We start from the raw sequence: 55,111 nt of genomic DNA on the forward strand, positions 1-55,111 counted from the left end.
TCTGGGAGGAGACGAGACAATGACCGACGAGCAGGGCCCGCGCGCCTACGGCTTCGACACGCTGCAGGTCCATGCCGGCGCGCGCCCCGATCCCGCCACGGGCGCCCGGCAGACGCCGATCTACCAGAACACCGCCTACGTGTTCCGCGACGCCGAGCATGCGGCCGCGCTCTTCAACCTGCAGGAGGTGGGCTACATCTACTCGCGCCTGACCAACCCCACGGTCTCGGCCCTGCAGGAGCGGATCGCGACGCTCGAGGGCGGCGCGGGGGCGGTGTGCACCGGCTCGGGCCATGCGGCGCAGATCATGGCGCTGTTCCCGCTGATGTCGCCGGGCGACGACGTGGTCGTCTCGAACCGGCTCTACGGCGGCACGGTCACCCAGTTCTCCCAGACCTTCAAGCGCTTCGGCTGGAAGGCCAAGTTCGTCGACTTCGACAAGGTGGGCGAGGTCTCCCGCGCGGTGGGCAAACGCACCAAGGCGATCTTCTGCGAGTCGATCTGCAACCCCGGCGGCTACGTGACCGACCTGCCCAAGATCGCGGCCGTGGCCGAGAAGAAGGGCGTGCCGCTGATCGTCGACAACACCTCGGCCACCCCCTACCTGTGCAACCCCATCGCCCACGGGGCGACGCTGGTGGTGCACTCGACCACCAAGTACCTGTCGGGCTCGGGCCAGGCGATGGGCGGCGTGATCGTGGACTCGGGCGCCTTCGACTGGTCGGCCTCCGACAAGTTCCCCTCGCTGAGCGAGCCGGAGCCCGCCTACCACGGGCTGAAATTCCATGAGACCTTCGGGCCGCTGGCCTTCACCTTCCACTCGATCGCCATCGGGCTGCGCGACCTGGGCATGACCCAGGCGCCGATGAACGCCTTCCTCACCCTGCTGGGGATCGAGACGCTGAGCCTGCGCATGGCGAAGCACGTCGAGAACGCCAAGAAGGTCGCCGAGTGGCTGGAGAACGACCCGCGGGTCGACTTCGTCAGCTACGCGGGGCTGAAGTCCTCGCCCTACTACCGCCGGGCGAAGAAGATCTATCCCAAGGGCGCGGGCGGGCTGTTCACCTTCGCGGTGAAGGGCGGCTACGAATCCTGCGTGAAGCTGGTGGACGCGGTGGAGATCTTCTCGCACGTCGCCAACCTGGGCGACACGCGCAGCCTGATCATCCACTCCGCCTCGACCACCCACCGCCAGCTGACGCCCGAGCAGCAGGAGGCCGCGGGCGCGGGGCCGAACATGGTGCGCATGTCCATCGGCATCGAGGACGCCGACGACCTGATCGCCGACCTCGACCAGGCGCTGGCCAAGGCGACGGCCTGACCCATGGGGCGACGCGGCCTGCGCGAGGTCCGCGCCGGGGCGCAGGCGCTCCGGCGGATCGCGGCGGCGGCGTCGCCCGGCAGGGCGGCGCTGGCCGCGGCCGCGCTCGCGGCGGCTTTGGCCGGCGGGCCGCCCGCCCTGGCGCAGGGGGCCGGCGAGGGCTTCGCCCCGCCGGCCCCCGGCCTGCACGTCCCGATCCCCAATCCCCGACGACCCGCGGCGCCTGAGCCCGCGGCGGAGGCTGCGCCGACGGCCCCGGACGCGGCGGACGGGCCCTCCGTCGCGCCCGATCTTCCCGAGCTGGCGGAGGGCGTGACGCCGCCCCGGCCCAATCCTCGCCGGGACGCCGAGGAGCCTGCGGCGGAGGCGCCGGACGCCCCGCGCGGCCCGACCGGCGCAGATCCGCTGGCGGCGGCCGCCTCGGCCCTGGCGCGGCTGGAGCCCGCGGACGCCGCGGAGACGGCGCCGGGACCCGCGGCGGCCTCGACCGCGGGGCTGGCGGCCTCGGACGGCCCTGTCTCGGCCGACGCCGACGGGCCGCGCTTCGCGCCGCCGGCGGCGGGGCTGTTCGTGCCGCGGCCCAATCCCCGCGCCGCCGCGGCGCCGCCGGACGTGTTCGCCCCGCCGACCGGGACGGTCGAGGCCGAGGCCGAGGACGACATGACCGCCCTTCTCATGCCCGCCCCGCGCCCCGAGCGCGCCCGGCCGCGGCCGCCCGAGGTCTTCGCCCCGCCCGCCAACGCGGCCCCCGACGCGGCGCGCGCTGGCCCGACGCCGCCCATCGCGCGGCCCTCGAGCGTGCCGGAGCGCAAGGCCCCGACGACCCGGACCCAGACGCGCCGCCAGGAGGTGCTGTCGCCGCCGGGGACCGGTCGGCTGCCGCAAGGCTCCGCCCCGCGCGCGGCGGCGGGCGCCTCGACCGGGACGCTCGACCTGGGCGCCATCGCGCTGCTGGGGATCTTCGGCGACGTGCAGTCGCCCCGCGCGCTGATCCGGCTGCCCTCGGGCGAGGTGAAGCGGGTCTCGCAGGGGCAGAGCTTCGGCGGCTGGACGGTGACGCGGATCACCTCGGAAGGCGTCGCGGTGCGTGGCGCGGGGGGGCAGCGGATCCTGCGGATGCCGTGACGGAGGCGGGGAGGCGCCCTGCGGGCGGGCTTGGGCCTGTGGGTTCGGGCGCGCCTGGATCGATGGGCGTCAGAGCCTCCGGCGGGCTCCTGACTCACCAAAGAACAAGGCCCGCGCCTGTCCTCCGGAGCCGTCTCTCGCTGATGGATGCCTGAGCGACTCGCGCCCCGGGGTCAAGGACAAGCCCGCGCAAGCGCGGGTCGCTTCGCGATCCCTGACCCCGGGGCGCGAGTCGCTCTTTTCGGCATCCGCGAGAGACGGCTCCGGAGAACAGGCGCTATGCGAGGGCCGCCGGCCGCGCGCCCGGGCGCCTGGGGCGGCGGTCGGGAGACGGTGGGGCCGGGCGCCCCGGGGGCGGCGCGCCGCGGGAGAGGGGGAATGGCCGGGCGCGACGGGGGCCGCGGCGCCTGGCCGGAGGGGCGCGTCAGGCGACGGCGTTCAGGAGGCGCATGGCGTTCTCCTTCAGGATCAGCGGGCGGACCTCGTCGCGGAAATCGGCCTGGTCGAAGGCGGCGAGCCATTTCTCCGGCGCGATCATCGGCCAGTCGGAGCCGAACAGCATCTTCTTCTTCAGCATCGTGTTCGCGTAGCGCACCAGGATCGGGGGGAAGTACTTCGGGCTCCAGCCCGACAGGTCGATGTAGACGTTGGGCTTGTGCTGGGCGACCGACAGCGCCTCCTCCTGCCAGGGGAAGCTCGGGTGCGCCAGGATGATCGGCATGTCGGGGAAATCCACCGCCACGTCGTCGATGTACATCGGGTTCGAATACTTCAACCGCATCCCGTTGCCGCCCTTCATCCCCGATCCCACGCCGGTCTGCCCGGTGTGGAAGAGCGCCGGTTTGCCCGTCTCGGCGATGGCTTCGTAGAGCGTGTAGGCCATGCGGTCGTTGGGGTAGAACCCCTGCATGGTCGGGTGGAACTTGAAGCCCTGGACGCCGTGGTTCTCCACCAGGTTGCGCGCCTCGCGCGCGCCGAGCTTGCCCTTGGCCGGATCGATCGAGGCGAAGGGGATCAGGATGTCGGAGTGCTCGGCCGCCAGCTCCGCCACCTCCTCGTTGCGGTAGCGGCGGTAGCCGGTCTCGCGCTCGGCATCCACGGGGAAGATCACCGCGGCGATATTGTGCTCGCGGTAGTGGGCGGCGGTCTCGGGGATCGTCGGCGGGTGGGTCCAGGGCGCGCCGAAGTATTTCGCCATCGTGGTCTGGAGATCGTCGTAGCCGTCGTCCGAATGGCAGCCGCACGGCTCCTCGGCGTGGGTGTGGAAGTCGATCGCGCGGACCTTGGAAAAATCGACCATGGGGGCCTCCTTCAGACGCGGATCAGGGCCGGGTCTTCGTTGTCGTAAAGCCGCTCCAGCAGGGCGGCGCGGCGGGAGAGGATGCGGCCCACGTTCAGCGAGCCCTTGTCGGTGACCTCGCCGTCCTTCAGCGAGGGCGGCTCGGCCAGGATCAGCGCGCGGGAGATGCGGCGCGAGGCGCCGGTGGCGGCCTCGGCCAATTGGCCCAGCGTCTCCTCGATCGAGGCCTGCAGGTGCGGGTCGATCACCGCGCCCTGGGAGGTGTTCCCCCCGTGGACCTGGTCGGGGCGGGGGAAGATCATGAGGCCGATCTCGCCGCGGTCGTGGCCGCAGATCACCAGGTCCTGCACCCGCCCGCGCAGCGCCTCGAGCGCCTCGAGCCGCAGGCGCCCCGACTGCACCCAGGTGCCGGTGGCGAGCTTGAAGTCCTCGGCCACGCGGCCGTCGAAGACGAGGCCGCGGGCGGGGTCGGCGGTGTCGACGAAGCGCACCGCGTCGCCGGTGACGAGAAAGCCCTCCGCGTCGAAGGCCGCCGCGGTCCGCTCGGGGTCGCGGAAATAGCCGGGCGTGATGTTGGGGCCCTTCACCCGCAGCTCGCAGCGCATGGCGTCGTCGGGGATCAGCTTCGCCTCGACGCCGGGCAGCGGCACGCCGATGATGCCGGAGCGGCCGATGGGCTCGTGCAGCATGATCGCGGCGGGGGCGGTCTCGGTCATCCCCCACGAGGTGATCATCAGGGGCAGGCGGCCGCGGACCTCCATCGCCATCTCCTCGAGCCGCGTCCACACCGGCTGGGGCAACGAGGCGCCGGCGTAGAAGATCAGGTCGAGGTCGCGGAAATAGGCCTCGCGCAGGTCTCGGTCGGTCTCCATCGCCTGCACCAGCATCGAGAAGCCGACGGGGACGTTGAAGCTGATCGTGCCGCCGCGGGCGCGGATGTTGGCGGCCGACGTCGCGAAGTCCGCGGCGGTGGGGCGGCCGTGGTCGATGGTCATCGTGCCGCCCAGCGCCAGCATCATGTTGATGTTGTGCGAGCCGCCGAAGACGTGGTTCCAGGGCAGCCAGTCCACGATCCGCTGCGGACGGTCCTTCAGGAACGGCAGCACCGAGAGCATCTGCGCCTGGTTCGCGCACATCATCCGCTGGGTGGTCAGCACGCCCTTGGGGTCGGAGCTGCTGCCCGAGGTGAACAGGATTTTCGCAACGGTATCCGGGCCCACTCGGGCATGGGCGGCCTCCAGCTCCGGGCCCGGTTCGCCTGCCAGCAGATCGGCGAAGGGTGTCACGGGGCGCGGGGCGCCCTCGGGCGCGACGGCCACGATCTCGACGCCCTCGAAGACCGGGCGGGCCAGCGCCGAGGCGAAACGGGCGGCGTCGGAGACGAAGGCCATCGCCGGCGCCAGCTTGCGCACCGCGTAGTCGAGCCGGGGCTGCGCCTCCTCGATCAGCGAATACTGCTCGGCCAGCGGCGAGGTCGGCACGCCCGCGTATTGCGCGGCGTAGGACAGGACCGCGTGGTCGATGCCGTTGCCCGACAGGATCGCGATGGGCGTCTCGGGGCCGAGGCCGCGGGCCACGAGGGAGGCGGCGACGGCGCGGACCATCGCCAGGACCTCGGCATAGGAATGCTCCCGCCAGCCCTCGCCCGCGCGCTCGGCCAGGAAGACATGGTCGGGCGTCTCCTGCGCCCAGCGGTGCAGCCAGACGGCGGTGGTGGGGACCACCGGGTCGAGGGGCGTGGCCGTGGTCAGCCGCAGCGCGCCCCCCGCCGCCTGCGCGAGCTCGGCGGATTGGGGGACCAGGCGCAGGCCGGTGGTCGTGTCCTTCATCGCGTCCTCCCTGGGGCCGGTCTTCACGCCGGCGTCTCCGTCGTCTTCGCGCTCCGCCGGGGGGCGGAGCTAGGGCGTCGCCTCGTCGATGGCGTTCAGCATGTCGCGCAGGCGCGCGCGGTCCTCCGCCCCGAGGGCGGCGAACAGGCGCGCCTCGTGCGCGTGTACCAGCGCCTCGGCCTTCGCCCAGGCGCGGCGGCCCTTCAGCGTGGCGCGCAGCGCGTAGCTGCGCCGGTCGCCCTTCACCCGGTGGCGCGCGATCAGGTCCGCGTTCTCCAGCTCGTCCACCAGCACCACCACGCCGGAGCGTTCGACCTTCAGCGCCTGAGCGAGCTGGGTCTGGGTGATGTCGGGGTTCTCGAGGATCACCGCCAGCGCCGAGAAGGTGGCCACCCGCAGCCGCGTGGGCGCGAGGGTCGCGGTCATGTCGGCGCGGACCTTCATGTAGACCCGCTTCATGTTGTAGCCCGCGAACTGGCGCAGCATCTCGTCGGTGACCTCCGCCGCGGGCGTCGCGACGGCGGCGGGTCTGGGATCGGGGCGGCGCTCGGTCATCGGCGAAGCTCCTCAGCGGGCGACCGCCTGCGCCAGCCAGTAGCTGAGCGCGGGGAAGGCGATCAGCAGCGACAGGCGGCAGAACTCGGCGGCGATGAAGGGGGCGACGCCTCGGAAGATCGCGGCGGTGGGGATGTCCTTGGCCATGGCCGAGATCACGAACAGGTTCATGCCCACGGGCGGCGTGATCATGCCCATCTCGACCACCACCAGGGTGATGATGCCGAACCACAGGGCCTGCTGTTCGGGCATCAGGCCGAAGTCGAGCGCCATCACGGTCGGGAAGAACACCGGCACCGTCAGCAGGATCAGCGACAGGCTGTCCATCACGCAGCCCATCACCAGGTAGAAGACCACGATGGCGAGCAGCACGGTCATCGGCGCGATGCCGGCCTCGCCGAACCAGGCGGCGACCTCGGCGGGCATCCGCGACAGGGCCAGCGCCACGTTGAACAGGTCCGCCCCGAAGACGATGGCGAAGATCATCGCGGTCGAGGCCGCCGTCTCGATCAGGCTGTCGAGCAGGCCGCGCAGCGTCAGCCCGCCCTTCGCGAGGCCCGCGAGCAGGGTCATCGCGACGCCGACCGAGGCGCCCTCGGCCGGGGTGAAGACGCCCCCGTAGATGCCCCCCAGCACCACCGCGAAGATCCCCACGATGTGCCAGATGCCGCCCAGCGCGCGCAGGCGGGCGGCGCGGTCGGCGGGGGCGTGGGTGGGGCCCTCGGACGGGCGCAGCCGCACGTAGACCGCGATGGCGAGGCAGAAGCCCACGACCGCGAGCGTGCCGGGCACGGTGGCGGCCAGGAACAGCTTCACGATGTTCTGCTCGGTCAGGAGCGCGTAGATGATCAGCACCACCGAGGGCGGGATCAGGATGCCGAGCGTGCCGCCTGCGGCCAGCGACCCGGCCGAGAGCGCGCCCGAATAGCCGTGCCGGCGCATCTCGGGCAGCGCGACCTTCGCCATGGTCGAGGCGGTGGCGAGCGAGGAGCCCGAGATCGAGCCGAACATCGCGCAGCCCGCGACCGCCGCCATCGCCAGCCCGCCGCGGAAATGCCCGATCCAGGCGTTGGAGGCCGCGAACAGCGCCGCCGAAATGCCCGTCTGCGTCGCCAGGTGCCCCATCAGGATGAACAGCGGCACGATCGCGAGCTCGTAGCTCATGAACTTGTCGGTCCAGGCGGTGGAGAGATAGGCGAGCAGCGCCTGCGGGCTGGCGAGCGCGAGGTAGCCCGCGGCGCCCACCGCGCCCATCGCCAGCGCGATCGGGGCGCGGGCGAAGATCGCCAGCAGCAGCCCCGCCACCATCAGGAGCGCGATGACCGAGGGCGTCATCGCGGCGCGGCCCCGCGGTCGTCGTCCGCCACGCCGGCCAGCTGGCGCAGCCCGCTCTCCAGCGCCACCGCCGCGGCCAGCGCCATGCCCGCGACGCCGGGCGCGTAGACCCACCACACCGGCGCGCGCAGCAGCATGGTGCGGTCGCCGTAGTCGCGCATCGTCTCCATCCCGTCCCACAGCCGCCAGGCGAGCGCCGCCCAGGCCGCGGCGAAGAGCAGGGTCCACAGCCCGTCGATCCGCCGCACCGTCCGCTCGGGCGCCCAGGCGGTGAAGATGTCCACCATCACGTGCCCCTTCTTGAGCTGGCACAGCGGCAGGAACAGCGCCGCGCAGGCGGCGCAGGCGAGCTCCACCATCTCGAAGTCCCCGCGGATCCCGCCCACCCCCACGGTGCGCAGGATCACCGAGACGGTCACCGCCAGCGAGACGGCGAAGATCGTCACGCCCCCCACGCCCGCGAAGGCGAGGCACAGGCGTTCCAGCCAGCGGTGGAGGGAGGGGGAGGGCGGGCCGCCGCCCTCCCCCGTCGCGGGCCCGGCCATCAGGCGCCCGCGTCCAGCAGCTCGTTGGCGCGGGCGAGGATGGCGGCGCCGTCATGGCCGGCGGCGTTCAGCTTCTCGGTCCAGGAGGCGTAGATCGGGTCGGCCATCGGGCGCCACCTGGCGATCTCCTCGGCCGGGATCTCGACGATCTGGTTGCCCTGCTTCTCGACCATGCCGCGGCCGAAGGCCTCGAACGCGTCGAAGTTCTTGCCGATGGCGCGCGACCACTCGGGGCCCGTGTGGTCGTCGATCACCTTCTTAAGGTCGTCCGACAGCCCGTCGTAAGCCCCCTGGTTCATCACGATCGCAAAGGTGTTGGCGTAGAGGCCGCGGGACCCCGCCGCCGGCTCGCAGCTGATCGTGGTCAGCTCCTGCAGCTTGAAGGGCGGCACCACCTCGTAGGGCAGGCAGCAGCCGTCGATCACGCCGTTGGAGAGGCCCACGACCATCTCGGTCACGGGGAAAAACACCGTCTCGGCGCCCATCGCGGCCAGCAGCTCGCCGGTGGCCTGGTTGGGCGCGCGCAGGCGCTTGCCCTGGAAGTCGGCGGCCGAGGTGATCTGCGCATCCCGCATGTGCAGCTTGCCGCCATCATGCATGTGGAAGGCGAGCGTCTTCAGGCCCTTGTATTCGCCCTCCCCGAACTCATCCATCAGCTGGTGCAGCGCGACCGAGCCCTTCTCGGCGTTCGTCACCATGAAGGGCAGGGACATGGTCTCGGCCACGGGGAAGCGGTCGGGGGTGTAGACCGGCAGGGTCCAGGCGATGTCGCAGACGCCCTGGCGGGCCTGGTCCGCGAGCTGCGGGGGCTTGCCGCCCAGCTGCATGGCCGGGAAGATCTGCACGTCGATGGCGCCGTTGGAGGCCTCCATCACCTGCTTGGCCCAGGGCTCGAACACCTTGGTGTGCATGGGGGCCACGGGCGGCAGGAAGTGGCTCAGCCGCAGCGTGACCTCGGCCGCGCGGGCGCGGCGGACGAAGGCGGGGGCGGCGAGCGCGCCCCCGATGCCGGCCAGCGCGGCGCGGCGGGTGATCTTGGTCATGGTCTCTTCTCCCTGGTCGCGCCGCCGCCTCTGCCGGGCGGTCGGCGGGTGATGGCCGTCAGCGGAAGGCGGGCGGCCGCTTCTCCAGAAAGGCGTTCAGCCCTTCTTCGGCGTCGCGGCTGGTCTGGCTGATCGCCGCGCACAGGCTTTCGACGAACAGCCCGTCGGGCTTCGCCATGTCGGAGATCCGGGCGATGGCCTGGATCATCATGTAGTTCGAGAGCTTCGCGTTCTTCGCGACCTGGTGGGCGAGCGCGCGGGCCTTCTCCAGCGCCTCCCCCGGGCCGACGGCGTAATGGGCGAGGCCGAGGGCCGCGGCCTCCTCGGTCGTGTATTTCCGCCCCGTGAGCATCATCTCGCACATCCGGTCGGCGCCCAGGATCCGGCCCACGCGCACCGTGGCGCCGCCGCCCACGAAGATGCCGCGCATCCCCTCGGGCAGCTGGAAGATACAGCCGGGCTCGGCCACCCGCACATGGGTGGCGCAGGCGAGCTCCAGCCCGCCCCCGATCACCGCGCCCCTCAGGGCCGAGACCACCGGCAGGCCCGAGAACTGCACCCGGTCCATCACCCGGTGCCAGTTGCGCGAATGGGCCAGCACCTCCTCCGCCTCGCGCGAGACATGCTCCGACAGGTCGAGGCCCGAGCAGAAGTGCCCCCCGGCGCCGGTCAGGATCACGGCGCGGACGCCCGCGGGGGGCGCGCCGAAGAAGGCGTCGATCTCGGCCAGCAGCCCGTCGGACATGGCGTTGCGCTTGTCGGGACGGTTCAGCGTCAGGGTCGCGACGGGGCCGTCGATCTCGACGGTCAGCAGGGGCTCGGTCCGCGCGGGGGCCGGGGAAGGCTGGGGGTCGGTCATGCGTCCTCTCGGGCCGGGCGGAGGCGCCGCGGCGGGGCGGGTGTGGCGGTGGGATCGCGCGGCCGGCGCGACGGGGCGGCGGGGGCGTCGGGCGCTCGGCGCCCCCGGTTCCGGCCGCGAAATCGGTCTCCTCCCGTAAGCTCCGCTCTGCGGCGGATCCGCGGGGATGCTGGGGCGCGCGGATTGTTCTGTCAATGAACAATATCCGCTGCAACGCACCATGGGCGCGGCGTTTTCCGCGCCGCGACGCCCGCCGCTGCGAGGGGATCGCGCCACGCTTCGGGCGTATCGGAACGGGCGGGGATCAGCCGCGGGGCAGGGCGAGGACGGCGCGCAGGCCTTCGGGCGCGGCCTCGAAGCTCAGCGCGCCGCCGTGCTGGCGGGCGATGGCGGCGGCGACCGACAGGCCCAGGCCCGCGCCCTTGGCCGCGCCCGCGTTGGCGCCGCGGGCGAAGGGGGCGACCAGCGCCTCCATCGCCGCCGCATCCGCGCCGGGGCCGCCGGCGTCGGTCACCGCGATCCGCGCCCGGCTCGCGTCCGCCTCGACCGAGACCTCGGCCCGCCGGCCGTACTTGAGGGCGTTGTCGATCAGGTTGCCCAGCGCCCGGCGCAGGGCCAGCGGGCGCGCCTCGATCACCACGCGGCGCGCCTCGGGCCCCGGCGGCTCGGGCGCGCGGGCGGCGAGGAAGAGGGTGCCCACGGGGCCCGCGCGCCGGGCCGGCGGCTCGACCAGGGTCACCGGGCGGCCGAGGTCGGCGTAGTCCGCCACCACCGCCTCCACCAGCGCGGTCAGCGAGAGGGAGCGGCGCGCCTCCCCCCCGATCTCGGCGCGGGTGAAGGCCAGAACGCTGTCGAGCATGTCGGTCATCTCGTCGAGGTCGCGCACCAGCTTGTCGCGCAGCGCCGCGTCCTCGATCAGGGCGGCGCGCAGGCGCAGGCGGGTGGCGGGCGCGCCGAGGTCATGGCTGACGCCCGAGAGGACAAGGGCGCGCTTCTCCAGCCGCTCCCGCTCCTCGGCCAGGCGCAGGTTCACGGCGCCCACGATCTCGCGCAGCTCGGCGGGGCCTCGGGCGGGGATCGGGGCGTCCTCGTCCCGGCGGGCGCGCATGGCGGCGGCGGCAGCGCGGAACTCGGCCGAGATCGCGGACCAGCGGCCCAGCAGCAGGGCGGCGACGAGCACGAGGCCCAGGGCCGCGGGGGCGCGCAGGTCGGCGGGCGCGTCGGCGCAGCCCCAGATCGCCTCGCCCTCGACCCGCCGCCAGGGGCCGTCGCCCAGCCGCGCGAAGACCCGCGGCTCGGCGCACCAGCGCGCCAGCAGGGCCGAGAAGGCGCCGAGGCTCGCCGCCGGGCCGCCCGCCGCCTCGTCGCCGGCGATGGAGGAGACGGGGTAGGAGAGCTCCGCCGACAGCACCCGCAGCCGCAGCCGGTCGCCGCCGATGGCGCCGGGGCCGAGCGAGAGGAACGAGACCTCGGTCGTGTAGGGCAGGGCGGGATCGGCGGCGGGCGCCCCCTCGGGCAGCGGGGCCGACAGCGCCACGCCCACCGGCGGCGTCCCGCCCGCGTCGAGCGCGTGGTAGAGCTGCACCCCGGCCGTGCGGGCGCGGGCGAGGCGGGCGTCCCACGCCGCGTCGGACCAGGCCCAGGCCCAGGCCGCCGCCGCGCCGCAGACCAGCGCCGCCAGCACCAGGAGGACGCCCTGCACCCGCAGGCCGAGGGCGCGCGAGGCGGGCGCGGGGCGCGCGGGCGGCGGCGCCTCGGCCGGGCCGGCGTCGGGAGCAGTGGGCTCGGGCGAAGGAGGCTCGGGCGCGTCTCGCATCGCGGCGCGCTCAGCGGGCGGGCGCGGCGGGGCGGGGGCCGGTCTCGACCTCCGCCGTCAGAACGTAGCCGACGCCGCGCTGGGTGCGGATCAGGCTCGGCGCCTTGGGGTTCTCCTCGATCTTCGAGCGCAGGCGCCCGACCAGCACGTCCACGGCGCGGGAGCTCGCGTCGGGCTCCGCGGCGGGGTCGGGGGCGGCGTCGGGGTCGTGCAGCGCCTCGGCGATCTCCTCCCGGGTGAGGGGGATGTTGGGGTTGGCGAGCAGGCACTTCAGCAACGCCGCCTCCCGGCGCGACAGCGACGCCTCGACCCCGTCCGGGCCCGTCGCCGTCTCGGTCCGCGCATCGAAGGTCCAGCCGGCGAAGCGGTGGACGCCCTCGGCCCGGCGATAGGCGAGCGAAGCCGCCCGCCGCGTCCGGCGCAGCACCGCGCGGATGCGGGCCAGCAGCAGGTCGGGGTTGAAGGGCTTGGCGACGTAGTCGTCCGCCCCCCGCTCGTACCCCGCCATGCGCTGGTGATCGGCCGACAGGGCCGAGAGCATCACGATCGGCACGTCATGCTCGGCCCGCAGGCGGGCGCAGATCTCCAGCCCGCTCTCGTCGCCCAGCATCACGTCGAGCAGGATCAGGTCGATGCGGTGGCGCGCGAAGGCGGCCTGCGCCTGCGCGCCCGTCGCCGCCTCGACCGCGGCGAAGCCGTTGCGGCGCAGGAAGTCGGTCAGCATCCCGCGCATCTCGGGGTCGTCGTCCACGACCAGCAGCCTGGGTATGGTCATCGCGGCGCGGTCCCTCCCTCCCGTCGCCCCGCGCCGGCGCCTCTTTGGGCGGGGTTCGGGGGCGTGCTCCCAGTCTGCCGCGTAACGGTTTGTAACGAAACGCCTTGAATTCCACCCTCTCTTCGGCGCCGCAGCATGGATCGGGCGTTGATGCTGCGCCGCGGCTTCCGCGATCTTCGCCCCGGACCCGCCTGCCCCTGGGAGGGGGCGCCCCCCGAAGGCGTCGCGGCGGACATGGGAGGATCGAACATGCGCAAGCTCAACGTTCTGGCGGCCTCGTCGGCCATGGTCGCGCTGCTGGCCGGCGCCGCGGCGGCCGAGCCGCAGGTCGAGGTGCTGCACTGGTGGACCTCGGGCGGGGAGGCGAAGTCGGTCGCCGTCCTGCAGCAGGAATTCGCCGAGCGCGGCGGGACCTGGACCGACATGCCCGTCGCCGGCGGCGGCGGCGACGCCGCGATGACCGCCCTGCGCGCCCGCGTGCTGTCGGGCAACGCCCCGACCGCGGTGCAGCTGAAGGGCCCCGCGATCCAGGAGTGGTACGAGGAGGGGGTCCTCTCCGACATCTCCGACGTCGCGCAGGAGCAGGGCTGGGCCGACGTGCTGCCCAAGGCCATCGCCAATCACATGATGTGCGAGGACACCTGGTGCGCCGCGCCGGTGAACGTCCACCGCGTCGACTGGATCTGGGCGAACGCCAAGGTCCTCGAGGACGCCGGCATCGCCATGCCGACCTCCTGGGACGAGTTCAACGCGGCGGCCGAGAAGCTGAAGGCCGCCGGCGTCGTGCCGCTGGCCCATGGCGGCCAGGCCTGGCAGGACGCGACGATCTTCGAGGTGGTGGCGCTGAGCCTCGGCGGCCCCGAGTTCTTCAAGCAGGCGCTCGTGGACCTCGACCCCGAGGCGCTGAAGTCCGACACCATGAAGGCCGTCTTCGACCAGATGCGCACCCTGCGCGGCTTCGTCGACGACAACTTCTCGGGCCGCGACTGGAACCTCGCGACCGCGATGGTGATCAACGGCGAGGCCGCCTTCCAGATCATGGGCGACTGGGCGAAGGGCGAGTTCCTGGCCGCCGGCAAGACCCCGGGCGAGGACTTCCTGTGCGCCTCGGCCCCCGGCGCGGGCTTCCTCTACAACGTCGACAGCTTCGCGATGTTCGAGGTCTCGGGCGACGACAAGGTCGCCGGCCAGAAGCTGCTGGCCGAGCTGATCATGGGCCCGACGTTCCAGGAGACCTTCAACCTCAACAAGGGCTCGATCCCCGCGCGCACCGACGTGTCGCTGGAGAAGTTCGACAGCTGCGCCGCGACCTCCTCGAAGGAGATGGGCGAGAGCGCGGCGGACGGCTCGCTCCTGCCCTCCTACGCGCATGGCATGGCGCTGCGCGGGGCCCAGTCGGGCGCGATCACCGACGTGGTGACGGCGCACTTCAACTCGGACATGAGCTCGGACGAGGCGGTGCAGATGCTGGCCGACGCGGTCGCCAACTCGATGTGATCGCCTGACGATCCGGCGCAGGGCCACACCCCGCGCCGGGCTCCGGGCCCCCTCCTGTCCTCGCGGGAGGGGGCCCGCCTCCGGCCCTGCGGGGCCGTGCGCGAGGAAGGGGACCCCCGCCCATGATCGACTGGTTGGAGAGGCAGGCGCCCAGGCTGGTGCTGGCGCCGTCCTTCGCAGCGGCGCTGCTGTTCGTCTACGGCTTCATCGGCTGGACCGCCTGGGTCAGCCTGACCAAGTCGCGGCTGCTGCCGAAGTACGAGATCGAGGGCTTCGGCCAGTACACGCGCCTGTTCGCCGCCCCCCGCTGGGACGTGGCGATCGACAACCTGGCGATCTTCGGGATCCTGTTCATCGGCGTCTCGATGGCGCTGGGCCTGGGGCTGGCGATCCTGCTCGACCAGCGCATCCGGGCCGAGGGGGCGCTGCGCACCATCTACCTCTATCCCATGGCGCTCTCTATGATCGTCACTGGGACGGCGTGGAAGTGGATCCTCAACCCCGGCCTCGGGATCGAGGCGATGGTGAAGGGCTGGGGATACGAGGACTTCACCTTCGGCTGGCTGGTCGACCCCGACATGGCGATCTACACGGTGGTGATCGCGGGGGTCTGGCAGGCCTCGGGCTTCGTGATGGCGCTGTTCCTGGCGGGGCTGCGGAGCGTCGACTCCGAGATCATCAAGGCCGCCCAGGTGGACGGCATCCCGACGGTGCGCATCTACACCGCGATCATCATCCCCTCGATGGCGCCGATCTTCCTGTCGGCCTTCATCGTGCTGGCCCACCTGGCGATCAAGAGTTTCGACCTGGTCATCGCCCTCACGGGCGGCGGGCCCGGCTACGCGACCGATCTGCCGGCCACGTACATGTACGCGATGGCGTTCTCGCGCGGGGACCTCGGGCAGGCCGCATCCTCGGCGATGATCATGATGACGATCGTCTTCGCGGTGGTGGTCCCCTACCTCTATTCCGAGCTGAGGACGCGGCGATGAGCGACCTGACCGCCTACCCGGCCGAGCGGACCGACTGGGGCAAGCTGGCGCTCCGCTGGCTGCTGTTCGTGATCCTGGGCCTGTTCGCCCTGTGGTATCTCGCGCCCCTCTTCGTGATGCTGGCGACCTCGATGAAGACGCTGGAGGAGATCCGCACCGGCTCCCTCATCGCCCTGCCGCGCGAGATCACGTTCGAGCCCTGGGCCAAGGCGTGGTCGCAGGCGTGCAGCGGCATCACCTGCGAGGGGCTGCGGCCCTATTTCTTCAACTCGATCCTGCTGGCGGTGCCCTCGGTCGCGATCTCGACCGTGATCGGGGCGCTGAACGGCTACGTCATCGCGCAGTGGCGCTTCCGGGGGGCGGACACGATCTTCGCGCTGCTGCTGTTCGGCTGCTTCATCCCCTTCCAGGTGGTGCTGCTGCCGATGGCCAAGATGCTGGGGCTGCTGGGGCTGGCGGGCACGATCCCGGGGCTGATGCTGGTGCACATCGTCTACGGGATCGGCTTCACCACGCTGTTCTTCCGCAACTTCTACGTCACCATCCCCGGCGACCTGATCAAGGCGGCGAAGGTGGACGGCGCGGGGTTCCTGCGGATCTTCTTCTCGATCTTCCTGCCGCTGTCGCTGCCGATCATCGTGGTCTCGATCATCTGGCAGTTCACCCAGATCTGGAACGACTTCCTGTTCGGCGTCTCGTTCTCGTCGGCCGGCTCGCAGCCGGTGACGGTGGCGCTGAACAACATCGTCAACTCGACGACGGGCGTGAAGGAATACAACGTCGACATGGCGGCCGCGATCATCGCCGCCCTGCCGACCCTTCTCGTCTACGTCGTCGCCGGCAAGTACTTCATCCGCGGCCTGACCGCGGGCTCGGTGAAAGGCTGACCCATGGCGCCCGTGCTGACGATCCGGAACCTCCGCAAGGCCTATGGCGAGACGGTGATCCTCCACGACGTGAACATCGAGATCGAGGAGGGCGACTTCCTGGTCCTGGTGGGCCCGTCCGGCTGCGGCAAGTCCACCCTGCTCAACTGCATCGCGGGGCTCGAGCCGATCACCGGCGGCTCGGTCGCCATCGGCGGGCGGGAGATGACCAAGGCCCCGCCCAAGGACCGCGACATCGCCATGGTGTTCCAGAGCTATGCGCTCTACCCCACCATGACGGTCGCCAAGAACATCACCTTCGGCATGAAGGTCCGCGGCGTCGACGCCGCCACCCAGAAGCGCAAGCTGGAGGAGGTGGCGAGGCAGCTGCAGATCTCCCAGCTTCTCGATCGCAAGCCCGGGCAGCTCTCGGGCGGGCAAAGGCAGCGCGTCGCCATGGGCCGCGCCCTGGTGCGGGAGCCGAAACTGTTCCTGTTCGACGAGCCGCTGTCGAACCTCGACGCCAAGCTGCGGGTCGAGATGCGCACCGAGATCAAGCGCCTGCACCAGGACCTCGGCGCCTCGATGGTCTACGTCACCCACGACCAGATCGAGGCGATGACGCTCGCCACCAAGATCGTGGTGATGAAGGGCGGCGTGATCCAGCAGATCGGCGCGCCCTCCGAGATCTACAACCGCCCCGCCAACATGTTCGTGGCCGACTTCATGGGCTCGCCCGCGATGAACCTGATCCCCGCCCGGGTCGAGGGCGGCCAGGTCGCCATCGCGCGGGAGGGCGACGCCCCGATCCTGATCGACGCCGGCGTGGTCGGGGGCCTGTCGGGCGACCTGCCGCGCGACGTGGTGCTGGGCCTGCGCCCCGAGGACATCGTCGAGCCCGGCGCGCGCAACGGCGCCCATGTCGTCCCCGCCCGCTGCCTGGTGGAGGTGGTCGAGCCCGCGGGCGCCGACACCTACGTCGTCTCCCGCCTCGGCGGCGCGGCGGTGACCGCGCGGCTGTCGGCCGAGACGCGGGCGCGCGCCGGCCAGCCGCTGGACGTGGCCTTCGACCTCGCCAAGGCCAGCTTCTTCGCCCCGGACACCGGCGCCCGGCTGAACTGAGGGGGGCGCGGGAACCGGCCGCCGGTCGGTTCCCGCGGGCGCGCGATGCGGGGGCCGGGGCCCGATGAAATCGACCGACGGTCGGTTGATCGCGGCGCTTGCCCCCCGCCTCGCGATGCGGTCCAACGGGGGCGAACCCTTCACGAAGGGGCGCCGGCGAGGCCCTCGCCGCGGCCCCCGCCCGACGTCAGGACCCGCATGAACACCTCGACCGCCCCCGCTCCCGCCCCGCTGATGGAACCCGAAGCCACCCCCGGCAGCCTGTTCGAGACGATGGGCTTCCAGCGCCGCACCCATTTCGCCGACGGGCGCGCGGTGGTCGAGTACATGGCCGGGCCGCACCTGTGCCACTCGGGCGGGATCGTGCAGGGGGGCTTCGTCACCGGCTGGATCGACCAGGCGATGGCGATGGCGCTGATGAGCCTGACGGGCCCCGAGATGACCCCCATCTCGCTGGAGATCAAGGTCAGCTTCTTCGCCCCCGCCCGCCCCGGCCTGCTGATCGCCGAGGGCCGGGTGGAATACGCCGGCCGCTCGACCTGCTTCGCCGAGGGCGACCTGCGCGACGCCCGCGGCAAGCTGCTGGCGAAGTCGACCTCCACCATCCGCCTGATCCCCCGCGCCAAGGCCGAGGCCGCCTCCGCCGCCGCGCTCGCAGCGATGGAAGGCGAGGGCTGAGCCGAGCCTGGACGGCCAAGAGACCGAAACCGCCGCCGCGTCGCCCGACGCGGCGGCGGTTCGCGTTCCGGCTCAGCCGGTCTGCGGAGCGGGATCCAGCAAGCCGAGACGCGCGAGCCCCTCGCGCATCTCGGCCTCCTCGGGCGCGCCGGAGGCAAGGGCGCGCGCCTCCTCGGGCGCGAGGGGGACGAGGCGGCCGGTGATCGGGGAGGGCGCGCCGGGAACCGGCTCGCCGCGGGCGAAACGCGCGCGCAGGGCCGCGAGCAGGCCGGGCAGGGCGGCGCGCGCGGCGATGGCCTCGGGCGGCGACAGCGCCGCGATCTCCCGCCGGGCGATCCCCAGCAGCGCCGCCTGCGCGGCCTGCCGGGGCGGGAGGCAGGCGCGCTCCGCGAATTCGGCGACCGTGGCGGGCCCGTCGGCGAAGCCGGCGGCGACGCGGGCGGCGGTCTCGGGGCCGAAGCCGGGGCGGGCGCCGTGGACCTCGGCCTCGCGCCGCTCGTGCGCCAGGCGGGGCGGCCAGGGGGCGATGCGCAGGGCGGCGAGGCGCGCGGCCTGCTCGGCCTCGGTCAGGCGCGGGGCGCCGCGGGCGAAGAGGTCGACGCGGAAGCCCCGCCGGCTCATCAGGTCGCGCGCGGCCTCGCCCCACCCCTCGGCCACGGCCTTGCGCACGAAGGCGACGGCGTCGGCGTCGAAGCGCAGCACGTCGAACTGCTCGATCAGGTCGGCGGGGGCGGCGAAGGCGAGCTTGGCCGGCGCCAGCGCCTCCGCCACCTCGGCCGGCCAGGCGGCGGAGGCATGGGTCGCGCCGAGATCGTGGGCGAGGTAGCGGTCGGGCAGCTTCGAGAGTTTCGCCCAGACCTCGGCCGTGCGCGCATCCCCGCCGCCGGCGGCCAGCCAGGCGTCGACGGCGGCGCGGGCGGCCTCGAACGTCGGGCGACCGGGCGGGCGCGGCGCCTCGCGGAAGATGCGGCGGATCGCGGCGGTCTCGGCCCAGCCGGCGGCGGCGGCGTAGCCGGTGTAGAGCACGCCCCCCGGCGCCAGCCAGCGCCCCAGGATCGCGACGAGCCGCGCCCGGTTCTCGGGCGACACCCAGGTCCACACGCCGTGCATCGCGATGTAGTCGAAGGGCTCGGGGTCGTGGGCGCGGGGGGCCTCGGCCAGATCCTCGAAGCTCGCCTCGATGAACTTCAGGTTCTCCAGCCCCGCCTCGGCGGCGAGGCGACGGGCGCGGGCCACGTGCTCGGGCATGAAGTCGACCCCGAGGAAGCGCCCCTCGGGGTGCAAGGCCGCCAGACCCGCCAGGGTGAAGCCGGTGCCGCAGCCGAGCTCGGCATAGCGGAACCCCGACGCCCGCGGGGGCGGCGAGACCCCCGCCACGCTCAGCGCGAGGTCGATCGCCTCCGGCCCCTGCAGGGGCTGGGCGGTCTCGAGATAGCTTTCGGCGACGGGGTAGCCCCCGCCCCAGTCCGGCGCGGGCACGCGCTCAGAGCAGGAAGTCGAAGTCGCCGACGTCGGTGATCGCGGGCCCGCCGTCGGGGTCGCCGCCGGTCGACACGCTCGATACCAGCACGTCGGTCATCTTGATCTCGACCGTCCCGTCGCCGTTGCGCTTGACCTTGTAGTCGAAGTCGAACCCCGTGGCGTCGAGGAACGCGTCGAGACGCGCGGCGTACTCCAGCGCCTCCTGGTAGCCGGCCTTGCCTTCGGCCAGGGGGACGTAGGTCACGTCGAGCTTGAGGAAGATCGGCGTCGGATCGCCCGCCGCCGCGTGCTCGGGCGGCCCGCCCGGCGACAGGATCGAGAGGTCGAAGCTGTCGATGTCGCGCGTGTGATGCGTCAGCACCCGCAGCAGGTATTCCGCCTCGTCGATGAGCTGGCCCTTGTAGCGGTCCAGAACCTCCTGGATGTCTTGCGACTCGCCATCGATGTCCGGGATCTTGAGATAACCGGTTAACGGCATGGTTGCGCCTCCTCCACTGGGAAACAATCGTGACGCAGGGAGGGTGAACCCCGCTTGAAGCTGACGTAAGGGAGGCTTGCGGTCCGCGGCGTTCCGCGCTCGGGTCGGCACGAAACCCGCATGGCCGAGGCCGCCCCGTGCCCGCTGCCCGTCCCCGCTGAAGGAACCGCCCCCATGTCCGCACCCCTCGTCGACGCCGCCCGCCTCTGGGACCGGCACATGAGCCTCGCCCGGATCGGCGCCACGCCCGAAGGCGGCGTGCGCCGCCTCGCCTTCGACGCGGCCGAGGTCGCGGCCCACCGCCTGCTGGCCGACTGGGCGCTGGCGCGGGGCTTCGCCCTCGCCCTGGACCCCGCCGGCAACCTCTTCGTCCGGCGCGAGGGGACGGACCCCGCCGCCGCCCCCGTCGTCTCCGGCTCCCATCTCGACAGCCAGCCCTCGGGCGGGCGTTTCGACGGGGTGTTCGGCGTGCTCTGCGCGTTCGAGGCGATGGAGACGGCGGAGGACCGCGGCCTCGTCACCCGCCGCCCGCTGGAATGCGTGGTCTGGGCGAACGAGGAGGGCTCCCGCTTCCGGCCGGGCTGCATGGGCTCGGCGGTCCAGGCCGGCGAGATGACGCTCGCCGAGGCGCTCGCCACGGTGGGCGACGACGGCGCGACCTATGGCGAGGGGCTCGACGCCCTGCGCGCCGCGTTGCCCGAGGCCGCCCCCGCCCCCCTCGACCGCCCCTTCGCCGCGCTGCTGGAGGCGCATATCGAGCAGGGCCCCCTGCTGGAGGCGGGCGGAGAGCTGATCGGCGTGGTCGACCGCGTGCAGGGGCACCGGCGGCTCGACATCTCGGTCGTCGGGCGGGAGGACCACTCCGGCGGCGCGCCGCTGAGCCTGCGCAAGGACGCCTTCGTGGACGCGATCGAGGTCTGTCGGGGCCTCGCCGAGCTGTGCCGGGACGAGACCGACGTGCTGCGCTTCACCTTCGGCCGCTTCGTGGTCAGCCCCAACGCCGTCTCGGTGGTGCCGGGGCGGGTGGACATGGTGCTGGACCTGCGCCACCCCGACCAGGAGGAGCTGGTGCGCCTGGGCGACCTCGTCCACGCGAAGGCGCAGGGTCTGGCGCGGCTGTGCGAGGTGACGGTGGCCGACAGCTCCTGGCACGCGCCCGTCGCCTTCACGCCTGCGATCCGCGAGGCGCTCTCCCGCTCCGCCGCCGCCCGGGGCTTCGCGCAGCGCGAGATCTACTCCGGCGGCGGGCACGACGCGCGCTGGTTCCCCGGCCGCTGCCCCACGGGGATGCTGTTCATCCCCTGCGAGAACGGCGTCAGCCACCACCCGGCCGAGAACGTGGACCCCGCCCATGCCGCCGCCGGCGCCCAGGTGATCGCCGACGTGATGCTGGAGCTGGCGGGCGAGGGCTGAGCGCGCCCCTGCCGCGCATTCGGGCGCCGGGCGCCCGAATGCGCGGCAAGATCATATTCGCCTCCAAACTTGGAGCGAACTACATTGACATGGCGCGAGCCCTGCGGCGTCCTGTTCCCGACCCGGATTGCAGACCGACGAGGGATTCCATGGCCACGCTCACCCAGGCCCAGCACGACCGCGCCGTCCGCTTCATCGCGGCCAACCGCTTTCCCTTCCCCGACCAGCCCGACCCGAGCTGGCCGCTGCACTACCGGACCTGGTTCAACTCGCAGACCCATCCCCGCATCGCCATCGAGGGGCCCGACGGCCCGCATTACCCCGACATCGTGATCGTCGACGGCGACGGCCGCCTGCGGGAGATCGCGGAGGTCGAGACCGCGCTCTCCCCCGACATGATCCCCCGCTGGCGGGCCGCCTCCGAGGCCGCCGACGACACCACCGAGACCGGCTGCCGCCACCTGCTGGTCTACGTGCCCGAGGGGCTGGAGGCCGAGGCCCAGGCGATGCTGGAGGGGGCCGGGATCAGCTACCACGCCCTGCGCGGCATCCGCGTGGACGAGGACGGCACGGTTCACGTCCTGCCCCACCAGACGCTGGGCAACACCAAGGACCACCGCCCCGACAGCCCGCCGCCCGCCTCCCAGGACCCGGTGCGCGCGACGCTCGACGACGACGCGCGCGAGGCGGTGATCCGCTTCCTGCTGGCCGAGCGCTTCCCCTTCCCCGGCGAGGGGGTCGAGCAGTGGGGCCTCGACCTCCACTGCCTGACCAACACCCGCCACCACCGCCGCCGCGCCATCCCCGGCCCGGACGGCGACCTGTTCCCCGCCATCGTGGTGGTCGACGCCGAAGGTCGCCCCTGCAAGATCGCGATGGTGGAAACCGAGGTGGGCCCCGAGACGCTCCCCGCCTGGAAGGCCTGCTCCGAGGCCGCGGTCTACGAGGGCCACTACACCGACCCCGACACCGGCCGCCCGGCGAAGCACTTCCTCCTCTACGTCCCCCTGGGGCAGGAGGAGACCGCCCGCGAGATGCTGATCGAAGCCGGCATCTCCTGCGCCGGCGTGCGGGGCTACGAGGTGACCGAGGCGCTCAGGGTGCGGATGCCGGCGATCCTGCCGCCGGTGGTGCGGGGCTGAGCGTTCGCCCCGGACGCGCCTTTCTTGCGAAATTAGAGCTTCCAGGCTATATAGCCTCCATGGCATGATCCGGTCATGCCATGGACCGTGCTGTTCGCCGACGAGTTCGAGCCGGAGTTCGATGCGCTGCCTGCGCCGGTGCAGGACGCGATCTATGCCCGCGCCAGGCTGCTGGAGCGGGAGGGGCCGGCGCTGGGCCGTCCCCATGCGGACACGCTGGCCGGCTCGCGGCACCGGAACATGAAGGAGCTGCGCTGCACGGCCGCCGACGGCGTCTGGCGCATCGCCTTCGCCTTCGACCCGGACCGGCAGGCGATCCTGCTGGTGGCCGGGGACAAGTCCGGCGGCGGCGAGCGACGGTTCTACAAGCGGCTGATCGAGCGGGCGGACGAGCGCTTCGACCGCCACCTGCGACTGCGGAAAGGATGACGGCCATGGCGCGCACGCTGGCGGAGAAGCTCGCCGACCTCGACCCCGACCGGCGCGAGGTGATCGAGGCGGAGGCCGATCGGCTCCATGCCGAGTATCTGACCCTTCAGCAGCTTCGCAAGGCGAAGGCGCTGACGCAGGTGCAGCTTGCCCAGAGCCTCGGGGTGCAGCAGGCGACCGTCGCGAAATACGAGCGGCAGAGCGACCTGCTGCTGTCGACCCTCAGGAGCTACGTGCAGGCGATGGGGGGCGAGCTGAAGCTGATGGTCGAGTTTCCCGATGCGCCCCCCGTGACGCTGGACGGGCTGGGCGACGCCGAGGAGCCGCGCAGGCGGCGGAGCGGCGCCCCGGCCTGACGGCGGCGGATCATTCCCGTCCCGCCACCGACCGGATGAAGTTCCGCGTCCGCTCCTCCTGCGGGTCGTCCATGATCTGCGCCGCGGGGCCCGTCTCCACGACCCGGCCCTGGTCCATGAACACCACCCGGTCGCCGACCTCGCGGGCGAAGCCGAGCTCGTGGGTGACCACGACCATGGTCATGCCGGCGCGGGCCAGGTCGCGCATCACCGCGAGGACCTCGCCCACCAGCTCGGGGTCCAGCGCCGAGGTCGGCTCGTCGAACAGCATCACCTTGGGATTCATCGCCAGCGCCCGCGCGATGGCGACGCGCTGCTGCTGGCCGCCCGAGAGGTCCTTGGGGTAGCTTGAGGCCTTCTCGGCCAGCCCCACCCGGGCGAGCAGGCGGCGGGCGCGGTCCTCGGCCTGGCCGCGGGGCTCCTTCAGGACGTGGATCGGGCCCTCGGTGATGTTCTGCAGCGCGGTCATGTGCGGGAACAGGTTGAAGCGCTGGAAGACCATGCCGGTCTTGCGCCGCTGGCGGGCGATCTCGGCCTCGGGCAGGGGGTGCAAGCGCTCCCCCTCCAGCCGCCAGCCCAGCAGCTCCCCGTCGAGCCAGAGCGAGCCCTCGTCGATCCGCTCCAGCTGATTGATGCAGCGCAGGAACGTGGTCTTGCCCGAGCCGGAGGGGCCGATGATGCACACCACCTCCCCCTCGGCCACGTCGATCGACACCTCCGACAGCGCCCGGAACTCCCCGAACAGCTTGCCCACCCGGCGGCCCGAGACGATGGGCAGGCCGGGGGCGGTGGTGGGGGCGACGTCCTGCTCCATCTGCGATGCCCTGCCGTTGACGGTCATGTCGTTCATGCGTCCCGCACCCCCGAGGCGAAGCCGCGGCCGAAGCGACGCTCGAGGCGGCTCTGGCCGATGGAGAGGATCGTGACCACCACCAGATACCACGCGGCGGCGACCATCAGCAGTTCGATCACGCGGGCGTTCACGTAGTAGATGTCCTGGCTGGTGCGCAGCACGTCGGCGAAGCCGATGATGGAGGCGAGCGAGGTCATCTTCACCAGGCCGATGAACTCGTTGCCCAGGGGCGGGATCACCACCCGCATCGCCTGGGGCAGGATGATGCGCTTCAGGCTCGCCCAGTAGCTCATGCCGATGGCCTGGGCGGCCTCGTACTGGCCGCGGTCGACCGACAGCAGGCCCGCGCGCATCACCTCCGAGGTGTAGGCGCCCTGGTTCAGGCCCAGGCCCAGCAGGGTGGCGACGGCGGGGGTGATGACCTCGACCGTGCGCACCTGGAAGCCGGGAAAGCCCAGCCAGGGGAACACCAGCGCCAGGTTGAACCAGATCAGCAGCTGCAGGATCACCGGCGTGCCGCGGAAGAACCACTGGTAGCCCACCGCCACGTTGCGCAGCACCGGGTTGGGCGAGCCGCGCATCACCGCCACCAGCACGCCGATGACGATGCCGATGATCATGCAGGCGATGGACATCCAGATGGTGTTGACCACGCCCATCAGGATCGTGGGCCAGAACAGGTATTCGCCCGTGACGTCCCAGGCGATCTTGCCCAGGGCGAAGGCGCGGATCAGCCAGGCGATCAGCAGCACCATGATCGCCACCGCCGCGATGCGGCCCCAGCGACGGGGCCGCACCACGATCATCTTCGAGACGTCGACCTCGGGGGCGGCTGCGCGCGCGCCCGGGGCGAGTGCGGAGCCGCCCGCCGCCATCAGGGCTGCGGACCCTGGTTGACGGTCGGCTCGTCGAGCGCCGAGAGGTTGAGCTTCCACTTCTCGATCAGGCTCATGTAGGTGCCGTCCTCCCACAGCTCCTTGAGGGCGGCGAGGAAGGCCTCGCGCAGCTCCGTGTCCTCCTTCGCGAAGGCGATGCCCATCAGGGCGGAGGAGATCGGATCGCCCAGCGCCTTGAACTCGCCGGGGTAGGTCTCGAGGATCGTGGGCACGGCCTCGAGGCCCTGGACCGCGGCGACGGCGCGGCCGGTGCGCAGGTTGGTCAGCTGCTGGCCGCGGTCGGTGTCGACGATGACCTCGATCGGCTCCTTGCCGTTGGCCACGCAGTTCTTCTCGGACCAGGTCTCGACCGTCTTGGGATAGGAGGTCCCGCGCGAGGTGGTGATGGTCTTGCCGCAGAGGTCCGCGGCGCTCTCCAGCCCCTCGGAGACCGGCGAGTAGAACTGGGCGCCGGCGCGCAGGTAGTCGATGAAGTCGAAGATCTCGCGGCGGGCGGGCGTGTCGTAGAAGCCCGACCAGATGATGTCCACGCGGCCCGACTGCAGGGCGGGGGTCATCGCCTCGAAGGCGCCGTTGAGGTACTCGACCTCGAAGCCCAGCTTGTCGCCGACGGCCTTCAGCAGGTCGACGTCGAAGCCGGTGAACTCGTTCGTCGCCGGGTCCAGCATCTCCATCGGGGGATAGCCGGCGTTCAGCGCCGATTTCAGGACGCCCGCGTCCTTGATGCGCGCGGGCAGCTCCTGCGCGCCGGCCGCTCCGGCGGCCGCGGCTATGGCGAGCGTCGCGACGAGGGCCGCCGCGCCTTTGGTGATCCGTCTCATCCTGACCTCCTTGTCGGGAGGCGCCGCCCTGTGGCCGGGCGTGCGCCGGGACCGGCGGGCGCCGCTCCTGGACGCCTTCGCCGGATGGGTGGGGCCGCGTCAGCGGCTGGGCGTCACGATCTGCGGGACGGCGCCGTCGTAGGGGGGAAGCGTCTCCTCCGGGGGCGTCCAGTCTCCGCGGGCCACGAGGCCCTCGATGTGCTCGGCGATCTCGGCGCAGGTGGCGAACCAGACATCGCCCTTGGCCATCATGTGCTCGATCAGGCGCACCTGCTCCTCGGCGCGCGCGAGGCGGCCGGAGACGAACGGGTGCCAGACCGCGGTCCACAGGCCGCCATGCTCCCACGCCGCGTCGAAGTCCGCCTGGAAGACGGCGCGCGCCACGGCCGGGGCCTGGGGCTGCATCGTCCAGCCCGAGACGGGCAGGTTCACGTACTGGTTCCAGTCGTCGGCCGTCGCCTCGTGCGGCAGCTCGACCACCGATCTGCCGTCCGGGCGCTTGATCAGGTAGGGCACGTCGTAGCCCGCGAGCGAGGCGTCGTAGCGGATCCCATGCTCGATCATCAGGTCTAGCGTATGCTCGGAGAACGCGCCCGACGGGCAGCGGTAGCCGACGGGCGGCTTGCCGGTCGCCTTCTCGATCGCCCGCACGCCGGCGATCATCACCTTCTCCTCGTCCTCGCGCGAGAGCTGGTTGGTCCGCTCGTGCAGCCAGCCGTGGTGGCCGATCTCGTGGCCGCCCTTCACCAGCAGATCGACCGCGTCAGGGTACTGCTCCAGGCACCAGCCGGGGGTGAACACGGTCTGGCGGATGCCGAAGTGGTTCCAGATCTTGACGATGCGCGGGATCGCGACCGTCGCGCCGTACTTGAGCGTCTGCTGCAGCGTGACCCGGCGGCGGACGTCGTCGCTGGGGAAATAGAGGTGCAGCAGGCTCTCGGCGTCGAAGTCGTAGGCGAAGCAGACCGCGCAGCGCGCGCCGTTCGGCCAGGGGGGCGGGTTGTCGATCAGGCTCAGCATCGCGCGCTCCGCGGCCGGGCTGCGGCGGTTTCGAACCGCGGCGGATTGATCGGGCGACGGATCGGGGCTTTCATTCCGGGGGGCGTCTCCGGCTATGCTGCGCTGCGGAAAGGTTCCGGCTGTCCGGACTTATTGTCAACTCCATTTTTGTAGTTGCATCCATGTAGGCGCTTTGGGCGCGGTCTGGTATGCAGCCGGAAAGAACGAAGAAGCGCGGAGGCGATTCGGTGGCGGCAGGCGGCCTGAGGCAGAAGCACAAGCGGCGCAGGCTGCAGCAGGTGCTCGACGCGGCGGAGGTGCTGTTCTCGACGAACGGCTACGAGGCGACGCGGATCGAGGCGATCGCGGACAGCGCCTCGGTGGCGCCGGCGACGGTCTACAACTACTTCGCCACCAAGCCGAACCTGCTGATGGCGCTGGCCATCCGCCACGTGCGCAGCGCGCTGCCCGAGCGGCGCGCCTACCTCCAGGACCTGCCCGAGGACATCCTGGCCGCGATCCTGGGGTTCGAGCGTCTGCTGGCCGAACAGGCCATGCGTCACCTGTCGCGGGAGTGCTGGCGGGTGATCCTGTCCTCCCAGCATATCGAGCCGGGCGGGCGCGCGAGCCGCACCGGGGCGCGGCTGAACAACCTCATCAAGCGCCACTACATCCGCCTGCTGGGCACCTACCGCGACCGCGGCGTGCTGCGCGACGACCTCGACATCGCCGAGCTCGCCGGGCTGATCGTGGGAATCACCACCTGGGACTTCTCGCGCTTCGTCTCCTCCGAGGCGGGCACGATCGAGGATCTGCTGCGCAAGGGCGTGCCCGGCATCCGCCTGATCCTCGAGGGGCTGCTGACCGAGGAAGGGGCGCGGCTGCTGGCGACCTCTCCGGCGATGGGCGACGTGCCCCCGGTGACCGGGCTCGACCCCGCCGCCTGAGACCGACGCTCCCGCACGCGCGCCGAAGCGGGGGACGGTCGGCCTCGCCTGCGGGACGTTGGCGACTCCAAAAATGTAGTTCGCTCCAAAAATCGTCTTGCGGCGCCGCAGCAGGCTTGGCTACGGTGCGCGCAGGCGACCCGTCCTTCGCCCGGCGTCCGCCCCTCCCGGGCGACGCGCGGCGTCGCGGCGGGGTCGCGGCCGCAGCCAGCCGAAGGAGCCGCCCCTTGACCGCGATCACCGAGAACGAGTGGCGCTACAACCAGACCATCAAGCGCTTCCCCTCCGAGCCCGAGCCCGCCTTCGAGGCGCCGGACCAGCTGGAGCGGTGGTGGGGCCGCAACTGGGGCTGCACCAACGACGTGGGCAAGCTGCGCGTGGTGCTGATGCACCGGCCCGGGGAAGAGCTCCTGCAGGTGGACGCGTCCAAGAAGCTCGACTTCAACTCCTACGGCGACGAGCAGGCGGGCTGGTACTGGCGCGGCGACGTCCCTCCCGACCTGCCCGCGATGCAGGCCCAGCATGACGCCTACGTGGCGCTGCTGCGCTCCGAAGGGGTCGAGGTCGTGTTCATCGACCGCGCCGCCAGGGACCGGATGAAGACCTGCTACACCCGCGACTCGGTCGTGGGCATCGGCGGCGGCGCCATCGTCACCCGCCTCGGGCCCCGCATCCGGCGGGGCGAGGAGCTGCCGGCGACCCGCACGCTGGCCTCCATCGGCTGCCCGATCCTGCGCACCATCAACGGAACGGGCGTGTTCGAGGGCGGCAGCTTCGCCTGGCTGAATTCCAAGACCGCGGTCGTCGGCGTCTCCTCGCGCGTGAACGAGGAGGGGGCCAAGCAGGTCGGCGAGGTCCTCGCCGCCCAGGGCGTCGAGCTGATCCGCGTGCAGCTGACCGGCTACCGCCTGCATATCGACGGCCTGTTCGTGATGCTCACGCCGGACCTCGCGCTGGTGAACTCGGCCCTGCTGCCCTGGTGGTTCCTCCAGCAGCTGGACGCCATGGGCATCTCCATCATCGAGGTCTGCCCGGAGGACGACGGCTCGATCATCAACTCCCTCGCCATCGCGCCGGGGCGGGTGATCATGCCCGACGGCCTTTCGACCCGCACCGAGGGCGAGCTGCGCCGCGCGGGCGTCGAGATCCTGCAGACCCCCTACGACCAGGTGATCCTGGGCGGCGGCGGCCTGCACTGCTCGACCGCCCCCCTGATCCGCGACGAGGTCTGAGCATGTCCGAGACGATCCCCGAGCTTCCCGACTTCGACTGGACCCCCGCGCAGGCGGAGGCGCTGGAGTGGCTGAAGGCCAACCATGAGGCCCTGTCGCAGGACCACATGACGATCTGGAACTTCCACGAGCCGTCCTGGCGGGAATACAAGTCGTCGGCCTGGTACATGGACCGGCTGGAGGCGGAAGGCTTCGAGGTCGAGCGCGGCTCGGGCGGGATGCCCACCGCCTTCCGCGCGGTGTGGTCCAACGGCCCCGGCCCGACCATCGGCGGCTACGCCGAATACGACGCCGTGCCGGGCCAGAGCCAGGCGCCCGTCCCCCGCCGCCAGCCGCGCGAGGGCACCACCAAGCACGCCGCCGGCCACACCGACCCGCATTCCGCGCTGGGCATCGGCGCCTTCGCGGGCTTCCTCGCCGCCAAGCGGGCGATGGAGCAGCACGGCATCGGCGGCACGCTGGTGTTCTTCGGGGAGCCGGCCGAGAAGCTCTGCGGCTCGAAGCCGATCCACGCGGCGAAGGGCTACTACGACGACCTCGACGCCGCCTTCTCCTTCCACCCCCACAGCTTCCCGGCCCTGACCAACGGCTGCTTCTGGGAGACGACCTCCGCCCCCCTGTGGAGCCGGATGTACACGTTCGAGTGCGAGAACCCCGAGACCTGGCAGCAGGGCCACTCGGCGGGCGGGGCCACGCATCCCCACGCCTCGGCCCGCGCGCCGGGGGCCATCGACGCGGTGTGCATGATGTACACCACCTCGAAGATGATGAAGGAGTCGATGCTGCCCCACACCGGCTCCTGGGCGATGAACGAGTTCATCCCGGTGGCCGGTCAGGCGACCTCGGACAACATCGCGCCGGCCATCGGGCAGGTGCAGTTCACGCTGCGCGCGCCGGCGATCGAGATGTGCAACGCGGCCTACGCCGTGCTGGACCGCAACGCCGAGCAGATCGCGGGCATGACCCACTGCACCTGGCGGGCGGACTGGATCGCGCGCACCCGCGCGGGCCTGCCCAACAAGGCGATGGCCGAGATCACCTACCGCAACTTCAACAAGCTCGGCGCGCCGAAGTGGTCGGACGAGGCGAAGGCCTTCGCCCGCGCCCTGCAGAAGGAGCTCGGCGCCCCGGAGACGGACGAGCCGCTGCTGGCGGGGATGGAGAAGCTGACCCCGCCGTGGGAGGCGGAGGAGAGCTTCCGCGCCCAGCTTCCCGCCTGGCAGCTGAACTACGCCGCCGACGACTACGTCGACTACACCTGGCACTGCCCGACCGTGCGCCTCTACGTGGCCCGCCCGACCATGGAGGCGCGGCCCGACGGCGCCCGCTGGCCGGAGTGGGTGCGCCACGCCATGGGCGGCGTGCCGGCCTGCATCGACCCGATGTGGTCGAAGGCCGCCGAGGTGATCTCGACCACCCTCCTCGACCTGCTGACCGATCCCGAGGGGCTGGCCCGCGCCAAGGCCGAGTTCGAGGCCCGCACCGGCGGCGGCGTCGGCGGGACCGACTGGGTCGCCCCCCTGCTGCCCGCCGACTTCGAGCCGCCGATCCATTACCGCTGGCCCGAATACGTCGAGACGCCCCGCGGCCCGGAATGGACCGTGCGGTCTTGAGCGAGCGGCCCCCGAAGCCGGCGGCGGCGGAGGCGTGCAGCGTCTCCGCCGTCGTCGACGGCCGCCGCTCGATCCGCCGGTTCCTCGATGCGCCGGTGGACCGGGCGCTGGTCGAGGACGTGGTGCGCCGCGCCGCCCGCGCGCCCTCGGGCTCGAACGTGCAGCCCTGGGCGGTGCGCATCGTCGACGGCGAGCGGATGGACGCGCTGCGCGCGATGATGCGCCGCCTGCGCGCCGAGCGGCCGGAGGGCGAGCCCCTCGATCCGCCCTACCAGCCCCCCGCCGGCCCGCCGCCCGAGTTCCAGCGCCGCCGCCTGCGCAACGGAGAGATTCTTTACGGCGCGCTGGGCATCGACCGGTCCGACGCCGCCGCCCGCGCCGCCTGGAACGAGGAGAACTTCCAGTTCTTCGGCGCCCCCGCGGGCGTGTTCCTGCTGATGCGGCGCGAATGCGTGGCCTGGCAGTGGCTCGACCTCGGGATCTACCTTCAGACCCTGCTGCTGCTGTTCGAGGAGGCGGGCCTGGGAACCTGCCCCCAGGCCGACTGGGCGATGCATGGCGAGGCGGTGGCGTCCTTCCTGGGCGTCGACCCCGCCTTCCGCCTGCCGGTCGGCGTCGCGGTCGGGATCCCCGACCTGACCGCCCCCGAGAACCGGATCCGGACCGAGCGGGACGATCCGCTGGCCGACGATCCCGACGCCTCGCCTCCCCCTCCCGGAGCCTTCCCATGCTGAATTCCGCGAACCTGCCCGCGACCCTCCCCCAGCCGCCGGGCCCCGACCACGTGCCGACCGAGCAGGAGCTGCGCGAGGATCTCGCCGCCGCCTACCGGCTGATCGCGCTGTTCGGGATGACGGACACGGTCTTCACCCACCTCAGCGTGCGGGTCCCGGGCGAGGGCCACCAGTTCCTGGTGAACCCCTACGGCCTGCTGTTCGAGGAGATCACGGCCTCCTCCCTGGTGCTGGTCGACGCCGACGGCGAGCCGAAGCAGGAAACCTCCTGGCCGGTGAACCCCGCGGGCTTCGTGATCCACTCCGCCATCCACCGCGAAGCGCCCAACGCCGCCTGCGTGATGCACACCCACACCCAGGCCGGCATGACCGTCTGCGCCCAGGCCGGCGGGCTGCTGATGCTCAACCAGATGTCGATGGAGTTCCACGGCCGCGTCGCGATCCACGAATACGAGGGCATCGCCGCCGACGACAACCTGTCGGAGCGCGAGCGGATCGTGCGCGACCTCGGCGACAAGACCTGCCTTCTGCTCCGCAACCACGGCCTGCTGACCGTCGGCCGCAACGTGGCCGAGGCCTTCTACAACATGTACTACCTTGAGCAGGTCTGCCGCCTTCAGGTCGCCGCCCAGTCGACGGGGGCGGAGCTGTCGATCCCCCCGACCCAGGTGGTCGAGCGCACGGCGGCCCAGTTCACGCCGGGCCCCAACAAGGGCTGGCTGCCCTGGCAGGCCCTGCGCCGCAAGCTCGACCGCGAGCAGCCGGACTATCGCCATTGACTGGTCGCGCGCCCTGCGGACCGGCCCTTTCGGGCCCGCGGCCTTTTCGGGCCGCCGGACCGGCCGAGGCCGGTCCGGCGGATGGCGCGCGCTCAGGCTTGCGGGGCGCGACGGCGCAGCAGCGCGAAACCGCCCAGCCCCGCCGCCAGCAGCGGCAGCGCCGCGGGCGCCGGAACGGCCGAGTCGGGCGCGTCGAAGGTCATCGCGTCGAACCAGACCGCCTCGTCCCGGACGCTGGACAGCACGATCCGCACCGTGTCGACGGGCGCGGAGAAGCCGGTCGCCAGCGCGTCGGCGGCATAGGCGCCGGTCGCGGTCACGCCCAGCAGCTGCTCGGTGACGCTTCCGCCGACGAGGCCGAAGATGTCGACGACGTCATAGGCGGTCGTAGCGGCGCCCGGCCCGCGCAGCACGAAGGCGTCGAAGGTGAAGGTTCCGCCCCCGCTCCGCACCACCTCCACCGTGTCCCCGGCGCTCGGAATCGGCGAGATTCCGAGCGTGAGGAACTGGTAGTTGCCGTTGTCGATGACGCTCGCCTGGGCCCCCGTGGTCTGGGTGAAGGCGAAGCCGCCTTCGGAGTAGGGCAGCGCGCCCGGCGTTCCGTCGAACTCGACGGTCAGCGCAACCGCGGCCTGCGCCCCAAGCGCAAGCGGCGCGGCCAGAGCCATTGCCATGATATGAGATCGGATCGTCATTCAGCGTTCCCCCTTGCAAGCGACGTCGCGACGTTAACCGAGGTGAACGCCTCGTGAGGCGATGACCCAAGGTCATCGAATCGTTCGTTTTCGCGCCCGCTCGGCCCGAGCCTCCCGGCTCGCCGGAGGCGCGGCGCGACCCAGAAAGACCCGACCGGAGGAAGGACCCCGAAGATGACCGCCGCCCCCAGCGCCGCCCCGCAGAGCTCTCCCAACGCCCCCACCGGCGGCGAGATCGCCGTCGAGAGCCTGCTCGCCAACGGCGTCGACACGCTGTTCGCGCTGCCCGGCGTGCAGCTCGACCACCTGATGAACGCGCTGCACGGCGCGACCGACCGGCTGCGGGTGATCCATCCGCGTCATGAGCAGGGCGCGGCCTACATGGCGCTGGGCTACGCGATGGCCACGGGGCGCGTGGGCGCCTACGCCGTGGTGCCGGGGCCGGGGTTCCTCAACACCACCGCCGCGCTCTCGACCGCCTACGCCGTCCACGCGCCGGTGCTGGCGGTGATCGGGCAGATCGCCTCGAAGGCCATCGGCCAGGGCGGGGGCGAACTGCACGAGCTGCCGGACCAGTCCGCGATCCTCGACGGGCTGACCCGCAGCCACGGCATCGCGAGGGAGGCCGGCGAGGTCGCGGGCGTGATGCAGGCGGCCTTCGCGGCGCTGGCTTCCGGCCGCGCGCCGGCGGGTGTGGAGCTTCCCGCCGACGTGCTGCGCAAGACCGCCGAGGGCGCGACGGTCGCGCCCGCCGCCCGCGCCGTCCCCGCCCCCGACGCGGTCGCTATGGACGAGGCCGCGGCCCTGCTCGCCGGGGCGAAGCGGCCGCTGATCTGGATCGGCTCCGGCGCGCTCGCTTGCGGCGAGGGGCTGGCCGAGATCGCGGCGCGCATCGGCGCGCCGGTCGTCAGCCACCTGACCGGCGTGGGCGTGCTGCCCACCGACCACCCCTGGGCCGTGGGCACCTGGGAGGGGCGGGAGCTGTGGCGCGAGGCGGACGTGATCCTCGCCGTCGGCACCCGCCTGCACGACCCCCGCCGCCGCTGGGGCGTGGCGGAGGGGCAGGCGGTGATCCGGGTGGACCTCGACCCCGCCCAGTTCTCCCGCGGGGCGCCGCCGACGGTCGCGATCGAGGCGGACGCGGCCGAGGCGATCCCCGCGCTGGCGCAGGCGCTGGCCGGCGCCGAGATCGCCGCCGACGTCTCCGCCCGCCAGGCGCGCACGGCCGAGCTGAAGGCCGCCAAGGCCGCGATCTTCGAGGAGCGCCTGGCCCCGCAGATGGCCTATCTGCGCGCGATCCGCGCGGCCCTGCCGATGGAGGCGGCGGTGGTCTGCGACTACACCCAGATCGGCTACGCCGCGACCGCGGCCCTGCCGATGGACCGCCCGCGCCGGCTGATCACGCCGGGCTACCAGGGCACGCTGGGCTTCGCCTATGCGACCGCGCTGGGCGTCAAGGCGGGCCTGCCCGACGCGCCGGTGGTGGCGCTGTGCGGCGACGGCGGCTTCCTGTTCACCGGCGCCGAGATGGCGACCGCCGTCCAGCACGGGATCAACGCGGTGGGAATCGTGTTCTCGGACGGCGCCTACGGCAACGTGCGCCGGATGCAGGACCAGATCCACGGCGGCAAGCTGATCGCCTCGGACCTGCGCAACCCCGACTTCGTGGCCTATGCGCAGAGCTTCGGCGCCGAGGCGCGCCGCGCCGAGGGCCCCGAGGCGCTGGGCGAGGCGCTGGCCTGGGCGATCACGCGCCCCGGCCCGGTGCTGATCGAATGCCCGATGCCGGTGCTGCCCGACCCGTGGGAGCTGCTGGAGCCGCGCTGAGGCGCGCGCGGGGAGGCGCCCCTTCGGGGCGTCTCCGGCCTGCGGCCGGGCGGGACGGGGGCGCCCCTGCGGGGCGGTTTCGGCCTTCGGCCGGACGCGAGGGGGGCCGGCCTTCGGCCGGGCGCGCGCCTGCGGCGCGTCTTGCGCTGCGCGCGGGAAGCCGGGCGGTCGCCGGCGGCGCCGGCCGGTCGGGACAGGCTGGTCGCCTCTCCCGACCGCTCTTTGCCCCGCGCTCAGACCGTGCCGGGCTCGGTCACCTGGTGGTCGTAGGGATCGCCCGGGGTCACGAAGGGCACCACGCGGATCGCGTCGCCCTCGACCGTGAAGCCGCGCACGCCGGCGTAGGAGATCCTGGCGTCGTCCAGCATCTTCTGCGCGTCCGCCTCCAGCCCCGCGGGCACGTAGAGGAAGAAGTGGCGCACGCCCGTCGAGGTCTTGTCGTCCGAGGTCTCGGAGCCCAGCCGCAGCATCGGGACCTTCGCCGGGTCGATGGTCATCTCGACCTCGCCGACTTCGCGCACCTCGTCGGTGGGCGAGACGATGATGATGTCGGGATAGTAGGGGCCGTCCGGCGTCTCGATCGCGCGGCGCTTCTCGACCGCGTTGCAGATCGCGACGTAGCCCTCGGGCCAGTCCTGCTGGCCGGGGAAGGGGTAGCGGGTGCGCGAGATGTAGTGCGCGACCTTGTCATGAACGTCCTGGGTCATCGGATCCTCCTTCCAGGGGATGGGGTTGAGCGTCGGTGATCGGGGCCGCGGCCGCGGCGGCTACGGGTTCGGGGGGGCCGGCGGGGGCGACGCGGCGGCGCTCTGCCGCGACGATGGCGAGGCCCGAGGCCAGCACCAGCGCCGCGCCCGCCCAGACATGGGCGGCCGGCGCCTCGGCGAAGAACAGCCAGCCCAGCGCGAAGCCGACCGGCAGGGCGCCGTACTCCAGCGCCGCCAGGGTCGAGGCCGAGAGCCGCCCCGCCGCCGCGTAGATCGCGTATTGCCCCGCGCCGCCGGCCATCCCCGCCAGCGCCAGCCCCGCGGTCTGGCGCAAGTCGGCCTGCCAGCCGAGCGCCAGCGCGATCGCGCCGGTCCCGATCACGAAGACCCCGTTGGAGACCGCGACCTGGAGCAGCGTGGACTCGGCCACCGCGATGGCGCGCAGCAGGATCATCGTCACCGCCCACAGCGCGGCGGCCAGCAGCCCGAAGCCGGTGGCGGCGGAGAACTCGAGCCGCAGGGCCCCGCTGGTCAGCGCGACGCCCGCGAAGCCCAGCGCGATGGCGACCCAGACCATCGCCCCCGCCCGCTCGCCCAGGAAGGGCCCGGCGAGCAGCGCCACGATGACCGGCGAGACGAAGTAGAGGGTGATCGCCTGGCCCAGCGGCAGCTCGCGCAGGGCGAGGTAGAAGGCGCCCCAGGCCGCCAGGTTCACCAGCGCCCGCACCACCATCGTCGGCAGCCGCCGCGCCCGCGGCAGCCGGCGGACCAGCGGCCGCCCGCCCAGGAGCAGCGCCAGCGCCAGCACCGCCAGGCTGCGGGCCAGCAGCACCTGCCACACCGGCAGCGCCTGCACGAAATCCTTGCTCAGCGCATCCTGCAGCGGCAGCAGCACGTTGGCCGCGCAGACGAAGCCGACGCCGATCCACAGGCCCCGCGTCGGGGACAGGAGGGGTTCGGCCGGCGGGCTCATCGCGCGACGGTCCCGCGGCGGGGGGCGGAGGCGGAGGGAGGGGGGCAAGGCGGTTCCGGAGTTCGGTATATTCGGCTCTGAGTTTGAGGCTAACTCCAAGTTTCTCCGCCCGTCAACGCCGCTCTTCGCAGGCGCGAAAAAACCCGCCGGGCGCGGGGCCGGGCGGGCTCTCGTTCGCAGTCGGGGCGGCGGGGCGGAGGCCCCGTCCCTCAGCGTCGCCGCGCGTCGTCGCGGGCGTCCTGCCAGGCGTGCCAGCGGGTCAGCCCGGCGGCGACCCAGGGGGCGAGGGGGCGGAACGGCACCTTGGGGAAGGGCAGGTCGTCGAAGGCGGTCTCCGCCTCCGCCCGCCCCAGGATCCGGCGCGCCAGCTTGTCGGCGAAGTAGAGGCTGCGGGTGACGCCCGAGCCGCAGTAGCCGCCCGCGAACCACACCCCGTCGATGCGCCCCAGGTGGGGGGCGTGATCCTGGGTATAGGCGATGGCCCCGGTCCACAGGTGGGTGAAGCGCACGTCGGCGAGCTGCGGGAACACCCGCGCGGCCGAGGCCCGCACCGCCTTCGCCCGCGCCGCGCGCGAGCCGCGCATCGGCCCCAGCCGCCCCCCGAAGATGAAGCGCTTCCCGTCGGGCGTGGGGCGGAACCACATGAACACGCGCCGGTTCTCGCCGAAGTTCTGGCCCTGGGGGGTCAGGTCGCGGATCAGGTTGGGCGACAGCTCCTCGGTCGCGGCCACCCCGGTCAGCACCGGCACCAGCCGCGGGCCCAGCGGCGCGGTCGCGCCCGGCGCGCCGTAGCCGTTGGTGGCCATCACCACGTCGCGCGCGACCAGCGTGCCGGAGGGCAGGCGCAGCGCGAAGCGCTCCCCGTCGCGGCGCAGGCCGGAGACGGGCGTATTCTCGAACAGCATCGCGCCGGCGGCCTCGGCGCGGGTCGCCAGCGCCTCGACCAGCATCCGGGGCTGGATGCCGCCGTCGCGGGGGTAGAGCACGCCGCCGTGGTAGAAATCCGAGCCGATGTGGTCGCGCTGGCGCGCCTTCGGGATCATCTCGAAGGGCAGGCCGACGGCTTTCGACAGGCGCTCGCATTCCCGCGCCGTCGCCTCGTAGCTGGCGGCCGTGGGGGCGCCGCGGAAGCGGCCGGGCAGGGTGAAGGCGCAGTCGATGCCCTCGGCCTCGACGAAGGCCTCGAAATGGTCGAGCGCCAGCATCCCCTCGCGCATGATCGCGCCGGCCTTCGCCTCGCCGTAGGCCGAGGTCAGGCCCGCCATGCCCAGCTTGTGGAAGCTCGGCCCCACCATGCCGCCGTTGCGCGAGCTCGCCCCATGGCCGACGTCGCGCGCCTCGAGCACGGCGACCGAGCGGCCGGCGCGGGCGAGCTCCAGCGCCGTGCGCAGCCCGGTGAAGCCGGAGCCGACCACGGCCACGTCGACCTCCGCCGGCATCTCGTGCGCGTGGGGGACGTAGGGCGCCCGGCCGTGGCGCCAGTAGTTCTCGCCCTCGCCGAGGTCGATGGGGCCGGGCGCGCTCATTCGGTGAAGGACCAGGCCTGGCGGCGCCGTTCGGCGGGGAAGCGCTCGACCAGGTCCTGGTCGCGGATGCGCGCGACCGAGGCGTCGAACAGCTGGCGGTTCACCGGCACCCCGTCGGGGGCGAGCGCCACGCGGCGCAGCATCTCCCCGCGCCCGCCCCAGGCCTCGTGCAGTCGGCGCAGCTGGTGGACCGCGTCGCCGTCGGCGATGTCCACGCGCAGGTCGCACAGGTCGATCTCGTGCGGGCCGGTGACGCGCAGGGCGGCGGACAGCAGCCGGTCGCCGACCTCCCCGCCCGCGTCGCGCCCGGCCTCGAGCGCGTCCATCAGCCGGTCGGCGAGGGGCGCCTCGGGATGGGCGGCGAAGGCCGCGGCCATGGCGGCGGGCACGTCGGGATTGTCCAGGATGTTGCCCAGCGCCAGCCCGTCGGGGACGACGGCATGGGCGTAGATCGAATACATCTGCCGCCCGTGGTGGACCGCGACCCGCCCCTGCGCGTCGATCACGCCGACCTGGCGCCACTCGATGTCGGGGGTCGAGTGGCAGATCGCCGACAGGGTGGTCTCGGCGTCCGCGCCCTCGGCCAGCTTGCGCACGCCCAGGTCGCGCAGGCGCGGGTCGGTGCGGTGCTGGCTGAGCACGCCCCCCTTGCCGTGCAGCAGCCCCACGCAGCGAGAGCCCACCGCGAGGTCCGAGGTGGTGATCGCGGCGCCGTAGGCGCCGGTGCGCGCGCAGCGGGCGACGATGGAGAAGGTCATGCGGAAGCTCCGGAAGGCAGGGCGTCGAACCGGGGCAGGGGGGCGTCGTGGCCCTCCGCCTCGAACTTGGCCCACATGGAACGGGTGGCGGCCTGGGCGGCCTCGACGGCGGCGGGCTCGTCGATGGTGGTCAGGCGACGGTCGCGCATCAGGAAGCGGCCGTCGACCATCGTGTCGGTCACCAGCCCCGGGTGCCCGTAATGCACGAGGTTCGAGATCGCCGAGACGGTGGGCGCCATCGTCGCCTGGGTGAGGTCGATCATCGCCAGGTCGGCCTTCGCCCCCACGGCGATGCGCCCCAGGTCCGGCCGGTCGAGCGCCTTCGCGGCGTTGACGGTCGCGTAGTCGAAGACCCGACCCGGCGAGGGCCGGACCGAGCGTCCCCAGGCCCCGCGATGCAGGACCAGCGCGGTCTTCATCGACTGGAACATGTCCTCGGTCATGTTGTCGGAGCCGAGCGCGATGTTGATCCCCGCCTCCTGGATCGCCTTCACCGGCGCCGGGTGGGGGCCCTTGGCGGACATCGAGGCGGGGGAGTGGATGAAATGCACCCCGCGCTCGGCCAGGGTCGCCACGTCGCTCTCGGTGCAGAAGGTCCAGTGGACGGCGAGCAGGTCGTCGTCGAGGAAGCCGTTGCGCTCCAGATACTCGGTCGAGGTGCAGCCGTGCAGCGCCTCGACCTGGGTCTTCTCGGAGATGATTTGCGACAGGTGGATCGTCCGGCGGAGGCCATGGCGATGCGCCAGCTTCGTGACCTCGCCCAGCATCCAGGGCGAGCAGTTGTCGGGCCCGTGGGCCGCGGCCATCACGCGGACGCGGTCGTTCTCGGATCCGTGGAAGCGCTCGATCAGCGCCTCGGTGCGATCGAGGAAGGTCTGCCCGAAGTCGCGGTCGAAGCGGTAGGTCCCCTTGCCCACCTCTGTCGTCACCGCGTCGGCGCAGCTCTCGGCCAGCCACAGGCGCAGGCCGCTGTCGGCCATGGCGGGGGCGTAGTCGGCGACGTGGCGCAGCGGGTCGACCAGCGTGGTGGTCCCCGAGCGGATCGCCTCGGCGCAGGCGAGGCGCGCGATGGCGGCCCGCTCGTCGGGCGTCAGCAGGTAGGAGACGGGGACCATGTACTGGTAGACGAGGTTGCCCTCGATGTCCTCGATGGTCCCGCGCAGCGCCAGCAGCACGGCGTGCGTGTGGCTGTTGATCAGGCCCGGCAGGATCAGGCGTCCGGCCATGTCCACCGGCTCGAAATCCGCGAAGTCGGAGCCGGCCGGCCCCTCCTCCAGCACCGCGACGATGCGGTCGCCGTCGATGGCGAGCGCGGCGGGGGCGATGCGGGGACCGTCGGTCCCGGGCTCGCCCGGAAGGGCGCAGGCGGCGCCGGTCAGCAGCAGGCGGCTCACGTGCGGCGCATCCCGGAGATGACAGCCACCACGAGGCTGATCACCACGAGGATGGTGGCGACGGCCGCGATGGTGGGGTCGATGTTGTCCTGGATGCCCTCCCAGATCAGCTTGGGCAGGGTCTCGACCCGGCGCACGGTGATGAAGAGGACGCCGACGATCTCGTCGAAGCTGACGATGAAGGCGAAGACCGCGCCGGTGATCATGCCGGGCCGCGCGGCCGGCACCACCACCTCGCGCACCGTCCGCCAGACCGAGGCGCCCAAGCTGCGCGCCGCCTGCGGCAGCTTGGGGTCGAGGTTCGCCAGCGCCGCGAAGACCGAGATCGAGACGTAAGGCAGCGCCAGCAGCGTGTGCGCCAGGATCACCCCGGTCCAGGTGTCGATCAGGCCCAGCGTCACCCAGAAGCGGTAGAAGCCCAAGCTCTGCACCACCGGCGGCACCAGGATCGGCACGATCAGCACCCAGCGCGCGATGGTCGCCGCGCGCCCGCCCAGGAACCACACCCCGATCGAGAAGGCGGTGCCCAGCACGGTCGCGAAGAAGGCCACCGCCAGCCCCACCAGGATCGAGGCGAGCGTCCCCCCCAGCCAGCGGGACGAGGCGAAATAGGCCTCGTAGTGCTGGAGGCTCAGCCCCTCCTTCGGCAGGCCGATGTAGGAGGTGTCGGTCAGCGACACCGGGATCACCACCAGGATCGGCAGGGCGAGGAAGGCGGCCACCAGCCAGCCGCCCGTCGACATGGCGATGCGGAAGGGCGTGGTCTGCGCGGTTTCGGGGGCGCTCATCAGCTCCGCTCCAGCAGGGCGTTCTTGAGGTTCAGGAACCGCGCCGCGATCACCAGCACCAGCGCGGTGGCCACCAGCAGCGCGACCGACAGCGCCGAGCCCAGCCCCCAGTTCAGGAACTCCTGGATCTGGTAGGTGATGTACTCGGAGACCATCAGCACCCGGCCTCCGCCCAGCAGCGCGGGCGTGATGTAGAAGCCGAGCGACAGCACGAAGACCAGCAGCGCGGCCGAGCCGATGCCGGGCAGCGTCTGGGGCAGGTAGACCAGGCGGAAGGCGGTGAACTCGCCCGCCCCCAGCCCCCGCGCGGCGTCGGTGTAGGAGGAGGAGATGCCGCGCATGTTCGCCAGCAGCGGCAGCACCGCGAAGGGCAGCATCACGTGCACCATCGCCAGCACCACGCCGAATTCGTTGTGCATCAGGCGCAGGGGCTTCTCGATGATCCCCCAGTCGCGCAGCGTGTCGTTGACCAGGCCCGAGCGGCCCAGCAGCACGATCCACGAGAAGCTGCGGATCAGCACCGAGACCCAGAACGGCAGCAGCACCAGCGCGATCAGCAGGGGCTTGGCGCGCCGGATCACGTTGGCAATCGCATAGGCGCAGATGTAGCCCAGGATCACGCAGAACACCGTGGTCAGCGCCGCCACCCGGAAGGTGATGATGAAGGAGGTGGTCACGGCCGAGGACTCGGCCGCCTTCACGTAGTTGCCCAGGCCCAGCTCCGGCTCGGTCACCGAGATCTGCCAGATGCTGACCAGCGGCCAGATGTAGAAGATCACCATCACCGCCAGCGCGGGCAGCGCCAGAAGCCAGTATCGGGCCTTGTCGGTCATCGTCGTCGCTCGGTCCGGGTCCGGGGCCTCGACGCGCGGCCGGGGCCGCGGCGGAGGCGCGAAGGGGCGGGGAGGCGCGCGCGGCGGCGGCCGGGCGCCTCCCGGTCGTGTCGGGAGGGGCCGTTCCCCGGACCGCGCGGGCCCGGGGACGGCGAGGTCGCGCGCCCGATCAGTTGATCAGGGCGTTGACGTACTTCTCCTCGGCCGCGACCTGGTTCGCGGCGTACCACTCGTCGTTGTAGAGGATCTGGGTGGCCACGTTCTCGGGCGAGGTCGGGTTCCACTTGGCCATCGACTCGGGCACCAGCGGCGCCGCGGCGGGGTTGATCGGCGCGGAGCCGATCAGCTCGAACCACTTCACCTGCAGCGCGGGATCCTGGGCGAAGGCGATGAACTTCATCGCCTCGTCGGCGCCGGCGGGGTTGTTCTTGGGAACGACCCAGGTGCCCGGCGACATCACGCCCCCGTCGAAGGAGACGGCGAAGGTGCCCTCGTCCATCTCGTCCTTCAGCAGGTGCGCGCGGGTCGACCAGATGTTGCCCATCACCACCTCCTCCTGGAGGAACAGGTTCTGGGACTCGGAGCCGGAGCCCCACACGATCACGTTCTCGCGGATCTTGCGGAACTGGTCGATGGCCGCGTCGATGCCGTCCTCGGTCGACAGGACCTCGTAGACCTGATCCAGCGGCACGCCCTGGGCCATGGTGGCGCATTCCAGCATGCCGCGCACGGCCTTGCGGAAGGTGCGCATGCCGGGGAAGTTCTTGGTGTCGAACACGTCCGCCCAGCTGGTCGGGACCCCGCCCTCGGAGAGCTTGGGGTTGTAGGCCAGCACGTAGGAATAGACGTAGTTGCCCGCGCCGAACTCCCAGTCGGTGCCTTTCATCAGCTTCGAGCGGTCGACGATGTCGTAGTTGATCGGCGCGGTCATGCCGGCCTCGCCCAGGATGATCGCCGAGCCGGGGCCCGAGTCGCACACGTCCCAGACCACCGCGCCGCTCTCGACCATGGCGCGGATGCGGCCGGCCGAGGGGCCGGAACCGTCGATGACGACGTCGATGCCGGTGGCTTCCTTGTAGGTGTCGCCCAGCACTTCCTTGATGATGTCGGCGGCCTTGCCGCCCCAGTTCACCACCACCAGCTCGGAGGGGGCGGCCTTGGCCTTGCCGCCCATGCCGACCATCGGGATCACGCCCAGCGCGCCCATGGCCATCAGGAAGCCGCGCTTGGTGATGCGGCCTTCGCGCAGCTTGTGCGCGGCGATCTCGGCGAGGTCGCGCTTGAAGTCGTTGTCGTGGGACATGGGTCGCTCCTTGTCGGTCATGCCGGGTCGGACTTGGATCGGCTTCTGACGGCCGTTGGATCGGGGCTCGCGGGGGCCGGTCAGGCCTCCTCGAGGAACACGCAGGCGTCGCGCTCCCAGCGGAGCGTGACGGGCAGGCCGGGCTCGGGGTGGATCTCGGCCTTCCAGGTGGGGCGGGAGACCAGCAGCGGGCCCAGCCCCTCGGTCTCGACGATCAGCTGCGCCCGCTCGCCCAGGTACGAGACCTGGGAGATGCGGCCCGGCACGCCGGCCTGGCCCGCGGGGCCCAGCGCGATGCGCTCGGGCCGCAGGGCCACTCGGGCGGCGGCGCCGACGGGGGGCGGGGCGGGGGAGGCGATCTCGATCTCGACCCCGCCCATGTCGCAGCGCGCCGCGCCCGCGTCATGGCCCGCCACGGTCACGTTCAGGAAGTTCGACTTGCCCAGGAAGTTCGCCACGAACCCGGTGCGCGGCCGGTCGTAGAGCGCCTCGGGCGCGCCCTCCTGCTGGATCCGGCCGCCGGAGAGGATGACGATGCGGTCGGACATCGACAGCGCCTCCTCCTGGTCGTGGGTGACGTAGATGAAGGTCACGCCCAGCTTCTCGTGCAGGGCCTTGAGCTCCCACTGCAGGTCGGCGCGCAGCTTCTTGTCGAGCGCCGAGAGCGGCTCGTCGAGCAGCAGCACCTGGGGGTGGAAGCTCAGCGCGCGGGCCAGCGCCACGCGCTGCTGCTGGCCGCCCGACAGCTGCTGGGGCATGCGGTCGGCGTAGGCGCCCATCTGGACGAGGTCCAGGCACTCCGCCACCCGGGCCGCGATCTCGGCCTTGGACTTGCCGCGGACCTTCAGGGGGAAGCCGACGTTCTGCGCCACGGTCATGGTCGGGAACAGGGCGTAGCCCTGGAACACCATGCCGAAGCCGCGCTTCTCGGGCGGCAGGCGGGTGATGTCGGCGCCGCGCATCGAGACCGTGCCCGAGGTCAGCTGCGTGAAGCCCGCCACCGCCGTCAGAAGCGTCGTCTTGCCCGAGCCCGAGGGCCCCAGCAGCGTCAGGAATTCGCCTTCCGCCACGTCGAGGTCGACGTCGTCGAGCGCGTGCGTCTCGCCGTAACGCTTCACCGCCTTGCGGATAGAGAGGATCACGTCGGTCATGAGGCTCCGGTCCGGCCAACGAGGATCGGGCGCGTCGGAGCGCGCCGTCAGGTTCAGACCAACACGCCGACGGCATCATTCGGAAATAAAAAAGCGACCCGCTTCGATAGGTGCAGGTTATATCCGGTCGGCCGCCGCCACGTAGTCCGCGAAGTGGCGCTGGAACAGCAGCGCGAGGTTGGGCGTGGGGAACAGGGTCGAGGTCAGGGCGTAGACCTGCAGCGCGATGTCGGGCGTGGTCGGGCGCGCGACCACGCCCGTCGGCAGCCCGCCGATCAGGGCGAAGTCGTCGACCAGCGCCGCCCCCAGCCCCCCCGCCACCAGGTCGAGCGCGGTGGAGGTGTGGCGCACCTCGCAGAAATGCCGCCGCTCCAGCCCCTCGGCCATGAACACCGCGTCGATCGAGCGGCCGAGCGGCGTGTCCGCGGCGTAGGAGATGTGGGGGACGTGGTTGAGGTCGGTGATGCGGACCCGGTCCGACAGCGCCAGCTCATGCCCCTTGGGCAGGGCGCAGACCAGCCGCCCCTCGGCCACCGGCTGGATCGACAGGCCCACCTGCCGCGGCCGGGTGATCGAGAAGCCCAGGTCCGCCTCGCCCGACAGCAGGCGGGCCGCGATCTCGTCCACCGTGCCCACCTCGAAGCTGATCCGCGCGCGGGAACGGCCCTTGAGGAACGCGCTCAGCGCCTGCGGCACGATCCCGTGGCCCAGCGAGGGCGTGGCGATGATCGACAGCCGCCCCGCCACGCCGCCCCGCAGGTCCTCGACCATCGAGGAGATGCGCTTCTGCTGGCGGAACAGGTGGCGCGCCTCGTCGGCGATGTGCAGCGCCTCGCGCGTCGGGGTCAGGCGGCCGCGCTCGCGCAGGAACAGGGGGAAGCCGATCTGGTCCTCGGTGTGGCGGATCATGTTCGACACCGCCGGTTGGCTGATGCCCAGCGCGTCGGCGGCCCGCGCGGTCGTGCCCATCTCGATGACGGCGCAGAGGATTTCGAGGTTGCGGGCCTTGAGCATGGCGGTCTTATAATCCTGACTTATTCCCTCCCCCACATTCCTGATTTCTGGCTGATGCTCAAGGGCGCTATGCGTGGACGCCGAGCCGACAGAAGGACCGCCCATGAGCCGCAAGGAAGTCTTCGCCGTCGCCCAGATGGGGCCCGTCCACCTCGCCGACGAGCGCCCGGCGGTGATCGCCCGCCTGATCGAGATGCTGCGCGAGGCGCATGCCCGCGGCGCGCGCTGGGTCACCTTCCCCGAGCTGGCGCTGACCACCTTCTTCCCGCGCTACGTCTACGACGACCCCGCCGAATACGACCGCTTCTACGAGGAGGGGCTGCCCTCGCCGGCCATGGTCCCGCTGTTCGAGGCGGCGAAGGACCTGGGCGTGGGCTTCTACCTGGGCTACGCCGAGAAGGTGGTGGAGGAGGGCGTCACGCGCCGCTTCAACACCTCCGTCCTCGTGGGCCCCGACGGGGCGATCCTGGGGAAATACCGCAAGATCCACCTGCCCGGCACCAAGGATCCCATCGGCGACCTGGAGTTCGAGCATCTCGAGAAGCGGTATTTCGAGGTCGGGAACCTGGGCTTCCCAACCTTCGCAACCCCCTCGGGCCGCTTCGGCATGTGCATCTGCAACGACCGCCGCTGGCCGGAGACCTTCCGCACCATGGCGCTGCGCGGGGCGGAGGTGTTCATGCTGGGCTACAACACGCCCACCCGGAACATCCACCACCCCGAGCCGGCGCACCTGCGCGAGTTCCACAACCGCCTGTCGCTGGAATCGGCCGCCTACCAGAACGGCGCGTGGGTGATGGCGGCGGCGAAATGCGGGGCCGAGGACGGCTTCGCCATGATCGGCGGCAGCGCCATCGTGGCCCCCACCGGCGAGACGGCGGCGATGTGCATGTCCGAGGAGGACGAGGTCATCACCTTCGCCTGCGACCTGGACCTCGGCGCCTACATCCGCCGCTCGGTCTTCGACTTCGCCCGCCACCGCCGGCCCGAGCACTACGGCCCGATCACCGCGCAGGTGGGCGTCGAGATCCCGAAGGACTGACCCCGGCCGCCCCCGCGACGATATCCTCCGGCGTCCGGCGTCCGGCGTCCGGCGTCCGGCGGCGACCGCCCCCGTCGATCGCGCGGCGCCCCGCGGGCGCGTCCCGGGCTTGACCCGGGACCTCCTCCGCCGCCACAGGACGCGGCCCCGGGTCAAGCCCGGGGCGCCCCCTCGCCGCGGCCGAGCCGCCCGACCTCCGCGCTGGGACCTGGCGGCGGGGCGCGGCGGCGCCCCGGCGGAAGGCCCGGGCAGAGCGCCGGCGCCCGGCCGCCTCAGCCCCTCAGCCGTCCCGCCCGGCCCATGATCTCGACCAGCCGGTCGAGGTCGATGGCCCGGCAGGTCTTGCCGGCGGGCTTGACGGTGGGCGCGTCCTCGCCCGCGGTCAGGGCGTTCAGCACCGCCTCCTCCACCGCCTCGACGGCGGCGAGGTAGAGCGGGTCCATCAGCCCGCCGTTCAGCTCGCGCCGCGTGCGCACCGGGCCGGCGTGCAGCGGCATCGGCCCCGGATCGGCCACCGTGAAGGCCAGGAACACGTCGCCCGAGCTGTCGCCCCCCGGCGAGCCGCCGCGCCCCACCCCCAGCGCCGCCCGCTTCGCCATCTGCCGCAGGCCCAGCCCCGACAGCGGCGCATCGGTCGCCAGCACCACGATGATCGAGCCGCTCTCGCGATCCTTCAGCCGGCCCTCCGTCATCTCCCGCCCCACGGGGACGCCCAGCACCGTCAGCCAGGGGCGCAGGCCGTGGTTGGCCTGCACGAAGGCGCCGACGGTGTACGTCTCGCCCCCCGCCTCGACGAGGCGCGAGGCGGTGCCCGAGCCGCCCTTGAACTCGTAGGCGATCATCCCCGCCCCGCCCCCGACCGAGCCCTCGGCGACCGGGCCGCCGGCCGCGCGCTCCAGCGCCGCGCGGGCGTGTTCGGGCGTCACCGCCTGGGCGTTGATGTCGGAGAGGACGCCGTCGTAGGTCTCGGCCACCACGGGCATCGCCCAGGCGTGCTCGGTCGCGAAATAGTCCGAATAGGCGTCGATCATCCAGCGGGTCGCGGCGTGGTGGACCATGCCGACGGAGTGGGTGTTGGTGATCATCACCGGCCCGAAGAACCAGCCGGCGTCATCGATCCAGTGGCTGCCGGTCATCTCGCCGTTGCCGTTCAGATCGAAGCGCCCCGCCCAGACCGGTTGGGGGTCGCCCTCGTCCTGCCGCGGCAGGATCGCGGTGACCCCGGTGCGCAGGTTGCGGGCGGGGTCGATGATCGTCTCGTATCCCACGCGCACGCCGGGCACGTCGGTGATGGCGTTGAAGCGCCCCGGCGTTCCGGGAACGTCGAGGCCGAGGTCGCGGGCGCGGGGCATGGGCGGCTCCTGGTCAGGCGGCGGCGAGGCGCCTCCGGCTTAGCCCACCCGGCGGCGGTCGAGAAGCGTCCCCCGCGGTCAGCCAGGCGGCGAGAGCAGAGCCTCCATCTCGGAGGGGGAGTCGGAGGGCAGGAAGATCTCGGGATGCGTCTCGCGCATGAAGTCGAGGACCTCGCCCAGGTCGTCGAGGTGGCTGCGCATCAGGCGATGGGCGAGCGCCTCGTCCCGGGCCTGCAGGGCGGCGTGGATCGCGCGATGCTCCTGCTCGACCTCGCCCGAGATGTCGCCGGCGGTGTAGGAGAACCGCCGCACCCGGTCCAGCTGGCCCGCCGCCACCTGCACCACCCGCCAGATGTCGGGAAAGCCCGCGACCGTGCAGATCAGCCGGTGGAAGGCCATGTCCACGCTCAGCGAGCGGTCGTGGTCCCCGCGCCGCCGCGCCTCGGCCTGCATGAACATCAGGAGCTCGAAGTCCGCGTCGTGGGCGCCGTCGTAGGCGCGCGCGGCGAGGCGCACCATGCGCAGCTCGAGGCTCGATCGCACCAGGTGCCCCTCGATCACCTGGTGGAGCGAGATCTTGCGCACGAAGGTGCCCTCGCTCGGCACGATGTCGATCAGCCCCTCCTGCGCGAGGCGCAGCACCGCCTCGCGCATCGGCGTGCGCGAGAAGCCGAGCTCGGCGCAGATCTCCTTCTCGGGCAGGGCCGAGCCGGGCGCCAGGCGCATGGTGATGATCGCCTGGCGCAGGTGGTCGTAGGCCTGGTCCGCCTTGGCGCGGCCGCGGCCCCGGGCGGTCTCGCCCGGGCCGGTCGCCAGCAGCGCCATCACCGCATCGCTCAAGGTCGCGCCCCCGTCATCTGTCCGCGCCCGCGGCGCGGGCCTTCTTGCCGCCCGCGCCGGGGCCCGGCTTACCCTTCGGGGGCGATCTCGGCCAGCACCCGGCCCAGCGTGTCGAGGAACAGCGCCGCGTCCGCGGGCGCGAAGCACATCGGCGGGCGGATCTTGAGCACGGCGCCCGTCGCCCCCGCGGTGCTGATCAGCACGCCCTGCGCCCGCATGTCGTTGACCACCCGGTGCGCCAGCGCCCCGTCGGGCCGGTCGTCGGGGGTGCGGAACTCGAGCCCGATGAACAGCCCCGCGCCCCGCACGTCGGCGATGCGCGGGTCCTTCGCCTGCAGGGCGCGCATGCCGTCCATCATCAGCCGGCCCATCGCCGCGCTGTTGGCGATCAGCCCCTCGTCCTCGATCACCGAGAGCACCGCGGAGGCGGCTGCGATCGAGACGTTGTTGGCCCCGAAGGTGTTGAAGTAGCGGATGTCGCGGCCGAAGCTCTCCTGGTGGCGGGCCTGCATGACGGCGGCCGCGATGGGCATGCCGTTGCCCATCGGCTTGCCCATCACCACGATGTCGGGAACCAGCCCGTGGCGCGCGAAGCCCCACATGCCCGCGCCCAGACGCCCGAAGCCCGGTTGAACCTCGTCCGCGACGTAGAGGGCGCCGCCCGCCCGCGCCGCCTCGACCGCCGGGGCGAGGAAGCCCTGCGGGTCCGCGAAGATGCCGTCGGTCGAGAAGATGCCGTCGGCCACGAAGGCGGCGGGCGTGATCCCCCGGCGCTTCATGAAGGCGATGGCCTCCTCGACGTCGCGGGCCATGGCGGCGGCGGCGTCGCCGTCCTCGGCCTCGCGGGGGTCGGGGCAGCGGATGGTCATCACATGCTCGCCCAGCGGCGACTTCTCGCCCAGCGAGGGCGATATCTCCGCCGCCGCCGTGGTCACGCCGTGGTAGGCGTTGGCGGTGACGATCACCCCGGTCCCCCCGGTGACCCGGCGCGCGATGCGCAGCGCGAGGTCCACCGCCTCGGAGCCGGTGCAGGTGTACATCACCCGGTCCAGCGCCTCGGGGAAGGTGGCCAGCAGCCGCTCGGAATAGTCCAGCAGCGCCTCGCCGAGATAGCGGGTGTGAGTGTTGAGGATGCCCGCCTGCTCGCGGATCGCCTCGACCACGCGGGGGTGGCAGTGCCCGACGGAGGGGACGTTGTTGTAGGCGTCGAGGTATCGCCGCCCGTCCGCTCCCTCCAGCCACACGCCCTCGGCGCGGACCACGTGCAGGGGATCGTCGTAGAACAGCCGGTAGGAGGGGCCCAGCGCCTGCGCGCGCCGGCGCAGCAGGGCCTGGGTCTCGGGCGGCTGCGCGCCGAGGCGGCTTTCGTCGAAACCGTTCAGCATTCCGGCGGCCGGGCGGGTCATGGGCGGTCTCCTGCGAAGACGGCGGCGAACCGGTCCGTCATGGCGTCGGGCGGGATCTGGTCGAGCCGGTCGAGCTGCGCCCAGACCGTGGGCAGGCTGGCGTTGAGCCGCGCCCGGTGATCGGGCAGCAGGCGCGCGCGCCAGGCGGGGATCGCGACGCGCAGCACGATGCGGGTCATCACCGCCGCCTGCAGGAGCGAGAGCTCGAGCGTCGAGAGCGTCCGGTGCTCGGCATAGCCCTCCAGGAACTCGCAGGCCGCGGGGACGGGGTCGTCGAGCGCCTCCATCTGGTAGCAGACGGCCACCGCGACGTCGAACAGCGCCGGGGCGCGGACGATGTCGCCGAAGTCGATGATGCCGGTCACCCGGTCCAGGTCGGTCGCGTGGATCAGGATGTTGTTGGGGTTGAAGTCGTTGTGGATCGCCTGGGCCGGAAGCTCGGGCAGGCGGGGCAGGATCGTCGCCTCGTGGTCGTCCAGGATGCGGGCGAGGCGCGCGCGCCGGGCCGGGTCCTCGACCGCGTCGAGCTTGCCGCGCAGGCCGCAGGCGTGGGTCATGTCCCAGGCGATGGGGTGGAGGAGGGCGGGGTCCTCGAACCCCTCCAGCGCCGTCTGCATCCGCCCCATCAGCCGGCCGATTTCGCGCCGCTGGGCGGGCGAGCGGGGGCGGCCGCGCTGCGAGACGCCCTCGAGGAAGCTGACCATGCGCACGGTGCGCTCGCCCCCCGCCTCGACCTCGATGCGCCGGTCGGGGGCGCCGTCGCGCGTGCGGATCACGCGCTGCACGGGGATGCCGGGATCGGCGGCCTCGAGGTGCATCAGCGCGCGGGCGTGCATGGCGGTGACGCTCGGGTCCTCGGCGGGGCTGAGGATCTTCAGCAGCCGCGCGGTCCCGTCGGGCAGGGTCAGGCGGTAGTTGCTGTCCTTCTCGCCCCACAGCCACTCGGCCCGGCCGCAGAGGCCGTAGACCTCGCGCGCGATCCGCTCCGCCTCGGCGGGGCCGACGGCGGCGGCGTCGGAGGTCAGCTCCGTCCCCACGGCCGGGGCCTCGGGGGCCTGCCTGCGCCGGGGGGCGCCGGTCTGCGCGGCCATGGCGGTCTCCTGTCGTCGGGCGCGGTCCTGCGGGGAGGGGGCGCGCAGCGAGGGGCCTCGCTGCGCGCGGTCTCTCGGGGCTCGGGGCCCGGCCGCGCTCAGGCGCGCTGGGCCGCGACCGCGTCGAGCGCGCGGCCGATGGAGTCGAACATCGCGTCGATCTCGGCCTCGGTGATGATCAGCGGCGGGCAGAAGCACAGGGCCTCGGCCACGTTGCGCGCGATCACGCCCTCGGCCTGGGCGGCGGCGGCGAGCGCCGCGGCCGCGGCGCCGGGGGCGGCGCCCTCCCAGGGCTTCATCTCCAGCGCGCCGATCAGGCCCACGCCGCGCGACGAGGCCGCCATCGGGTGCGTGGCGAGGTCCGCCAGCCGGCCCAGGAACTTCGGCGACAGCGCGGCCGCGTGATCGACCAGCCCCCGCTCCTCGATGATCTTGAGGTTCTCGAGGCCCACGGCGGTCGCCACCGGGTGGCCCGAGGCGGTGAAGCCGTGGCCCAGGATGCCCAGGCGCGCGGATTCGTCGGCGATGGGCTGGAAGAAGTTGTCGTTCATCACGATCGCGGACAGCGGCATGTAGGACGACGAGATCTGCTTCGACAGCACCATCACGTCCGGGGTGATCCCGTAGGTCTCGCAGGCGAACATCTTGCCGGTGCGCCCGAAGCCGCAGATCACCTCGTCGGCGACGAGCAGGATGTCATGCTTGCGCAGGATCTTCTGCACGCCCTCCCAGTAGCCGGCCGGGGGCGTCAGCACGCCGCCCGCGCCCATCACCGGCTCGCCCCACATGGCGGCGATGGTCTCGGGGCCCTCGGCCTCGATCAGGGTCTCGAGGTCGTTCAGCATCCGCGCGGTGAACTCCGCCTCCGTCTCCCCGGCCTCGCCGAAGTGGACGTAGGAGGGGCAGGAGGTGTGGATCATCCGGTCGAGCGGCAGGTCGAAGCTCTTGTGGTTCGCCGGAAGGCCGGTGATCGAGGCGGCCGCGATGGTCACCCCGTGGTAGCCCTTGATGCGCCCGATGATCTTCTTCTTCTCGGGCTTGCCCAGCGAGTTCGAGCGATACCACACCAGCTTCGCCGCCAGGTCGTTCGCCTCCGAGCCCGAGGAGGTGAAGTGCACCTTCGACATCGGGCAGGGCGCCATCTGGATCAGCTTTTCGGCGAGCTCGATCGAGGGGCCGTGCGTCTTGTAGGAGAAGGTGTGGTAGTAGGGCAGCTTGCGCATCTGCTCGGTCGCGACCTTCACCAGCCGCTCCTCGCCGAAGCCCAGCGCCACCGACCACAGGCCGGCCATCGCCTCGATGTAGCGGTTGCCCTCGCCGTCGACGACGTAGACGCCCTCGCCCGACTCGATCAGCAGGCCGCCCTCGCGCTCGTAGCGGCGCAGGTCGACGTTGGGGTGCATCTGGTAGGCGATGTCCCGGGCTTCCATGGAGTTGGGCATGACGTTCATCGAGGGCTCGCTCCGCTTGAGAGAATGAGGGGGAGGCCATGCGGGCGCATGGCCGGGCGCTCCGGGCCGTTCGGGCTGGGATGCGCGGCGTGAGGGGTGCGCGCGACGCCGCCGGGACCCGCGGCGTCGCCCGGCCCGATCGCGCGCGCGTCCGCCGCCGTCGCCCGAGGGGCGCGCGGAAGATCGGTCGAGATCGGAAGCGGGCGTCGCAAGTCGGTCCCCTGCGGAGCGGCGTGGCGGTCGGGTCGGGGCGGAGGCCGGGCGGAATCGCCTGCCGTCGCCGGACCGATGTGTCGATATATCGGTATATCGATCCACCACGCCGCCGCCCCCGCCGTCAAGCCTCGCGCCCCGGCTTGGGGAAAGAATTTTTCCTCGGGCGCCGTCGCGCCGGGGCTCAGGCCGCGACCGGATGCCCGGCTGACGCGCCCGCCTTCGCTGCGACAGGCTGATCGAAGGGGGCGGAACGCCGGCCCTGCCGACTGGGCGGAGGGGGAAAGAACCATGCGGAACGGCTTCGAGGGCAAGCGCGTGCTGGTGACCGGCGGCTCGCGCGGGATCGGGCGCGCCGCGGCGGCGGCCTTCCTGGCGGCCGGCGCCCGCGTCGCCGTGAACGGCCGCACGCCGGCCTCGACCGAGGCGGCGCTGGCCGCCCTCGCCTCGCCCCATGCGGTCGCCGCCCCCGGCGACGTGGCGACCGCCGAGGGCTGCCGCGCCGTGGTCGCGGCGGCGGAGGCGGCGCTGGGCGGGCTCGACGTGCTGGCGCTCAGCGCCGGCCTCGGCGCCGTCGGCCCGATGGAGGCGGTGGACGAGGCGACCTGGGACGCGATGCTGGACGTGAACCTGAAGGGCACGTTCTTCTGCATCCAGGCCGCGCTTCCGGCGCTGAGGGCCTCGGGCGGGAACGTCGTCTGCGTCGCCTCCGACGCGGGCCTGATCGGGGAGGCGGGGCTCGCGGCCTACTGCGCCTCGAAGGGCGGGGTGGTGAACCTCGTGCGCGCCCTGGCGCTGGAGCTCGCGCCCGCGATCCGGGTCAACTGCGTCTGCCCCGGCTACACCGACACCGACATGGTCCGGCGCGACACGATCGAGCAGGCCGCCGACCCCGCCGCCGCCGAGCGGGAGATCGCCGACATCGCCCCGCTCAAGCGCATCGCGGACCCGGCCGAGATCGCCGCGGCGATCCTTTACCTCGCCTCCCCCGACGCCCGCTTCGTCACCGGGGCGGCGCTTCAGATCGACGGGGGCACCACCGCCGGCCACCCGCGCCGGGACGGCTGAGGGCCCCGGCCCTCACACCGGCTTCGTCCGCGTCGCGTAGGTCTCGAAGAAGTCCGAGAAGGCGGCGACCCGGCGGGGCAGGCGCTCGTAAGGGGGGTAATGGAGGGTGAGCCAGAGCTGCGGCGCGCTCCACTCCGGCAGGATCTCCTCCAGCGTTCCGTCGCGCAGCTGATCCTCGACGATGAAGCGGGGCAGGAGGGCGACGCCCTCGCCCCGGGCCGCGAGCTCGGCGATCAGCTCGCCGTTGTTGGCCGCGACCGGCGTGCCGGCGGTGGCGCGCATCCGGCGGGGGCCGTGGGTCAGCTCCCAGACCTCGGGGCCCGCCTCGGCGCCGTAGCCCAGCAGCGCCCGCCCCGCCAGGTCGCCCGGATCCCGCGGCCGCCCCTCCCGCGCCAGAAGCCCGGGCGAGGCGACCAGGCAGCGGCGCACCGGGCAGATCCGCCGCCAGATCGTCAGCTTGTCCGAGGGCGGGCCCGAGATGCGGATGGCGAGGTCCGCCGGCTCGCTCATCACGTCGATCAGCCGGTCGGTCAGCGTCACCGCGAAGGCGACGCCGGGATGCTCTTCGCGGAAGGCGGCGATGGCCTGGGGCAGCAGCAGGCGGCCCAGCGACAGCGGCGCGTTGATCCGCAGCCGTCCCGACAGGGCGCCCGCCTCGGCCCGCAGGTCCTGGGCGGCGGCCTCGATCCCCTCGACCAGCGGGCGGACGCGGGCGGCGTAGGCGGCGCCCGCGGCGGTGAGCGAGACCTGGCGGGTGGTGCGCAGCAGAAGCTGCACGCCCAGCTTCGCCTCCAGCGCGCCCACGGCGCGGGTCACGGCGGGCGGGCTGACGTTCAGGCGGCGGGCGGCGGCGGCGAAGCTCTCCTGCTCGGCCACTTCCAGGAACATGCGGATGGTCTCGAGGTCGCCGGGCACGGGATTGTTCCGAAAATCGCAAGGGTGTCGGTCGAATTATTCCCATTATCGAAGCCCACGTCATCCCCCATCTTGGTTCCAACGGAAACGGACCGGGGCCCCCGGCCCCCCAACCCGAGGATGACGCGATGAAGATCAACGGTCTGCACCATGTGACGGCGCTCGCTTCGGGCGCGCGGTCCAACAACGCCTTCTACACCCAGGCCCTCGGGCTGCGGCGGGTGAAGAAGACGGTCAACTTCGATGCCCCCGACACCTATCACCTCTACTACGGGGACGAGCGCGGGCGCCCCGGCACCGCCATCACCTACTTCCCCTTCGCCGGCATCGGCCAGGGCGGCAAGGGGACCGGCGCGGCCTCGGAGGTCGCCTATTCGATCCCCGTCGGCGCCTCCGGCTGGTGGGCCGAGCGGCTGACGACGCTGGAGATCCCCCACGCCCGCCGCGAGGGGCCCTTCGGGGAGACCGGCCTCGACGTGACCGGCCCCGACGGCGAGGCGATCGCGCTGGTCGAGGTCGCGGACGACGCCCGCGAGGGCTGGACCGGCGGCGGGGTCGACGCGGCCCACGCGATCCGCGGCTTCCGGGGCGTGACCCTGCGCCTGCGGGAGACGGCGCCCACCCAGGCGATCCTGGAGGCGATGGGCTACGCGGTCGAGGCCGTGGACGGCGCCCGCACCCGGCTGAAGATCGCCGGGGGCAACGGCGCCGACCTCGTCGACCTGGTCGCCGCCCCGAACGAGCCGCGCGCGGCCGAGGGCGCCGGCTCGGTCCACCACGTCGCCTTCTCGGTCTCCGACCGGGCGGCGCAGGACGAGGCGCGCCGGGCGCTGACCGAGGCCGGCGCGCAGATCACGCCGCCGATCGACCGGGACTATTTCTGGGCGATCTACTTCCGCACCCCCGGCGGGGTGCTGTTCGAGATCGCCACC

The 55,111-nt window shown here is 72.5% G+C and carries 52 protein-coding genes (1 of these 52 only partly in view); 20 read left to right on the forward strand and 32 right to left on the reverse strand.

Going from position 1 to position 55,111, the window contains the following annotated elements; all coding sequences use genetic code 11:
• Positions 1-19 precede the first annotated feature (19 nt).
• Both P2H44_RS21985 and P2H44_RS21990 read left to right on the forward strand, forming a co-directional pair.
• Positions 20-1,321: an O-acetylhomoserine aminocarboxypropyltransferase/cysteine synthase family protein gene (locus P2H44_RS21985; protein WP_275767114.1), complete on the forward strand. Its 1,302-nt coding sequence runs from the start codon at positions 20-22 to the stop codon at positions 1,319-1,321.
• 3 nt (positions 1,322-1,324) lie between these two features.
• The gene (locus P2H44_RS21990; protein ID WP_275767115.1) at positions 1,325-2,446 is read left to right on the forward strand and encodes a hypothetical protein; all 1,122 of its coding nucleotides are present in this window, start codon (positions 1,325-1,327) and stop codon (positions 2,444-2,446) included.
• 424 nt (positions 2,447-2,870) lie between these two features.
• Here P2H44_RS21990 and P2H44_RS21995 read toward each other — a convergent pair whose 3' ends face one another.
• The 9 genes from P2H44_RS21995 to P2H44_RS22035 form a co-directional block, all read right to left on the reverse strand.
• Positions 2,871-3,746, reverse strand: a complete 876-nt coding sequence (locus P2H44_RS21995) for an amidohydrolase family protein (RefSeq protein ID WP_275767117.1) — start codon at positions 3,744-3,746, stop codon at positions 2,871-2,873.
• An 11-nt stretch (positions 3,747-3,757) separates the two neighbouring features.
• Positions 3,758-5,575 carry a feruloyl-CoA synthase gene (locus P2H44_RS22000; protein WP_275767118.1) on the reverse strand — a complete coding sequence of 606 codons (1,818 nt, stop codon included), beginning with the start codon at positions 5,573-5,575 and terminating at the stop codon, positions 3,758-3,760.
• 69 nt (positions 5,576-5,644) lie between these two features.
• Positions 5,645-6,130 carry a MarR family winged helix-turn-helix transcriptional regulator gene (locus P2H44_RS22005; RefSeq protein ID WP_275767119.1) on the reverse strand — a complete coding sequence of 162 codons (486 nt, stop codon included), beginning with the start codon at positions 6,128-6,130 and terminating at the stop codon, positions 5,645-5,647.
• Positions 6,131-6,142: 12 nt separating this feature from the next.
• The gene (locus tag P2H44_RS22010; protein ID WP_275767120.1) at positions 6,143-7,465 is read right to left on the reverse strand and encodes a TRAP transporter large permease; all 1,323 of its coding nucleotides are present in this window, start codon (positions 7,463-7,465) and stop codon (positions 6,143-6,145) included.
• Entirely contained in the window at positions 7,462-8,010 is a 549-nt protein-coding gene (locus P2H44_RS22015; RefSeq protein WP_275767122.1) for a TRAP transporter small permease, read from the reverse strand. The genes P2H44_RS22010 and P2H44_RS22015 overlap by 4 nt, the downstream gene beginning before the upstream one ends.
• Positions 8,010-9,053: a TRAP transporter substrate-binding protein gene (locus tag P2H44_RS22020; protein ID WP_275767124.1), complete on the reverse strand. Its 1,044-nt coding sequence runs from the start codon at positions 9,051-9,053 to the stop codon at positions 8,010-8,012. Before P2H44_RS22020 ends, P2H44_RS22015 begins: the two co-directional genes overlap by 1 nt.
• A gap of 58 nt (positions 9,054-9,111) precedes the next feature.
• On the reverse strand, positions 9,112-9,912 hold the full coding sequence (locus tag P2H44_RS22025; RefSeq protein WP_275767125.1) for a crotonase/enoyl-CoA hydratase family protein: 801 nt from the start codon (positions 9,910-9,912) through the stop codon (positions 9,112-9,114).
• 304 nt (positions 9,913-10,216) lie between these two features.
• Complete coding sequence (locus P2H44_RS22030) at positions 10,217-11,728, reverse strand: sensor histidine kinase (RefSeq protein ID WP_275767126.1); 1,512 nt, start codon at positions 11,726-11,728, stop codon at positions 10,217-10,219.
• Positions 11,729-11,738: 10 nt separating this feature from the next.
• Positions 11,739-12,503: a response regulator transcription factor gene (locus P2H44_RS22035; protein ID WP_275767128.1), complete on the reverse strand. Its 765-nt coding sequence runs from the start codon at positions 12,501-12,503 to the stop codon at positions 11,739-11,741.
• A gap of 285 nt (positions 12,504-12,788) precedes the next feature.
• On the opposite strand from P2H44_RS22035, the gene P2H44_RS22040 reads away from it, so the two are divergent.
• The 5 genes from P2H44_RS22040 (at position 12,789) to P2H44_RS22060 (ending at position 17,658) form a co-directional block, all read left to right on the forward strand.
• Complete coding sequence (locus P2H44_RS22040) at positions 12,789-14,000, forward strand: ABC transporter substrate-binding protein (protein ID WP_275767313.1); 1,212 nt, start codon at positions 12,789-12,791, stop codon at positions 13,998-14,000.
• A gap of 122 nt (positions 14,001-14,122) precedes the next feature.
• A complete protein-coding gene (locus P2H44_RS22045; protein WP_275767130.1) occupies positions 14,123-14,992 on the forward strand; it encodes a carbohydrate ABC transporter permease in 870 nt (289 codons plus the stop codon).
• Positions 14,989-15,879, forward strand: coding sequence for a carbohydrate ABC transporter permease (locus P2H44_RS22050; RefSeq protein WP_275767132.1), 891 nt, complete (start codon positions 14,989-14,991; stop codon positions 15,877-15,879). The genes P2H44_RS22045 and P2H44_RS22050 overlap by 4 nt, the downstream gene beginning before the upstream one ends.
• A gap of 3 nt (positions 15,880-15,882) precedes the next feature.
• The gene (locus P2H44_RS22055; protein WP_275767133.1) at positions 15,883-16,980 is read left to right on the forward strand and encodes an ABC transporter ATP-binding protein; all 1,098 of its coding nucleotides are present in this window, start codon (positions 15,883-15,885) and stop codon (positions 16,978-16,980) included.
• Positions 16,981-17,178: 198 nt separating this feature from the next.
• The gene (locus tag P2H44_RS22060; protein ID WP_275767134.1) at positions 17,179-17,658 is read left to right on the forward strand and encodes a PaaI family thioesterase; all 480 of its coding nucleotides are present in this window, start codon (positions 17,179-17,181) and stop codon (positions 17,656-17,658) included.
• A 72-nt stretch (positions 17,659-17,730) separates the two neighbouring features.
• Here the strand turns inward: P2H44_RS22060 and P2H44_RS22065 are convergent, their stop codons facing one another.
• Both P2H44_RS22065 and P2H44_RS22070 read right to left on the reverse strand, forming a co-directional pair.
• Positions 17,731-19,137: a class I SAM-dependent methyltransferase gene (locus P2H44_RS22065; protein ID WP_275767136.1), complete on the reverse strand. Its 1,407-nt coding sequence runs from the start codon at positions 19,135-19,137 to the stop codon at positions 17,731-17,733.
• Between the two features lie 4 nt (positions 19,138-19,141).
• On the reverse strand, positions 19,142-19,618 hold the full coding sequence (locus P2H44_RS22070; RefSeq protein WP_275767138.1) for a hypothetical protein: 477 nt from the start codon (positions 19,616-19,618) through the stop codon (positions 19,142-19,144).
• A 174-nt stretch (positions 19,619-19,792) separates the two neighbouring features.
• On the opposite strand from P2H44_RS22070, the gene P2H44_RS22075 reads away from it, so the two are divergent.
• The 4 genes from P2H44_RS22075 to P2H44_RS22090 all read left to right on the forward strand — a co-directional run bounded on the left by P2H44_RS22075 (position 19,793) and on the right by P2H44_RS22090 (position 22,958).
• A complete protein-coding gene (locus tag P2H44_RS22075; protein WP_275767140.1) occupies positions 19,793-21,031 on the forward strand; it encodes a M20 family metallo-hydrolase in 1,239 nt (412 codons plus the stop codon).
• A gap of 149 nt (positions 21,032-21,180) precedes the next feature.
• Positions 21,181-22,173 carry a hypothetical protein gene (locus P2H44_RS22080; protein WP_275767142.1) on the forward strand — a complete coding sequence of 331 codons (993 nt, stop codon included), beginning with the start codon at positions 21,181-21,183 and terminating at the stop codon, positions 22,171-22,173.
• Between the two features lie 75 nt (positions 22,174-22,248).
• Positions 22,249-22,602: a type II toxin-antitoxin system RelE/ParE family toxin gene (locus P2H44_RS22085; RefSeq protein ID WP_275767144.1), complete on the forward strand. Its 354-nt coding sequence runs from the start codon at positions 22,249-22,251 to the stop codon at positions 22,600-22,602.
• Positions 22,603-22,607: 5 nt separating this feature from the next.
• Positions 22,608-22,958, forward strand: coding sequence for a helix-turn-helix domain-containing protein (locus P2H44_RS22090; RefSeq protein WP_275767146.1), 351 nt, complete (start codon positions 22,608-22,610; stop codon positions 22,956-22,958).
• A gap of 10 nt (positions 22,959-22,968) precedes the next feature.
• Here the strand turns inward: P2H44_RS22090 and P2H44_RS22095 are convergent, their stop codons facing one another.
• The 4 genes from P2H44_RS22095 to P2H44_RS22110 all read right to left on the reverse strand — a co-directional run bounded on the left by P2H44_RS22095 (position 22,969) and on the right by P2H44_RS22110 (position 26,548).
• Positions 22,969-23,808, reverse strand: a complete 840-nt coding sequence (locus P2H44_RS22095) for an amino acid ABC transporter ATP-binding protein (RefSeq protein ID WP_275767148.1) — start codon at positions 23,806-23,808, stop codon at positions 22,969-22,971.
• A complete protein-coding gene (locus P2H44_RS22100) occupies positions 23,805-24,686 on the reverse strand; it encodes an amino acid ABC transporter permease (protein WP_275767150.1) in 882 nt (293 codons plus the stop codon). Before P2H44_RS22100 ends, P2H44_RS22095 begins: the two co-directional genes overlap by 4 nt.
• Positions 24,686-25,528: an ABC transporter substrate-binding protein gene (locus tag P2H44_RS22105; protein ID WP_275767151.1), complete on the reverse strand. Its 843-nt coding sequence runs from the start codon at positions 25,526-25,528 to the stop codon at positions 24,686-24,688. Before P2H44_RS22105 ends, P2H44_RS22100 begins: the two co-directional genes overlap by 1 nt.
• Positions 25,529-25,627: 99 nt before the next feature.
• A complete protein-coding gene (locus P2H44_RS22110; protein ID WP_275767152.1) occupies positions 25,628-26,548 on the reverse strand; it encodes a polysaccharide deacetylase family protein in 921 nt (306 codons plus the stop codon).
• A 227-nt stretch (positions 26,549-26,775) separates the two neighbouring features.
• Here P2H44_RS22110 and P2H44_RS22115 point away from each other — a divergent pair, with 227 nt between their 5' ends.
• The 5 genes from P2H44_RS22115 to P2H44_RS22135 all read left to right on the forward strand — a co-directional run bounded on the left by P2H44_RS22115 (position 26,776) and on the right by P2H44_RS22135 (position 31,832).
• Complete coding sequence (locus tag P2H44_RS22115; RefSeq protein WP_275767154.1) at positions 26,776-27,474, forward strand: TetR/AcrR family transcriptional regulator; 699 nt, start codon at positions 26,776-26,778, stop codon at positions 27,472-27,474.
• Between the two features lie 227 nt (positions 27,475-27,701).
• Entirely contained in the window at positions 27,702-28,706 is a 1,005-nt protein-coding gene (locus tag P2H44_RS22120) for a dimethylarginine dimethylaminohydrolase family protein (RefSeq protein WP_275767156.1), read from the forward strand.
• A gap of 2 nt (positions 28,707-28,708) precedes the next feature.
• Complete coding sequence (locus tag P2H44_RS22125) at positions 28,709-30,319, forward strand: zinc-binding metallopeptidase family protein (RefSeq protein ID WP_275767158.1); 1,611 nt, start codon at positions 28,709-28,711, stop codon at positions 30,317-30,319.
• Positions 30,316-31,053 carry a nitroreductase gene (locus P2H44_RS22130; RefSeq protein ID WP_275767159.1) on the forward strand — a complete coding sequence of 246 codons (738 nt, stop codon included), beginning with the start codon at positions 30,316-30,318 and terminating at the stop codon, positions 31,051-31,053. The genes P2H44_RS22125 and P2H44_RS22130 overlap by 4 nt, the downstream gene beginning before the upstream one ends.
• Positions 31,047-31,832, forward strand: a complete 786-nt coding sequence (locus P2H44_RS22135) for a class II aldolase/adducin family protein (RefSeq protein ID WP_275767160.1) — start codon at positions 31,047-31,049, stop codon at positions 31,830-31,832. Before P2H44_RS22130 ends, P2H44_RS22135 begins: the two co-directional genes overlap by 7 nt.
• Positions 31,833-31,924: 92 nt before the next feature.
• On the opposite strand, the gene P2H44_RS22140 is transcribed toward P2H44_RS22135, so the two are convergent.
• Positions 31,925-32,506, reverse strand: a complete 582-nt coding sequence (locus P2H44_RS22140) for a PEP-CTERM sorting domain-containing protein (protein WP_275767162.1) — start codon at positions 32,504-32,506, stop codon at positions 31,925-31,927.
• 195 nt (positions 32,507-32,701) lie between these two features.
• Between P2H44_RS22140 and P2H44_RS22145 the strand changes: the two genes are divergently transcribed.
• The gene (locus P2H44_RS22145) at positions 32,702-34,354 is read left to right on the forward strand and encodes a thiamine pyrophosphate-dependent enzyme (RefSeq protein ID WP_275767164.1); all 1,653 of its coding nucleotides are present in this window, start codon (positions 32,702-32,704) and stop codon (positions 34,352-34,354) included.
• Positions 34,355-34,587: 233 nt separating this feature from the next.
• On the opposite strand, the gene P2H44_RS22150 is transcribed toward P2H44_RS22145, so the two are convergent.
• From P2H44_RS22150 to P2H44_RS22195, 10 genes are all read right to left on the reverse strand, one after another.
• Positions 34,588-35,061: a hypothetical protein gene (locus tag P2H44_RS22150; RefSeq protein ID WP_275767166.1), complete on the reverse strand. Its 474-nt coding sequence runs from the start codon at positions 35,059-35,061 to the stop codon at positions 34,588-34,590.
• Positions 35,042-36,034 carry a DMT family transporter gene (locus P2H44_RS22155; RefSeq protein WP_275767167.1) on the reverse strand — a complete coding sequence of 331 codons (993 nt, stop codon included), beginning with the start codon at positions 36,032-36,034 and terminating at the stop codon, positions 35,042-35,044. The genes P2H44_RS22150 and P2H44_RS22155 overlap by 20 nt, the downstream gene beginning before the upstream one ends.
• 209 nt (positions 36,035-36,243) lie before the next feature.
• On the reverse strand, positions 36,244-37,560 hold the full coding sequence (locus P2H44_RS22160) for an NAD(P)/FAD-dependent oxidoreductase (RefSeq protein WP_275767168.1): 1,317 nt from the start codon (positions 37,558-37,560) through the stop codon (positions 36,244-36,246).
• Positions 37,557-38,318 (reverse strand): DUF1028 domain-containing protein, encoded by a 762-nt coding sequence (locus P2H44_RS22165; RefSeq protein ID WP_275767170.1) that lies wholly within the window; start codon positions 38,316-38,318, stop codon positions 37,557-37,559. The genes P2H44_RS22160 and P2H44_RS22165 overlap by 4 nt, the downstream gene beginning before the upstream one ends.
• On the reverse strand, positions 38,315-39,712 hold the full coding sequence (locus P2H44_RS22170) for an amidohydrolase family protein (protein WP_275767172.1): 1,398 nt from the start codon (positions 39,710-39,712) through the stop codon (positions 38,315-38,317). The genes P2H44_RS22165 and P2H44_RS22170 overlap by 4 nt, the downstream gene beginning before the upstream one ends.
• On the reverse strand, positions 39,709-40,500 hold the full coding sequence (locus P2H44_RS22175) for an ABC transporter permease (protein ID WP_275767174.1): 792 nt from the start codon (positions 40,498-40,500) through the stop codon (positions 39,709-39,711). The genes P2H44_RS22170 and P2H44_RS22175 overlap by 4 nt, the downstream gene beginning before the upstream one ends.
• Complete coding sequence (locus tag P2H44_RS22180) at positions 40,500-41,333, reverse strand: ABC transporter permease (RefSeq protein ID WP_275767175.1); 834 nt, start codon at positions 41,331-41,333, stop codon at positions 40,500-40,502. The genes P2H44_RS22175 and P2H44_RS22180 overlap by 1 nt, the downstream gene beginning before the upstream one ends.
• A gap of 169 nt (positions 41,334-41,502) precedes the next feature.
• Positions 41,503-42,636 carry an ABC transporter substrate-binding protein gene (locus tag P2H44_RS22185; protein WP_275767176.1) on the reverse strand — a complete coding sequence of 378 codons (1,134 nt, stop codon included), beginning with the start codon at positions 42,634-42,636 and terminating at the stop codon, positions 41,503-41,505.
• An 80-nt stretch (positions 42,637-42,716) separates the two neighbouring features.
• Entirely contained in the window at positions 42,717-43,787 is a 1,071-nt protein-coding gene (locus P2H44_RS22190) for an ABC transporter ATP-binding protein (RefSeq protein ID WP_275767178.1), read from the reverse strand.
• Between the two features lie 117 nt (positions 43,788-43,904).
• The gene (locus P2H44_RS22195) at positions 43,905-44,801 is read right to left on the reverse strand and encodes a LysR family transcriptional regulator (RefSeq protein WP_275767179.1); all 897 of its coding nucleotides are present in this window, start codon (positions 44,799-44,801) and stop codon (positions 43,905-43,907) included.
• A gap of 103 nt (positions 44,802-44,904) precedes the next feature.
• Between P2H44_RS22195 and P2H44_RS22200 the strand changes: the two genes are divergently transcribed.
• A complete protein-coding gene (locus P2H44_RS22200; RefSeq protein WP_275767181.1) occupies positions 44,905-45,843 on the forward strand; it encodes an N-carbamoyl-D-amino-acid hydrolase in 939 nt (312 codons plus the stop codon).
• A gap of 272 nt (positions 45,844-46,115) precedes the next feature.
• Here the strand turns inward: P2H44_RS22200 and P2H44_RS22205 are convergent, their stop codons facing one another.
• The 5 genes from P2H44_RS22205 to P2H44_RS22225 all read right to left on the reverse strand — a co-directional run bounded on the left by P2H44_RS22205 (position 46,116) and on the right by P2H44_RS22225 (position 51,983).
• On the reverse strand, positions 46,116-47,195 hold the full coding sequence (locus P2H44_RS22205) for a P1 family peptidase (protein ID WP_275767183.1): 1,080 nt from the start codon (positions 47,193-47,195) through the stop codon (positions 46,116-46,118).
• Positions 47,196-47,273: 78 nt separating this feature from the next.
• A complete protein-coding gene (locus tag P2H44_RS22210; protein ID WP_275767185.1) occupies positions 47,274-48,035 on the reverse strand; it encodes a GntR family transcriptional regulator in 762 nt (253 codons plus the stop codon).
• A 68-nt stretch (positions 48,036-48,103) separates the two neighbouring features.
• Positions 48,104-49,441 carry an aspartate aminotransferase family protein gene (locus tag P2H44_RS22215; RefSeq protein ID WP_275767186.1) on the reverse strand — a complete coding sequence of 446 codons (1,338 nt, stop codon included), beginning with the start codon at positions 49,439-49,441 and terminating at the stop codon, positions 48,104-48,106.
• The gene (locus P2H44_RS22220) at positions 49,438-50,532 is read right to left on the reverse strand and encodes a phosphotransferase (RefSeq protein WP_275767187.1); all 1,095 of its coding nucleotides are present in this window, start codon (positions 50,530-50,532) and stop codon (positions 49,438-49,440) included. The genes P2H44_RS22215 and P2H44_RS22220 overlap by 4 nt, the downstream gene beginning before the upstream one ends.
• Before the next feature lie 98 nt (positions 50,533-50,630).
• Positions 50,631-51,983, reverse strand: coding sequence for an aspartate aminotransferase family protein (locus P2H44_RS22225; RefSeq protein WP_275767189.1), 1,353 nt, complete (start codon positions 51,981-51,983; stop codon positions 50,631-50,633).
• A 504-nt stretch (positions 51,984-52,487) separates the two neighbouring features.
• On the opposite strand from P2H44_RS22225, the gene P2H44_RS22230 reads away from it, so the two are divergent.
• Positions 52,488-53,264 (forward strand): SDR family NAD(P)-dependent oxidoreductase, encoded by a 777-nt coding sequence (locus P2H44_RS22230; RefSeq protein WP_275767191.1) that lies wholly within the window; start codon positions 52,488-52,490, stop codon positions 53,262-53,264.
• Positions 53,265-53,276: 12 nt separating this feature from the next.
• On the opposite strand, the gene P2H44_RS22235 is transcribed toward P2H44_RS22230, so the two are convergent.
• On the reverse strand, positions 53,277-54,179 hold the full coding sequence (locus P2H44_RS22235; protein ID WP_275767192.1) for a LysR family transcriptional regulator: 903 nt from the start codon (positions 54,177-54,179) through the stop codon (positions 53,277-53,279).
• 128 nt (positions 54,180-54,307) lie between these two features.
• On the opposite strand from P2H44_RS22235, the gene P2H44_RS22240 reads away from it, so the two are divergent.
• A protein-coding gene (locus P2H44_RS22240) for a ring-cleaving dioxygenase (RefSeq protein ID WP_275767193.1) crosses the window boundary here: on the forward strand, positions 54,308-55,111 show its 5' portion. The gene runs 123 nt beyond the window's last position; the window shows 804 of its 927 coding nt (coding positions 1-804); it begins with the start codon at positions 54,308-54,310; the stop codon falls past the right edge of the window.

The organism is Albimonas marina (assembly GCF_029223255.1).
Lineage (GTDB): Bacteria > Pseudomonadota > Alphaproteobacteria > Rhodobacterales > Rhodobacteraceae > Albimonas.

Bases quoted from the DNA above. Each gene is read 5' to 3' on its own strand.
- P2H44_RS22180 (WP_275767175.1), bottom strand. From the start codon at position 41,333: ATGACCGACAAGGCCCGATACTGGCTTCTGGCGCTGCCCGCGCTGGCG.
- P2H44_RS22200 (WP_275767181.1), top strand. From the start codon at position 44,905: ATGAGCCGCAAGGAAGTCTTCGCCGTCGCCCAGATGGGGCCCGTCCAC.
- P2H44_RS22030 (WP_275767126.1), bottom strand. From the start codon at position 11,728: ATGCGAGACGCGCCCGAGCCTCCTTCGCCCGAGCCCACTGCTCCCGAC.
- P2H44_RS22095 (WP_275767148.1), bottom strand. From the start codon at position 23,808: ATGAACGACATGACCGTCAACGGCAGGGCATCGCAGATGGAGCAGGAC.
- P2H44_RS22040 (WP_275767313.1), top strand. From the start codon at position 12,789: ATGGTCGCGCTGCTGGCCGGCGCCGCGGCGGCCGAGCCGCAGGTCGAG.
- P2H44_RS22150 (WP_275767166.1), bottom strand. From the start codon at position 35,061: ATGACCCAGGACGTTCATGACAAGGTCGCGCACTACATCTCGCGCACC.
- P2H44_RS22055 (WP_275767133.1), top strand. From the start codon at position 15,883: ATGGCGCCCGTGCTGACGATCCGGAACCTCCGCAAGGCCTATGGCGAG.
- P2H44_RS22215 (WP_275767186.1), bottom strand. From the start codon at position 49,441: ATGACCCGCCCGGCCGCCGGAATGCTGAACGGTTTCGACGAAAGCCGC.
- P2H44_RS22000 (WP_275767118.1), bottom strand. From the start codon at position 5,575: ATGAAGGACACGACCACCGGCCTGCGCCTGGTCCCCCAATCCGCCGAG.
- P2H44_RS22045 (WP_275767130.1), top strand. From the start codon at position 14,123: ATGATCGACTGGTTGGAGAGGCAGGCGCCCAGGCTGGTGCTGGCGCCG.
- P2H44_RS22205 (WP_275767183.1), bottom strand. From the start codon at position 47,195: ATGCCCCGCGCCCGCGACCTCGGCCTCGACGTTCCCGGAACGCCGGGG.
- P2H44_RS22145 (WP_275767164.1), top strand. From the start codon at position 32,702: ATGACCGCCGCCCCCAGCGCCGCCCCGCAGAGCTCTCCCAACGCCCCC.
- P2H44_RS21985 (WP_275767114.1), top strand. From the start codon at position 20: ATGACCGACGAGCAGGGCCCGCGCGCCTACGGCTTCGACACGCTGCAG.
- P2H44_RS22100 (WP_275767150.1), bottom strand. From the start codon at position 24,686: ATGGCGGCGGGCGGCTCCGCACTCGCCCCGGGCGCGCGCGCAGCCGCC.
- P2H44_RS22190 (WP_275767178.1), bottom strand. From the start codon at position 43,787: ATGACCGACGTGATCCTCTCTATCCGCAAGGCGGTGAAGCGTTACGGC.
- P2H44_RS22080 (WP_275767142.1), top strand. From the start codon at position 21,181: ATGGCCACGCTCACCCAGGCCCAGCACGACCGCGCCGTCCGCTTCATC.
- P2H44_RS22015 (WP_275767122.1), bottom strand. From the start codon at position 8,010: ATGGCCGGGCCCGCGACGGGGGAGGGCGGCGGCCCGCCCTCCCCCTCC.
- P2H44_RS22220 (WP_275767187.1), bottom strand. From the start codon at position 50,532: ATGGCCGCGCAGACCGGCGCCCCCCGGCGCAGGCAGGCCCCCGAGGCC.
- P2H44_RS22225 (WP_275767189.1), bottom strand. From the start codon at position 51,983: ATGAACGTCATGCCCAACTCCATGGAAGCCCGGGACATCGCCTACCAG.
- P2H44_RS22195 (WP_275767179.1), bottom strand. From the start codon at position 44,801: ATGCTCAAGGCCCGCAACCTCGAAATCCTCTGCGCCGTCATCGAGATG.
- P2H44_RS21990 (WP_275767115.1), top strand. From the start codon at position 1,325: ATGGGGCGACGCGGCCTGCGCGAGGTCCGCGCCGGGGCGCAGGCGCTC.
- P2H44_RS22090 (WP_275767146.1), top strand. From the start codon at position 22,608: ATGGCGCGCACGCTGGCGGAGAAGCTCGCCGACCTCGACCCCGACCGG.
- P2H44_RS22155 (WP_275767167.1), bottom strand. From the start codon at position 36,034: ATGAGCCCGCCGGCCGAACCCCTCCTGTCCCCGACGCGGGGCCTGTGG.
- P2H44_RS22105 (WP_275767151.1), bottom strand. From the start codon at position 25,528: ATGAGACGGATCACCAAAGGCGCGGCGGCCCTCGTCGCGACGCTCGCC.
- P2H44_RS22125 (WP_275767158.1), top strand. From the start codon at position 28,709: ATGTCCGAGACGATCCCCGAGCTTCCCGACTTCGACTGGACCCCCGCG.
- P2H44_RS22010 (WP_275767120.1), bottom strand. From the start codon at position 7,465: ATGACGCCCTCGGTCATCGCGCTCCTGATGGTGGCGGGGCTGCTGCTG.
- P2H44_RS22230 (WP_275767191.1), top strand. From the start codon at position 52,488: ATGCGGAACGGCTTCGAGGGCAAGCGCGTGCTGGTGACCGGCGGCTCG.
- P2H44_RS22135 (WP_275767160.1), top strand. From the start codon at position 31,047: ATGCTGAATTCCGCGAACCTGCCCGCGACCCTCCCCCAGCCGCCGGGC.
- P2H44_RS22085 (WP_275767144.1), top strand. From the start codon at position 22,249: ATGCCATGGACCGTGCTGTTCGCCGACGAGTTCGAGCCGGAGTTCGAT.
- P2H44_RS22035 (WP_275767128.1), bottom strand. From the start codon at position 12,503: ATGACCATACCCAGGCTGCTGGTCGTGGACGACGACCCCGAGATGCGC.
- P2H44_RS22025 (WP_275767125.1), bottom strand. From the start codon at position 9,912: ATGACCGACCCCCAGCCTTCCCCGGCCCCCGCGCGGACCGAGCCCCTG.
- P2H44_RS22165 (WP_275767170.1), bottom strand. From the start codon at position 38,318: ATGACCTTCTCCATCGTCGCCCGCTGCGCGCGCACCGGCGCCTACGGC.
- P2H44_RS22140 (WP_275767162.1), bottom strand. From the start codon at position 32,506: ATGGCAATGGCTCTGGCCGCGCCGCTTGCGCTTGGGGCGCAGGCCGCG.
- P2H44_RS22005 (WP_275767119.1), bottom strand. From the start codon at position 6,130: ATGACCGAGCGCCGCCCCGATCCCAGACCCGCCGCCGTCGCGACGCCC.
- P2H44_RS22060 (WP_275767134.1), top strand. From the start codon at position 17,179: ATGAACACCTCGACCGCCCCCGCTCCCGCCCCGCTGATGGAACCCGAA.
- P2H44_RS22175 (WP_275767174.1), bottom strand. From the start codon at position 40,500: ATGAGCGCCCCCGAAACCGCGCAGACCACGCCCTTCCGCATCGCCATG.
- P2H44_RS22160 (WP_275767168.1), bottom strand. From the start codon at position 37,560: ATGAGCGCGCCCGGCCCCATCGACCTCGGCGAGGGCGAGAACTACTGG.
- P2H44_RS21995 (WP_275767117.1), bottom strand. From the start codon at position 3,746: ATGGTCGATTTTTCCAAGGTCCGCGCGATCGACTTCCACACCCACGCC.
- P2H44_RS22050 (WP_275767132.1), top strand. From the start codon at position 14,989: ATGAGCGACCTGACCGCCTACCCGGCCGAGCGGACCGACTGGGGCAAG.
- P2H44_RS22110 (WP_275767152.1), bottom strand. From the start codon at position 26,548: ATGCTGAGCCTGATCGACAACCCGCCCCCCTGGCCGAACGGCGCGCGC.
- P2H44_RS22075 (WP_275767140.1), top strand. From the start codon at position 19,793: ATGTCCGCACCCCTCGTCGACGCCGCCCGCCTCTGGGACCGGCACATG.
- P2H44_RS22020 (WP_275767124.1), bottom strand. From the start codon at position 9,053: ATGACCAAGATCACCCGCCGCGCCGCGCTGGCCGGCATCGGGGGCGCG.
- P2H44_RS22185 (WP_275767176.1), bottom strand. From the start codon at position 42,636: ATGTCCCACGACAACGACTTCAAGCGCGACCTCGCCGAGATCGCCGCG.
- P2H44_RS22070 (WP_275767138.1), bottom strand. From the start codon at position 19,618: ATGCCGTTAACCGGTTATCTCAAGATCCCGGACATCGATGGCGAGTCG.